Origin of the sequence: Brevundimonas sp., assembly GCF_031412435.1 — a bacterium.
Classification (GTDB): Bacteria; Pseudomonadota; Alphaproteobacteria; order Caulobacterales; family Caulobacteraceae; genus Brevundimonas.
This window is the reverse complement of record NZ_JANODA010000050.1, coordinates 1-50,022: the sequence shown is the minus strand read 5'-3', so window position 1 is coordinate 50,022 and position 50,022 is coordinate 1. Positions and strand designations below refer to the sequence as shown.

General features: G+C 68.1%; 49 protein-coding genes. 26 read left to right on the top strand and 23 right to left on the bottom strand.

All coding sequences use genetic code 11. The features are described from left to right. The 6 genes from addA to RMO01_RS10230 form a co-directional block, all read right to left on the bottom strand. Positions 1-2,634 (bottom strand): double-strand break repair helicase AddA (gene addA / locus RMO01_RS10255; RefSeq protein ID WP_309628954.1); only part of this gene is annotated, 2,634 nt, incomplete at its 3' end. After that, a complete protein-coding gene (gene addB / locus RMO01_RS10250; RefSeq protein WP_309628953.1) occupies positions 2,631-5,681 on the bottom strand; it encodes a double-strand break repair protein AddB in 3,051 nt (1,016 codons plus the stop codon). The genes addB and addA, both read right to left, overlap by 4 nt. After that, the gene (gene murU / locus RMO01_RS10245) at positions 5,678-6,397 is read right to left on the bottom strand and encodes an N-acetylmuramate alpha-1-phosphate uridylyltransferase MurU (RefSeq protein WP_309628952.1); all 720 of its coding nucleotides are present in this window, start codon (positions 6,395-6,397) and stop codon (positions 5,678-5,680) included. The genes addB and murU overlap by 4 nt, the downstream gene beginning before the upstream one ends. Next, positions 6,394-7,494, bottom strand: a complete 1,101-nt coding sequence (amgK, locus tag RMO01_RS10240; protein WP_309628951.1) for an N-acetylmuramate/N-acetylglucosamine kinase AmgK — start codon at positions 7,492-7,494, stop codon at positions 6,394-6,396. The genes murU and amgK overlap by 4 nt, the downstream gene beginning before the upstream one ends. Beyond that, a complete protein-coding gene (gene tsaE / locus RMO01_RS10235) occupies positions 7,487-7,972 on the bottom strand; it encodes a tRNA (adenosine(37)-N6)-threonylcarbamoyltransferase complex ATPase subunit type 1 TsaE (RefSeq protein WP_309628950.1) in 486 nt (161 codons plus the stop codon). The genes amgK and tsaE overlap by 8 nt, the downstream gene beginning before the upstream one ends. Next, the gene (locus tag RMO01_RS10230; RefSeq protein WP_309628949.1) at positions 7,972-8,853 is read right to left on the bottom strand and encodes a 1-acyl-sn-glycerol-3-phosphate acyltransferase; all 882 of its coding nucleotides are present in this window, start codon (positions 8,851-8,853) and stop codon (positions 7,972-7,974) included. The genes tsaE and RMO01_RS10230 overlap by 1 nt, the downstream gene beginning before the upstream one ends. 98 nt (positions 8,854-8,951) lie before the next feature. On the opposite strand from RMO01_RS10230, the gene RMO01_RS10225 reads away from it, so the two are divergent. The 10 genes from RMO01_RS10225 to RMO01_RS10180 all read left to right on the top strand — a co-directional run bounded on the left by RMO01_RS10225 (position 8,952) and on the right by RMO01_RS10180 (position 17,497). Further along, a complete protein-coding gene (locus RMO01_RS10225; protein WP_309628948.1) occupies positions 8,952-11,042 on the top strand; it encodes a S9 family peptidase in 2,091 nt (696 codons plus the stop codon). 70 nt (positions 11,043-11,112) lie between these two features. Next, positions 11,113-13,194, top strand: a complete 2,082-nt coding sequence (locus RMO01_RS10220; RefSeq protein WP_309628947.1) for a S9 family peptidase — start codon at positions 11,113-11,115, stop codon at positions 13,192-13,194. A 4-nt stretch (positions 13,195-13,198) separates the two neighbouring features. Continuing rightward, the gene (locus RMO01_RS10215) at positions 13,199-13,594 is read left to right on the top strand and encodes an acyl-CoA thioesterase (protein ID WP_309628946.1); all 396 of its coding nucleotides are present in this window, start codon (positions 13,199-13,201) and stop codon (positions 13,592-13,594) included. A 45-nt stretch (positions 13,595-13,639) separates the two neighbouring features. Further along, the gene (gene def / locus RMO01_RS10210) at positions 13,640-14,212 is read left to right on the top strand and encodes a peptide deformylase (RefSeq protein WP_309628945.1); all 573 of its coding nucleotides are present in this window, start codon (positions 13,640-13,642) and stop codon (positions 14,210-14,212) included. Next, positions 14,212-14,430: a hypothetical protein gene (locus RMO01_RS10205; RefSeq protein WP_309628944.1), complete on the top strand. Its 219-nt coding sequence runs from the start codon at positions 14,212-14,214 to the stop codon at positions 14,428-14,430. Before def ends, RMO01_RS10205 begins: the two co-directional genes overlap by 1 nt. A gap of 27 nt (positions 14,431-14,457) precedes the next feature. Continuing rightward, positions 14,458-15,402 (top strand): methionyl-tRNA formyltransferase, encoded by a 945-nt coding sequence (gene fmt / locus RMO01_RS10200; protein ID WP_309628943.1) that lies wholly within the window; start codon positions 14,458-14,460, stop codon positions 15,400-15,402. After that, positions 15,402-16,145: a tRNA pseudouridine(38-40) synthase TruA gene (truA, locus tag RMO01_RS10195; RefSeq protein ID WP_309628942.1), complete on the top strand. Its 744-nt coding sequence runs from the start codon at positions 15,402-15,404 to the stop codon at positions 16,143-16,145. Before fmt ends, truA begins: the two co-directional genes overlap by 1 nt. Positions 16,146-16,176: 31 nt before the next feature. Further along, complete coding sequence (locus tag RMO01_RS10190; RefSeq protein ID WP_309628941.1) at positions 16,177-16,437, top strand: type II toxin-antitoxin system ParD family antitoxin; 261 nt, start codon at positions 16,177-16,179, stop codon at positions 16,435-16,437. Positions 16,438-16,439: 2 nt separating this feature from the next. Next, on the top strand, positions 16,440-16,751 hold the full coding sequence (locus tag RMO01_RS10185) for a type II toxin-antitoxin system RelE/ParE family toxin (RefSeq protein WP_309628940.1): 312 nt from the start codon (positions 16,440-16,442) through the stop codon (positions 16,749-16,751). Then, a complete protein-coding gene (locus tag RMO01_RS10180; protein WP_309628939.1) occupies positions 16,748-17,497 on the top strand; it encodes a DUF72 domain-containing protein in 750 nt (249 codons plus the stop codon). The genes RMO01_RS10185 and RMO01_RS10180 overlap by 4 nt, the downstream gene beginning before the upstream one ends. 18 nt (positions 17,498-17,515) lie before the next feature. Here the strand turns inward: RMO01_RS10180 and RMO01_RS10175 are convergent, their stop codons facing one another. Beyond that, positions 17,516-17,836 carry an antibiotic biosynthesis monooxygenase gene (locus RMO01_RS10175; protein WP_309628938.1) on the bottom strand — a complete coding sequence of 107 codons (321 nt, stop codon included), beginning with the start codon at positions 17,834-17,836 and terminating at the stop codon, positions 17,516-17,518. Between the two features lie 325 nt (positions 17,837-18,161). Here RMO01_RS10175 and RMO01_RS10170 point away from each other — a divergent pair, with 325 nt between their 5' ends. The 3 genes from RMO01_RS10170 to RMO01_RS10160 all read left to right on the top strand — a co-directional run bounded on the left by RMO01_RS10170 (position 18,162) and on the right by RMO01_RS10160 (position 20,463). After that, the gene (locus RMO01_RS10170) at positions 18,162-18,776 is read left to right on the top strand and encodes a malonic semialdehyde reductase (RefSeq protein ID WP_309628937.1); all 615 of its coding nucleotides are present in this window, start codon (positions 18,162-18,164) and stop codon (positions 18,774-18,776) included. Positions 18,777-18,905: 129 nt separating this feature from the next. Continuing rightward, positions 18,906-19,631, top strand: a complete 726-nt coding sequence (gene phbB / locus RMO01_RS10165; protein ID WP_309628936.1) for an acetoacetyl-CoA reductase — start codon at positions 18,906-18,908, stop codon at positions 19,629-19,631. 100 nt (positions 19,632-19,731) lie between these two features. Next, entirely contained in the window at positions 19,732-20,463 is a 732-nt protein-coding gene (locus RMO01_RS10160) for a DUF4908 domain-containing protein (RefSeq protein ID WP_309628935.1), read from the top strand. A gap of 7 nt (positions 20,464-20,470) precedes the next feature. On the opposite strand, the gene gloB is transcribed toward RMO01_RS10160, so the two are convergent. After that, positions 20,471-21,199, bottom strand: a complete 729-nt coding sequence (gene gloB / locus RMO01_RS10155) for a hydroxyacylglutathione hydrolase (RefSeq protein WP_309628934.1) — start codon at positions 21,197-21,199, stop codon at positions 20,471-20,473. Positions 21,200-21,246: 47 nt separating this feature from the next. On the opposite strand from gloB, the gene RMO01_RS10150 reads away from it, so the two are divergent. The 5 genes from RMO01_RS10150 to RMO01_RS10130 all read left to right on the top strand — a co-directional run bounded on the left by RMO01_RS10150 (position 21,247) and on the right by RMO01_RS10130 (position 25,865). Then, positions 21,247-21,996: a methyltransferase domain-containing protein gene (locus RMO01_RS10150; RefSeq protein WP_309628933.1), complete on the top strand. Its 750-nt coding sequence runs from the start codon at positions 21,247-21,249 to the stop codon at positions 21,994-21,996. A 9-nt stretch (positions 21,997-22,005) separates the two neighbouring features. Next, a complete protein-coding gene (locus RMO01_RS10145) occupies positions 22,006-22,518 on the top strand; it encodes a histidine phosphatase family protein (RefSeq protein ID WP_309628932.1) in 513 nt (170 codons plus the stop codon). Then, positions 22,518-22,835, top strand: coding sequence for a DUF952 domain-containing protein (locus RMO01_RS10140; protein WP_309628931.1), 318 nt, complete (start codon positions 22,518-22,520; stop codon positions 22,833-22,835). The genes RMO01_RS10145 and RMO01_RS10140 overlap by 1 nt, the downstream gene beginning before the upstream one ends. Then, the gene (locus RMO01_RS10135; RefSeq protein WP_309628930.1) at positions 22,835-23,878 is read left to right on the top strand and encodes a quinone-dependent dihydroorotate dehydrogenase; all 1,044 of its coding nucleotides are present in this window, start codon (positions 22,835-22,837) and stop codon (positions 23,876-23,878) included. Before RMO01_RS10140 ends, RMO01_RS10135 begins: the two co-directional genes overlap by 1 nt. A 127-nt stretch (positions 23,879-24,005) precedes the next feature. Then, a complete protein-coding gene (locus tag RMO01_RS10130) occupies positions 24,006-25,865 on the top strand; it encodes an ATP-binding protein (RefSeq protein ID WP_309628929.1) in 1,860 nt (619 codons plus the stop codon). On the opposite strand, the gene RMO01_RS10125 is transcribed toward RMO01_RS10130, so the two are convergent. Further along, positions 25,808-26,272 (bottom strand): very short patch repair endonuclease, encoded by a 465-nt coding sequence (locus tag RMO01_RS10125; RefSeq protein ID WP_309628956.1) that lies wholly within the window; start codon positions 26,270-26,272, stop codon positions 25,808-25,810. The genes RMO01_RS10130 and RMO01_RS10125 overlap by 58 nt on opposite strands. A 101-nt stretch (positions 26,273-26,373) precedes the next feature. Then, the gene (locus RMO01_RS10120; protein ID WP_309628928.1) at positions 26,374-26,859 is read right to left on the bottom strand and encodes a peroxiredoxin; all 486 of its coding nucleotides are present in this window, start codon (positions 26,857-26,859) and stop codon (positions 26,374-26,376) included. A gap of 135 nt (positions 26,860-26,994) precedes the next feature. Between RMO01_RS10120 and RMO01_RS10115 the strand changes: the two genes are divergently transcribed. Next, complete coding sequence (locus RMO01_RS10115; RefSeq protein WP_309628927.1) at positions 26,995-27,564, top strand: YqgE/AlgH family protein; 570 nt, start codon at positions 26,995-26,997, stop codon at positions 27,562-27,564. Here the strand turns inward: RMO01_RS10115 and RMO01_RS10110 are convergent. The 11 genes from RMO01_RS10110 to coxB all read right to left on the bottom strand — a co-directional run bounded on the left by RMO01_RS10110 (position 27,561) and on the right by coxB (position 37,824). Then, the gene (locus tag RMO01_RS10110) at positions 27,561-29,207 is read right to left on the bottom strand and encodes a bifunctional diguanylate cyclase/phosphodiesterase (RefSeq protein ID WP_309628955.1); all 1,647 of its coding nucleotides are present in this window, start codon (positions 29,205-29,207) and stop codon (positions 27,561-27,563) included. The two genes, RMO01_RS10115 and RMO01_RS10110, sit on opposite strands and share 4 nt — an antisense overlap. A gap of 37 nt (positions 29,208-29,244) precedes the next feature. Then, the gene (locus RMO01_RS10105) at positions 29,245-29,832 is read right to left on the bottom strand and encodes a GNAT family protein (RefSeq protein WP_309628926.1); all 588 of its coding nucleotides are present in this window, start codon (positions 29,830-29,832) and stop codon (positions 29,245-29,247) included. Positions 29,833-30,001: 169 nt separating this feature from the next. Continuing rightward, a complete protein-coding gene (locus tag RMO01_RS10100) occupies positions 30,002-31,213 on the bottom strand; it encodes a pitrilysin family protein (RefSeq protein WP_309628925.1) in 1,212 nt (403 codons plus the stop codon). Positions 31,214-31,263: 50 nt separating this feature from the next. After that, positions 31,264-31,974 carry an SURF1 family protein gene (locus RMO01_RS10095; RefSeq protein WP_309628924.1) on the bottom strand — a complete coding sequence of 237 codons (711 nt, stop codon included), beginning with the start codon at positions 31,972-31,974 and terminating at the stop codon, positions 31,264-31,266. Further along, positions 31,967-32,329, bottom strand: coding sequence for a DUF983 domain-containing protein (locus RMO01_RS10090; protein ID WP_309628923.1), 363 nt, complete (start codon positions 32,327-32,329; stop codon positions 31,967-31,969). Before RMO01_RS10090 ends, RMO01_RS10095 begins: the two co-directional genes overlap by 8 nt. Positions 32,330-32,370: 41 nt before the next feature. Beyond that, complete coding sequence (locus RMO01_RS10085; RefSeq protein ID WP_309628922.1) at positions 32,371-33,243, bottom strand: cytochrome c oxidase subunit 3; 873 nt, start codon at positions 33,241-33,243, stop codon at positions 32,371-32,373. Positions 33,244-33,287: 44 nt separating this feature from the next. Then, a complete protein-coding gene (locus RMO01_RS10080) occupies positions 33,288-33,857 on the bottom strand; it encodes a cytochrome c oxidase assembly protein (RefSeq protein WP_309628921.1) in 570 nt (189 codons plus the stop codon). Then, on the bottom strand, positions 33,857-34,063 hold the full coding sequence (locus RMO01_RS10075) for a hypothetical protein (RefSeq protein WP_309628920.1): 207 nt from the start codon (positions 34,061-34,063) through the stop codon (positions 33,857-33,859). The genes RMO01_RS10080 and RMO01_RS10075 overlap by 1 nt, the downstream gene beginning before the upstream one ends. Before the next feature lie 2 nt (positions 34,064-34,065). Then, positions 34,066-35,028, bottom strand: coding sequence for a heme o synthase (gene cyoE, locus RMO01_RS10070; protein WP_309628919.1), 963 nt, complete (start codon positions 35,026-35,028; stop codon positions 34,066-34,068). A gap of 65 nt (positions 35,029-35,093) precedes the next feature. Then, positions 35,094-36,773, bottom strand: a complete 1,680-nt coding sequence (gene ctaD, locus RMO01_RS10065; protein WP_309628918.1) for a cytochrome c oxidase subunit I — start codon at positions 36,771-36,773, stop codon at positions 35,094-35,096. Positions 36,774-36,792: 19 nt separating this feature from the next. Then, complete coding sequence (gene coxB / locus RMO01_RS10060; protein WP_309628917.1) at positions 36,793-37,824, bottom strand: cytochrome c oxidase subunit II; 1,032 nt, start codon at positions 37,822-37,824, stop codon at positions 36,793-36,795. A 251-nt stretch (positions 37,825-38,075) separates the two neighbouring features. Between coxB and RMO01_RS10055 the strand changes: the two genes are divergently transcribed. The 4 genes from RMO01_RS10055 (at position 38,076) to tldD (ending at position 41,511) form a co-directional block, all read left to right on the top strand. Further along, the gene (locus tag RMO01_RS10055) at positions 38,076-38,450 is read left to right on the top strand and encodes a PadR family transcriptional regulator (RefSeq protein WP_298163549.1); all 375 of its coding nucleotides are present in this window, start codon (positions 38,076-38,078) and stop codon (positions 38,448-38,450) included. Further along, positions 38,447-39,037: an HAAS signaling domain-containing protein gene (locus tag RMO01_RS10050; protein WP_309628916.1), complete on the top strand. Its 591-nt coding sequence runs from the start codon at positions 38,447-38,449 to the stop codon at positions 39,035-39,037. The genes RMO01_RS10055 and RMO01_RS10050 overlap by 4 nt, the downstream gene beginning before the upstream one ends. Beyond that, entirely contained in the window at positions 39,034-39,903 is an 870-nt protein-coding gene (locus RMO01_RS10045; protein WP_309628915.1) for a GIN domain-containing protein, read from the top strand. The genes RMO01_RS10050 and RMO01_RS10045 overlap by 4 nt, the downstream gene beginning before the upstream one ends. 177 nt (positions 39,904-40,080) lie before the next feature. Further along, complete coding sequence (gene tldD, locus RMO01_RS10040; RefSeq protein WP_309628914.1) at positions 40,081-41,511, top strand: metalloprotease TldD; 1,431 nt, start codon at positions 40,081-40,083, stop codon at positions 41,509-41,511. Between the two features lie 184 nt (positions 41,512-41,695). Here tldD and RMO01_RS10035 read toward each other — a convergent pair whose 3' ends face one another. Beyond that, complete coding sequence (locus RMO01_RS10035) at positions 41,696-42,649, bottom strand: TraB/GumN family protein (RefSeq protein ID WP_309628913.1); 954 nt, start codon at positions 42,647-42,649, stop codon at positions 41,696-41,698. 132 nt (positions 42,650-42,781) lie between these two features. Here RMO01_RS10035 and RMO01_RS10030 point away from each other — a divergent pair, with 132 nt between their 5' ends. The 3 genes from RMO01_RS10030 (at position 42,782) to RMO01_RS10020 (ending at position 47,638) form a co-directional block, all read left to right on the top strand. After that, positions 42,782-43,321 carry a hypothetical protein gene (locus RMO01_RS10030; protein WP_309628912.1) on the top strand — a complete coding sequence of 180 codons (540 nt, stop codon included), beginning with the start codon at positions 42,782-42,784 and terminating at the stop codon, positions 43,319-43,321. A 121-nt stretch (positions 43,322-43,442) separates the two neighbouring features. Then, positions 43,443-45,494, top strand: coding sequence for a TonB-dependent receptor domain-containing protein (locus tag RMO01_RS10025; protein ID WP_309628911.1), 2,052 nt, complete (start codon positions 43,443-43,445; stop codon positions 45,492-45,494). A gap of 116 nt (positions 45,495-45,610) precedes the next feature. Beyond that, positions 45,611-47,638 carry a TonB-dependent receptor domain-containing protein gene (locus tag RMO01_RS10020; protein ID WP_309628910.1) on the top strand — a complete coding sequence of 676 codons (2,028 nt, stop codon included), beginning with the start codon at positions 45,611-45,613 and terminating at the stop codon, positions 47,636-47,638. A gap of 43 nt (positions 47,639-47,681) precedes the next feature. On the opposite strand, the gene RMO01_RS10015 is transcribed toward RMO01_RS10020, so the two are convergent. Beyond that, positions 47,682-49,502 carry an oligopeptide:H+ symporter gene (locus RMO01_RS10015; RefSeq protein ID WP_309628909.1) on the bottom strand — a complete coding sequence of 607 codons (1,821 nt, stop codon included), beginning with the start codon at positions 49,500-49,502 and terminating at the stop codon, positions 47,682-47,684. Positions 49,503-50,022 lie beyond the last annotated feature (520 nt).

Below are 50,022 nucleotides of genomic sequence, written 5' to 3'. Positions count from 1 at the left end.
CCGGGTCAGCGCCACATAGAGCAGGCGGTAGGCCTCGTCCTCCTCCCGGGCGGCGCGGCGTTCGCGGGCGGTGGCCGAGGCCTCGCAGTCGCCCTTGGCGCTGGCGCACCAGAGGAAGCCGCCGCTCTCGGTCTCCAGCAGGGGTGTGCCGCGCGCGCCGCGGGAGAGCGTGGTCTCGGGCAGGAAGACGATGGGCGCCTCCAGGCCCTTGGCGCCGTGGGCGGTCATCACCCGGACCTCGTCGCGGCCGGCCTCCAACTCGCGCTTGACCGTGATGTCCAGGCTGGCGAAGGCGGCGGTCAGGCTCTCCAGGTCCTCGATCCCCCGGCTCTCGGCGGCCAGGACCTGGGCCAGGAACTCGTCCAGGGCGTCTTCGGCCTCGCCCCCCAGCCGGCGCAGCAGGCGCTGGCGCATGGAGCGTCCCAACGCGTCGCGGGCGCCCAGCAGGCGGGAATAGAACTCGAAAGGCCGACGCTCGCGGGCCTCCTCCAGCAGGCGGGTCAGCTGGCCGTGGGCCTCGCGCCACTCGGGGCGCTCCTCGGCGCGGGCGGTGAGCGCCTGCCACAGGCTGACCTGCCGGCCCTTGGCGAGAGCGTAGAGGCTGTCGTCGGTGAGGTCGCAGAAGGGGCTGCGCAGCAGGGCCGCCAGGGTCAGGTCGTCGGCGGGGAAGAGGACGAAGCGAGCCGTCGCCACCAGATCGTCGAAGACGATGTGCTCGGACAGCGCCAGGCGGTCGGCGCCGGCGACGGGGATCTTGGCGTGCTTCAGGGCCCGCAGGATCTCCTCGAACAGGGCCTTGCGGCGGCGCACCAGGATCAGGACATCGCCGGGGCGGGCGGGGCGCCATTCGCCCCTCGCGCCCAGACCCTTGTCGAACACCCCGTCGCCGCGGGTCAGCAGCTCGCCGATCTCGCAGGCGATGCGGGCGGCCAGGCGCTTGTTGGCGCTGGCCTCGGTCTCCTGGTCGAGGGGGGCGTCCCAGGCCTCGCGGACGTCGCCCTTCTCCTCCCGCTCCAGGGGCCAGATGTCGACGCAGCCGGCGTGGTCGACCCGGCGCGCCTTGTGGGTGATGGGCTCGGCCAGGGCGCGCGGCAGGATGGCGGTGGCCAGTTCCGGCGAGGAGAAGGTCGCGTCGACAAAGGTGAGCACCTGGGGGGTCGAGCGCCAGGAATCCAGCAGGTCCACCTTCTCGAAGCGGAAGCCGGCCCCGGTGGCGCGGTCCCTGTGGAACTCGAACTGCTCCATCAGCAGCTCGGGCCGGGCGCCCTGGAAGGAGTAGATCGACTGCTTCTCGTCGCCCACCACGAACATGTTGCGCTCCAGGCGCGTGGCGGTGGGCACGCCGGCGCCGGAGAAGAATTCGCCGGCGAGCGAGCGGACGATGGCCCACTGGTCCGGGGCGGTGTCCTGGGCCTCGTCCACCAGGATGTGGTCGATGCCGCCGTCCAGCTTGTAGAGCACCCAGGCCGCCGCCGGGCTCTCGGCCACCAGATCCCGCGTCTTCTCGATGAGGTCGGAGAAGTCCAGCGCGCCGTAGGACGCCTTCTCCATGGCGTAGGCGGTGAGGTAGGCGTTGGCCAGGATGAGCGCGCCGTCGGTTTCCACCGCCACCTGGGCCGCTCGACGCCAGGCGCGGGCCTCCTCCAGGGCCTCCTGGTCGGCCAGCAGGCCCGCGCGCAGGGGTTCGTGGCTCTTGAGGCCGCTGGTCTTGGCCACCCATGTCGCCGGGGTCCCCTCGCCCTTGTCGGTGAACAGGCAGGCCAGGGCGCCGTGGAAACTGGGGTCGGTGGCGAGCACCAGCAGGGCCGCGCCATTCTTGGCGTCGGCCTTGCCGCCCTGGGCCAGGACCTCGGCGGCCTCGCGCCAGGTGCGCAGGTTCAGCGCGGCGACGGCGCGCAGTTCGACCGCCTCGGGATCTTCGGGCTCCGGGAAGCCGCAGACGTCCCAGACATCGGCCACCGCGCCCGGCAGGCCGCCGTGCTTTTCCAGATAGACGGCCAGCCGGCCCCGGGCGCTCTCGAAGGCGCCGAACATCGACTGGAAGCTCTGGAAATCCAGGGCCACCGAGAAGCGGGCATAGGCCTCCGCGACCAAGCCCTCGCCCTTGAGCGCCAGTCTGGCGACGGCCTTACGGGCGGCGTCGGCGATGGCGGCGCTGGCGGCGTCGTCCATGACCCGGAAGCCGGGGGAGACGCCGGCCTCCAGGGGGAAGCGGCGCAGCAGCTTCTCGCAGAAGGCGTGGATGGTCTGGATCTTCAGGCCGCCGGGGGTCTCCAGGGCGCGGGCGAAGAGGGCGCGGGCCTGGGAGAGGCGGAGGTGGTCGTAGTCGAGGATGGGCCGGCCCTCGAGGTCCGACAGGGCCGCGCTGAGGCTGGCGTCATCGCGCACCGACCAGTCGCCCAGCAGGCCGAACAGCCGGCGCTGCATCTCGGCGGCGGCGGCCTTGGTGTAGGTGACGCACAGGATCTCGCCGGGCTGGACCTCTTCCAGCAGCAGACGGGCCACGCGGTCGACGAGGGTCGAGGTCTTGCCCGAACCGGCGTTGGCGGTGACGAAGACCGACTGGCGCGGGTTCGCCGCCGCGATCTGGGCGGGGTCGGGCAGGATTCGGACAGACGTATCGACGACGCTCATTCGGCGTCTCCGTCGGCGCCGGCGACCGCCCATTCCCAGACCCGGGCGAGGTGGTCGTAGTTGCCGCCGAAATTGCCCATGAACTGCGGCGCGACCCAGCTGAGATAGGGGGTGGTCGGCTCGTCGAAGCGGGCGACGCGGGCCTTGAGGCCGGCCAGGGCCGCCATCGACAGGTCGGAGGCCTCGGCGCCGGAGGCGCGCACCGATTGCTCGCCGGGGACCTTGCGGCCGACGACGCGGACATAGGTCAGTTCCTCCGGCTCGACGGGGCCGGAGGTCTTGAGCCCCGCCTCCGCCAGGATGGCGCCGGTCAGGGTCAGCTGGGGGGCGAAACCGGACCTGACCTGTTTGGCCGAGGGGGCCGCGCCCGTCTTGAAGTCGAGGATGGCCGCGCCGGTTGAGGACAGCTCGATCCGGTCGGCCTTGGCCGTGAGGATGAAGGGGCCGGCGGGGGCGTCGAAGGTCATCTCAACTTCTTCTTCGACACGGATCTCGATGCCCAGAGCACGACGACGGATTTCGAAGCCGGTCAGCCAGCGGGCGCAGTTCCGCGCCAGCGGGGCCTCGCGCGCCATGGCGGCGTCCTCAAACCCGTGGTTGCGAAGCTCCTCGTGCAGCAAGGTCGCGATCTCGGCCTCGCAGTCGTCGGGCAGAACGTCGGGCCAGCTCAGGGCCAACCGTTCGACGGCCTTGTGGATCGCCTGACCGCGCAGCAGAGCCTCGGCGGACTGACCCGGCCGGTCGAGCTGACGCAGGTTCAGGACGTAGCGGGCATAGACCGCATAGGGGTCGCGCACCCAGCGCTCGACGCCGGTGACGGGGAGCTGGCGCGGACGGCGGTCGACGGGAGGCTTCGGGGCCGGGCGTTTCGCGAGCCCGCCCTGACCGGCGACCGGGGCGTCGAGGGCGCGGGCGGCGGCGAGGGCTTCGGCCGGGCGGTCGATCTCCACCCCGGCTCCCCGTGTCAGCATGTCCAGCCGCCACAGCCAGCGCGACCGCACGGCGGGCTGGCCGCCTCGTCGCTCGGAGTGAACGAGGACGGCCTCGGGCGCGCAGGCGGCCTGGACGAAGTCCTGGGCCGTCTGGCCGACGCGGCGCTCGGGAGGGGGCAGGCCGAGGGTCTTCCTCATCGGGCGCGACAGGAAGGGGTCGATCGGCGCGCCCTGGGGCCAGACGCCCTCCTCCAGCCCGGCCAGGATCATCCGGTCGGCCCGCGCCAGACGGGCCTCGATGGCGCCGAGGATGCGCAGGCTTGGGTGGGTCGCGCCGCCGGTGCGGACGGTCGTGTCATGGAGCAGGGCGGCGACGAGTTCGGCGAACTCGGCGGCTGTCACGTCGCCCAGGGACGCCCCGCCCTCGATCAGTTGCGACAGCAGCGACGCCGCCGCCTCCCCGTCCGGTCCGGCCCAGACATCGATCCCCGCGAGGGCCTCGACGAGGGTGGTCAGGCTTCGGGCGGCCCGGTCCAGCGGCGCGGCGCGGCCCAGGGCGGCGGTTTCGGCGAGGACCTGCAGGCGCCCGGCGAGCGCGCTCGCTTCGGCGAGGCGGCCGAGGGCCGCATCTGAGGGCGGGCGGCCGTCGCGGCGGGGTTCGACGGCCTGGCTCAGTCGCGTCCCGATCCTTGTCCAGTCGCGAGTGCGGGGGCCACGGAAAGCGACCTTCTCCAGCTCGGCGACGGCGTGGGGCGTGGCCTCGGGCAGGGTCGTCAATGCGTGTTTGATCAGGGCCAGAACGGTCTGGGGCTTCAGCGGATCGGCGATGAAGCGGGCGGCCAGGTCGACGAGGACACCGACGGGCATCTGGTCCAGGGTCGCGCCCGAGGAGCTGTCGGCGACGATGCCCCAGCGCTCCAGCCGCGCGGCGACCCGGCGACCGAGAGCGAGGTCCGGGGTGACCAGGGCACAGGTGCGACCGGGGGTCTCAAGCGTCTCGCGCATCATCAGGGCGATGGTCGCGGCGGCGTCCTCCTCGGTGCGGGTCGCGACGACCGACAGGCTTTCGAGGCCGAGGGCGATGGGGTCGGCGGCCTGGCCCGCATCAGCGGCGTCGGCGCGCAGCCGGGCGATCTCGGCGCGCCAGTCGGCGGTGGCCTCGGCGGGGCGCAGGGCCTCGTTGACCAGACGCTGGCGGGCCAGACCACGCGCCTCGACGGCGGGTTCGGCCGGGCGGCGGAACCAGGGACGGACGGCGGCGCGGTCGATGTCGGCGCGTTCGAGCAGCCGTTTCAGCGCGCTCTGCGGATGCTGTTCCTCGATGGCCTCCCAGGCCGGCTCGCCCAGGTCGAGGTCGAGGCCGGGGAGGACGACGCAGCCCTGGGGCGCTCGGGCCACAGCCTTGAGCACGTCGGCGGCGGCTTTGACCGTGCCGGTCGACCCGGCGGCGATCACCGGGCCCTGCGGCGGATGACTGTCCCAGCGCTCGGTCAGCAGGCGCAGCAGTTTCGTCCGTCTCCACGAGGCGTCGACGAGGCCGAGCTCGGCCAGCCGCACAGGCCATTTTTCGACGGCGAGGCCGAGGAACTTCGCGGACTTCCGCCAGTGCTCGGCGAAATCCTCCTCGACGAGGGTGGCGATCCGTTCGGGGGCCTCGACCTCCTCGATGTGGCAGGAATCGAGGAAGGCGCCGAGGCTGTCGGCCAGCTCCAGCGCGCGCATCGGCGACAGGCTGTCGTCGTGCTGCTCGACGACCAGCCGCGCCATCTCGAAACGGCGCGTCAGGGGGGCGATGGCGGGCGGCAGGTCGAGGCCCAGTTCGCCCGGCGTGAACGGCGGCTCGTCCTCCTCGAGATCGCCGAGCGGGCGCACCTGGGGCAGGAGTACGGGGTGGTCGCCGCTCAGCGCGGACAGGGCGGAAGTGAAGGCCCGCGCGGCGCGGCGGTTGGGCAGGAGGATGGTGGCGTCGGACAGAGTCTCCGGCGCCTGGTCGCCCAGCCAGTCGAGCACGCCTGCGGCGAGGTCCTCGAGGAACGGCCGGTGCGCAGGGATGGCGAACCAGCGCGGATCGTCCTTGCCGCCGGCTCCCGGGAAAGGATTGAACGCTGCGGTCACTCTGCCGCCAGTCTGGCCTCGGCTTCGTCGCGGGCCTGGGGATCGCCGACGTGCATCCAGTCGCCGTCGAGGACGCAGCCGTACAGCCGCCCGGCCGCCGCCGAGGCGCGCCACAGCGGGCTGAGCGAGAAGGGTCCGTCCGGCCCGCCGGCGGCGTAGTCGGGCCGTGTAATGTGCACGCCCATATAGGCGAATGGCGCCGACGGAGCTTCGCCCCGGAAGGTCAGGCGACCGTCTTCGGCGAGGAAGAAGTCGCCGTCGCCCTCGAATCCGATGGCGCCTTCGCGGGTGGCGAGGAGGAGGCAGGCGTCCATCTTCACCGGGTCCCACAGGCGGACCAGTGCGTCGGCCCAGGGGGCGTCGCTGCGATCGGTCCAGACGCTGTCGATATTGGCCACGAAGACCGGATCGTCGCCGAGCAGCGGGTGGGCGTTCTTGAGGCCGCCGCCGGTTTCCAGCAGTTCGGCGCGTTCGTCGGAGATGGCGATCTCGGGCCCGCGTCCGCGTGCGGCCAGATGGGCCTCCAGCCGGTCGGCGAACCAGTGGACATTGACCACCGCCTTCGTCACGCCCGCTTCCGCCAGCCGATCCAGCACGTGGTCGATCAGGGCCCGGCCGCCGACCTCGACGAGGGCCTTGGGCCGATCGTCGGTCAGGGGCCGCATCCGCGTGCCGAGACCGGCGGCGAGGACCATGGCGGTCTTGGGGGCGGTCATGCGCGCACCTCTTCCGGCACATACCGGTCGAACCAGCGCGCCACGCCCTCGAGGCCGGGCTGGGTCAGGTTGGCGTTCAGGTGGGCCCACATGCGCGGCATGAAGGCAGCGTAGCGCGGCTTGCCGTCGCGCACGATCAGGCGGGCGAAGATGCCGAGAATCCGGGCCTCGTTCAGGGTCGCGAGCCCGGCGTAGGCGCGCAGGAAGGCCGCACGGTCATCGACGCGGGCGACCTCGAAATAGCGGTCCAGCGCCTCGGCTTCGAGCGCGGGCGATACATCACGGCGGGCATCCTGAAGCAGGGAGTGGAGATCCCACGACGGGTGGGCGCGGACCGCGTCCTGGAAGTCGATCATGCCGACCCGGGCGGGGCCCTCGCGATCGGGCAGCCAGATCAGGTTCTCGGCGTGATAGTCGCGGTGGGCGACCACCGAGGCGCCGGCCTCGCCCTCGGCGACAATGGGCGCCCAGGCGGCATGCCAGTCCGCGATGGCGGCGTCGTCGAAACGCAGCTCGGGCTTGAGCTTCGGCATCCATTCGACGAACAGATCGGCCCCGCCCTGGAGTGCGGTTTCGTCATAGACCTGCAGAGGCCATGGGCCCGCCGCTCCCGTCAGCATCGGCGGCGTCGGCACCGCATGCAGTTCGGCCAGGGCGTCGACGGCGGCGAGGTAGAGGGGCGTCTCGTCCTGACCGGCCTCGATCACGCGGGCGAACAGGTCGTCGCCGAAATCCTCCAGCACAGCGAGGCCGGCCGGCGCGTCCAGCGCGACGATGGCGGGCGCCGACAGGCCCACGCTGCGCAGATGAGAGGCGACAGCGGCGAAGGCCTCGATCCGGCCGGCGGACAGGCGGGCGACAGCGTTCCAGCCCTCGGCCTTGCGACGCTCGGGCGACCAGGAGGGATCGGCCGGCGGGCTCTCAGCCGCCGCGACCTGGTCCATCAGCATCAGACCCGGACCGTTCGTCGGCGTCAGCCGTTCGTAGCGGCGCGTCGAGGCGTCGCCGGGCAGGGGCGCGCGGCGGGCGTCGGCGAGGCCCACCCCCGTCAGGAAGGCGACCCGCTGGGCCTCGCGATCGGTCAGGGCGTCAGACATTCAGGCTCTTCGGCAGGCTTTCGACGACATCGTTGATCTTCATTGCCCACGCCCCTGCGCCGGAAACGGTCGCATGCCGTCCCTCGCCGCGTTCTTCCAGGGTGATGGTCAGGCGGTCGGGCCCCAGGGCGCGGGCGGGATCGTCGCCCAGCCGCTCTGGCCATTCGATCAGGGCGGCGCCGACGTCGAGCGCTTCGTCCAGACCGATCTCGAACGCCTCCTCCGGCCGGGTCAGGCGATAGAGGTCGAAATGGGCGACGGGCGGGTCGGTCTCGTAGAACTGGACCAGGGTGAAGGTCGGCGAAGGCACGTCCTCGTCCTCGCCGGCGAGCGCCCGGATCAGACCCCGGGCCAGGGTCGACTTGCCCATGCCGAGCGGGCCGTAAAGCAGGACGGCCTCGCCGGGTTCGAGACGCGGCGCGACGGCGCGGCCGAGGGCCGTGGTCGCCTCCGCATCGGCCAGATCGATCCCGATCATCAGGCGAAGTCCGCGTCGGGCTGGCTGGGCAGGACCCGCTCGGTGAAGGCCTTGAGCGCATAGGTCGCGCGGGTGGCGTCGATGTCGAGGCGGGTCGGCGGGATCGGCTTGCCGACGCTGAGCCGGAATGGCTTTTTCCGCTTGTTCAGCAACTCGTGGAACAGGGTGATGTCCCGCAGCTCCGGCGACACCCGGTGGAACAGGTGGAAGAGGGTCGACCAGGGGCCGCTCACATGAATCGGAATGGTCGGTGCGTCGTATTTCCGCGCCAGCGACGTCGCAGTCGATGCCCACTCCGGGTCGGTCAGGGCGCCGTCCTTGCCCACCCGGGAGATCCGGCCCGCAGGGAACATGACCACGCAGCGTTCCGCGTCGAACGCGGCCTTCGCTGCATCCAGGGTGACGCGGGTCTTGGCGCGCGTGCGCTTGGCGACCACCCATTCGACCGGGATGATGACCTCGTCGAGCCGGGGTGCGACGCGGACGGCGTCGGCGTTGGCGAAATAGATGGCGTCGGCGCGGCGCTTCCTGATTGCGTCATAGACGGCGATCCCGTCGGCGATCCCGGTCGGATGGTTGCAGACGACCATGCAGCGGCCGGTCGCCGGCAGGCGGTCCAGATTCAGGCTGGACACCTTCAGATCCAGCAGGTTCGACACATGGTCCAGCGCCGCCTGTCCCCGCAGGGGACCGATGGCGTCGGCCAGTTCCCGCGCCTGCCTGTAGCCCAGGATCGAATGAAACGCCGGACGAACCAGCGGCCAGACGACCGAGCCGGTCAGACGCGGGGCCCGCTCGGCGATCAGGACATCGACGACGTGGTCCGGCCGCCGCGCGGGGGCGTCGTCAGGCTCGGTCGTGGCAGGCGGCGAAGCAGTCATCCGCACCCCTTGTCGCCTCTGGCGGGAATGCAGGCAAGCGCGCGGCTTGGCTCGGGGCGGTCGCGTGATAAGTCTTTTGCGAACAGGGGAAGACCACCATGCGCTGGATGATCACGACGGCGGCCGCAGCACTGATGCTGGCGGCCGCCCCGATGACGGCCTCGGCCCAGCTGGCCTCTCCTTCCGGCGCCGATGTGGCCGCCCTGCCCGGCGGACTTTCCATGCGGGCGCTGGCGATGATGGACCGGGTATCCGATCCGCGCCTGTCTCCGGACGGACGACGCGTGCTCTATTCCGTCCGCTCGACCGACTGGGACGGCAATCGTGGGGTCAGCGCCCTGTGGGTCGCGGACGTCAGCGGCGGGGAGCCGCGCAAGCTCGCTGTCTCGACCGGCGGCGCCTCGACCGGGCGTTGGGCCGTCGATGGGCAGGCGATCTATTTCCTGTCGGCGCGCGGGGGGTCGAACCAAGTGTGGCGCGCGGATGCGCAGGGCAATGCGGCGGTGCAGGTCACGACCTATCCGGTCGACGTCGTCGCCTTCAAGGTCTCACCAGATGGGCGCAACCTGATCCTCAGCCTGCCGATCTTCATCGATTGCGACACGCTTCAGTGCACGAAGGACCGGATCGACGCGGACAACCGCTCGCCCTCGACGGTCACCGGCCATGACCGGATGCCGCTGCGCCAGTTCGACCACTGGAATGACGGGCGGCGCCAGCATCTGTTCGTGCAGGCATTGAATGGATCGGGCCTCGCGGACGGTTCGCCTCGCGACCTGATGGCCGGGATCGACGCCGACACGCCGTCCCAACCTCAGGGGACCGAGGACGAGTTCGCCATCTCCCCCGACGGGCGGACGATCGTCTATTCGACCCAGACCCAGGGCTCCGACGAGGCCTTCACCAACAATTCGGACCTGTATCGTGTGTCGCTCGACGGAGGCGCTGCAACCAATCTGACCTCGGACAACCCGGGACCGGACGGATCGCCCGTCTTCTCCCTGGACGGCCGCCGCCTCGCCTGGCTCGCGTCCGGGCGTGAGAACGTCGGCGGCGACCAGGCCATGCTGGTCCTCGCGGACGCTGACGGCGACAACGGGAGGGTCGTGACGGAGGACCTGGATCGCGGGTTCGGCTCGCTGACCTGGTCTTCGGACGGCCGCCGTCTCTATGCCACCGGTTCTGACGACGGCCAGAACAGGCTGTTCGAGGTCGACGCCCGCACCGGCGCCGTGGCTCGCCTCAGCGGACGGGGCGCCATCTCCGGCGTGGAAAGCCGGGCCGGCGTCCTCGTCTATGCCCGCGACGGCTTCGAAGCCCCGGCCCAGATCATGATCGCGACAGGCGACGGCGCCCGCGCCCTGACCAGCCATAACGCCGACGCCATGGCGGCGCTCGACCTGCCCGAGGCCGAGGCCTTCACCTTCGCGGGCTGGAACGGCGGGGACGTGCGCGGCTGGGTATTCAAGCCCGTCGGCTATGTCGAAGGCCAGACCTATCCGGCCGTCTATCTGATCCACGGCGGACCCAAGTCGCCCTGGACGGAGAGCTGGTCCTATCGCTGGAACCCGCAGATCTACACCTCGGCCGGATACGCCGTCGTCATGATCAACTTCCACGGCTCGCCCGGGTACGGCCAGGCCTTCACCGACGCCATCAACGACCACTGGGGCGACCGGCCGCTGGAAGATCTGCAGAAGGGCTGGGCCGCGGCGCTGGCGTCCAACAGCTTCATCGACGGGGATCGCGCCTGCGCGCTCGGCGCCTCCTACGGCGGATACATGGTCAATCTGATCGCCGGCAAGTGGAACGGGCCGTGGGCCTGTCTGGTCAACCACGCCGGCGTCTTCGATGTGCCCCAGCTGATGAACGCCATGGATATCGGCAACTTCATCTGGGAGTTCGGCGGGCCGTCGTGGGAACGGATGGACCTTTATCGCGCGTTTTCGCCCGGCGACTTCGCCGGGGATTGGGAGAAGCCCATGCTGGTCCTGCACGGATCGCGAGATTTCCGGGTGCCCATCGATCAAGGCCTGGCCACCTTCTCCGCCCTGCAACGTCAGGGCATCCCGAGCCGCTTCGTCCATGTGCCGGACGAGAACCACTGGGTTCTGAAGCCGCGCAACTGGGTCGACTGGCAGAGGGAAATTCTCGACTGGACCGCGCGGTGGACGGCGCCGACGCCGTGATCTGACGACTGCTTCCTGTGGACTTCGCCCGGTGCTACGCCAGCGCCAACGAAGTCCCAGGAGCCGTCCGATGCGTCACCGTTCCCTGCTGCCCGCCTGCGCCGCCCTCGCTGTGTTGACGGCCTTTCCCGTTCTGGCCGAAGCGCCTGCCGCGCCCACTCAGGCTGCCGAACGCGCCTTCACATACACTGACATGCTGAACGCCAACCGGCTGTCGGACCCGCGCGTGTCGCCGGACGGACGACACGTCGTCTACAATGTGCGCGCCACGGACATGGAGGCCAACCGCGGCGTCTCCAGCCTGATGATCCAGGACCTCAACGGCGAGGGCGAGGCCCGTCGCCTGGCCATCTCCGACGGCGGCGCCAACACCGCCCGCTGGGGTTCGGACGGCGCCCTGTATTTCCTCTCGGGCCGGTCGGGCACGAGCCAGGTCTGGAAGACCGACAGCACAGGCGCCACGGCGACCCAGGTCACCGACCTGCCGCTGGACGTGAACGCCTATCGCCTGAGCTCCGACGCCACGAAGGTCGTCGTGTCGCTGGCCGTCTATCCGAGCTGCGATGACCTGGACTGCTCCGTTGCGCGCGGGACCGAGGCCGGCGAGCGCAAGTCGACCGGCATGGTCTTCGACCGCATGTTCGTGCGTCACTGGGACACCTGGAACGACGGCACCCAGAACCACCTGTTCGTGGTCAATGCCGACGGTTCGGGCGATCCGGTCTGGGTCACCCACGGCTTCGACGGCGACACCCCGTCCAAGCCTTTCGGCGACGAGAGCGAGTTCACCTTCACGCCCCGGGGCGACGCCATCGTCTTCTCGGCGCGCCTGGCCGGCCAGACCGAACCGTGGAGCACCAATTTCGACCTTTACCGGACCAACGGCCTGACCGGGGAAGGCTTCACCAACCTGACCGACGCCAACGACGCCTGGGACACCGGCCCGGTCTTCTCGCCCGACGGCAAGACGATGGCCTATCGGGCCATGGCCCGCCCGGGCTTCGAGGCCGACCGCTGGCAGATCGTGCTGATGGATGTGGCCACCGGCGCCAAACGTGAAGTCGCCGCCAACTGGGACCGCTCCGCCGACACCCTGCAATGGTCCGCCGACGGCCGCAGCCTGTACGTCATCGCCGGCGACACGGGTCAGACCGTTCTGTCGGCGATCGACATCGAGAGCGACACCGTCGTGCCGATCACGGGCGACGGTCATGTCTCCGCCTTCGACCAGACGCCGTCAGGCTTCGTCTTTGCCCAGGACAGCCTGACTTCGCCGTCGGAACTCTACGTCAAGACGTTCCGAGGTCGCGAGATGCCGCGCCAGATCACCGATGTGAACCCCGAACTCGACAGCCGCCTGTTCGGCGATGCCGAGCAGTTCACCTTCGCCGGCTGGAACAATGAGACCGTCCACGGCTACGTCATCAAGCCGGCCGGTTACGTCGAGGGCCGCAAATACCCGGTCGCCTTCCTGATCCACGGCGGGCCGCAGGGGTCGTTCGGCAACAGCTGGTCCTATCGCTGGAATCCCGAAACCTATGCCGGCGCGGGCTATGCGGTGGTGATGATCGATTTCCACGGCTCCACCGGCTACGGCCAGGCCTTTACCGATGCGATCTCGCAGCACTGGGGCGACCGCCCGCTGGAAGACCTTCAAAAGGGCTGGGCGGCGGCACAGGAACGCTACAGCTTCCTGGACGGCGACAACGCCTGCGCGCTCGGCGCCTCCTATGGCGGATACATGATCAACTGGATCGCCGGTCGTTGGTCGGACGCGTTCAAATGCCTGGTCAACCACGACGGGGTCTTCGACGTGCGCGGCATGGGCTACGGCACCGAGGAACTGTGGTTCACCGAGTGGGAATACGGCGGCACCCACTACGACAACCCGGAGGGCTATGAGCGCTTCAACCCGGTGCACCACGTGTCCGAGTGGAAGACGCCGATGCTGGTGATCCAGGGCGACCTCGACTACCGCATCCCGACCTCGCAGGGCCTGTCGACCTTCACCGCCCTGCAGCGTCGCGGGATCGAGAGCCGGCTGATCGTCTTCCCGGACGAGAACCACTGGGTGCTGAAGCCCCAGAACAGCCTGCAGTGGCACAACGAGGTGTTCCACTGGCTGGACGATCACCTGAAGCCGCAGGACTGACCGCATGACCGTTCCCTCCCCGGAAACGCCCGACGGTCAACTCGTCGGGCGGGTCATTGCCATGCCGGCCGACACCAACCCCGAAGGTGACATCTTCGGCGGCTGGTTGCTGGCCCAGATGGACCTGGCCGGATCGACGCCCGCATTCGACCTGGCCCAAGGCCGCTGCGCCACCATCGCGGTCGACGCCATGGTGTTTCACCAGCCGGTCTCGGTCGGCGACGAGGTGTCGCTGTACGCCACAGTCATCAAGTCCGGCCGTACCTCGATCCGCGTCCGGGTCGAGGCGTGGAAGCGGCCGCGCTCGATGCAGGTTGTGTCGCGCGTGACCGAGGGCGTCTTCACCTATGTCGCCATCGATCAGGACCGGAAGCCGAGGCCCCTGCCAGGTCAGGTCTGATCCGCCAAACTTGACCCCTTCGGCCCTCGCGCCTACCTGACGGCCATGGCTATCCGACGCATCCTGACCATCGACAACGCCGCCGACCTGGCGATCCTCAAGCAGGTGTCAAAGCCCGTGTCGGTCGTCGATGACGCCATGCGCACCCTGATGGATGACATGCTGGAGACCATGTACGACGCACCGGGCATCGGTCTGGCCGCCGTGCAGATCGGGGAACTGCACCGCGTCGTAGTCATGGACCTGGGCGACGGCCCCCTTCCGGAAGGCGCCGAGCCCCTCGCTGAGGGCGAGGAGACCCGCGTCCCCAACCCGCGCTTCTTCGTCAATCCGGAAGTCCTGTGGGCTTCTGACGACACCTATTGCTACGAAGAGGGCTGCCTTTCGATTCCGGAGTATTTCGACGAGGTCGAGCGCCCGGCGCGTGTCCGCGTAAGCCATCTGGATCGCGACGGAAACCGCATCGAGGAAGAAATCGAGGGTCTCTACGCCGTCTGCTACCAGCACGAACTCGACCATTTGAACGGCGTGCTGTTCATCGACCACCTGTCGCGCCTGCGTCGGGACCGTGCCATGTCCAAGGTCAAGAAGACCATGCGCCTGAGAGAGGACGCCTGATGTCCCGTTTCCGCGACCGCATCGTCGACCGCTCCGGCCGTCGCCGCCTGACCCGTTCGGAAAAGATCGGCATCGGCTCGGTCGCGACTCTGGTCGGCGTGGCCGCGCTCGGCATCATCGCCGGCGTGCTGCTGGACCGTCTGCTGGTGTTCGACGACGCGCTCGATGCCGGCGGCGAATGGGATGAGGGCGGCGGCGTCTCCACCCGCTGGCAGTAACCGTCCCCAGCGTCTAAAGGCGGCCCCATGCGCCTCGCCTTCATGGGTACCCCCCAATTCGCCGTGCCGTCCCTGGCCGAGCTCATCGCCTCGGGCCACGAGATCGTGGCCGTCTATTCCCAGCCGCCCCGACCCAAAGGACGCGGCCAGAAGCTGACGCCGTCGCCGGTGCACGCCTTCGCCGAGGCCATGGGTCTGCCGGTCTTCACGCCGGAGTCGATGAAGGCCCAGGACGCTATCGACACCTTCGCCAGCCTCGATCTCGATGCGGCCTGCGTCGTCGCCTACGGCCAGATCCTGAAGCCCGCCGTGCTGGAGGCGCCGCGTCTCGGCTGTTTCAACCTGCATGGTTCGCTGCTGCCTCGCTGGCGCGGCGCCGCCCCGATCCAGCGCGCCATCATGGCCGGCGACAAGGAGACCGGCGTCCAGATCATGCGCATGTCCGAGGGCCTGGACGAGGGCGCGATCCTGCTCAGCGAGATCCTGCCGATCCAGCGTGACGACACGGCCGCCAGCCTGTCGGAGCGGATGTCGACGGTCGGCGCCACCTTGTGGACCCGGGCCCTGGCGGCCATTGAGCGGGGCGGCGTCACCGAGACCCCGCAGGTCGGCGAACCGACCTATGCGAAGAAGATCACGCCGGCAGAGGCCCGCATCGACTGGACCCGCCCTGCGGCAGAGATCGACGCCCACATCCGCGGCCTGTCCCCCTTCCCCGGCGCCTGGTTCGAGGCCCCCGGCCCCGACGGTCCGGTGCGGGTGAAGGCCCTGCTGTCCTGCCTGTCCAGCGAGGGCGCCGGTGCGCCTGGAGAACTGCTCGAGGGCGGGCTGCTGATCGCCTGCGGCCCGGACTCTGAAGGACGAAGGGGAGCCGTCCGCTTGCTTCGGGTCCAGCGCGAGGGCAAGGCGCAGCAGTCGCCGGCCGACTTCCTCAACGGCTTCGCCCTGCCGGTCGGGACGATCCTGGGCTGATGCCCCGGTATCGGCTGGACATCGAATACGACGGCGGCCCCTACAACGGCTTCCAGGCCCAGGACGGCCAGCCGACGGTCCAGGGCGCGATCGAGACGGCCATCCACGCCTTCTGCGGCCAGACCGTGCGGATCGCCGCCGCGGGACGGACAGACTCCGGCGTCCACGCCACCGGCCAGGTCGCCCATGTCGATCTGGACAGGGACTGGCCCGCCGTCACAGTGATGAACGCCCTCAACGCCCACCTGATCCGGGAGGGTGTCGCCGTCCTTGATTGCCGGGCCGTGGCCGACGACTGGCATGCCCGCTTCTCGGCCACGGGCCGCAAATACCTCTACCGTATCCTCAACCGCCCCGGCCGCCCGGCGCTGGACCGCGGCAAGGTCTGGCACGTCCGCAAGGCCCTGGACGCCGACGCGATGCAGGCCGGGGCGAACCACCTGATCGGCCACCACGACTTCACCACCTTCCGTGACCTGGCCTGCCAGTCGAAATCGCCGGAGAAGACCCTCGATGTCGCCCGCGTCACCCGTGTCGGCGAGGAGGTGCATCTGGTGTTCGAGGCCCGCTCCTTCCTGCACCGCCAGGTCCGATCCATGGCCGGGACCCTGGTCGAGGCGGGGCTGGGACGCTGGACGCCCGACGATGTGAAGGCCGCGCTTGAGGCTAAGGATCGCACCGCCTGCGGTCCGGTCGCGCCTTCGGACGGTCTGTACCTGACCGGCGTCGACTACGGTTCTTGACAAGGTTTGCCATTGGGGAGATCGTCAAGGTATGGCGACAATGAACATCTCCCTCCCTGATCCCATGAAAGCCTGGGTCGAAGATCAGACCCGTGACGGCCGTTATTCGAACTCCAGCGACTACGTCCGCGATCTGATCCGACGGGATCAGGTCAAGGCCGAGAAGATCGCCAACATGCAGCGACTGGTCGATGAGGCGTACGCTTCGGGCATGAGCGATCGCAGCTTCGACGAGATCATCGCCACGGCTCGGGCCGAGGCGGAAGCACGATCCGGCTCTCAGGCTGCCTGACCTTGAATGTCCGCTATACGGCGGCAGCCGACGCCGATCTGAGGTCGATCTACCTCGTCGGCTCGGAATCATTCGGAACGCGCAGGGCTGAAGCCTATGTCGCCGGTCTGCGCGGCGCCGTTCAGATGATCGCAGATTTTCCTCTGGCTTGCCGGCTGAGAGAGACGATCGAGCCGCCGGTCCGCGCCCGCCCTTTTCAATCGCATGTGATCATCTACACCGTGGATGAGGCTGGCGTTCTGATCCTGCGGTTCCGTCACGGACTTGAAGACTGGCACGACGACGTCTTCGACGACGGCAAGGACACCCCATGACCCACCCCATCCATATCGGCATCGGCGGCTGGACCTTCGAACCCTGGCGCGGCGTCTTCTATCCGTCGGACCTGACGCAGAAGCGTGAGCTGGAGTTTGCCTCGCGCGCCCTGACCTCGATCGAGATCAACGGCACCTATTATTCGACGTTCAAGCCCGACAGCTGGATGAAATGGCGCGACGAGACGCCGGAGGGCTTCGTCTTCTCGGTCAAGGCCAGCCGCTACTGCACCAACCGGAAGGTGCTGTCCGAAGGCGGCGAGAGTTTCGCGCGGTTCCTCGACCAGGGCCTGACCCTGCTGGGCGACAGGCTGGGGCCCATAAACTGGCAGTTCATGGGGACCAAGAAGTTCGATCCCGAGGACTTCGAGGGCTTCCTGAAGCTGTTGCCGAAGGAGAAGGACGGCGTCCGTCTGAGACACGCGCTGGAGGTCCGCAACCCGACCTTCGCGACACAGCAGTTCTACGATCTGGCCGCAAGATACGGCGCCGCCATCGTCTATGCCGTCGACGACGAGGAGCCGACCTGGCCCCGGATCGACGAGCCGACCGCCGACTTTACCTATGCCCGCCTGATGTCCAGCCGCGAGGACGAACTGACGGGCATGAATGCTACGGAGTTGAACGCTATCGCCAAACAGACCAAGGCCTGGGCGGAGCGGGGCGACGTCTTCGCCTATTTCATCTCCGGCGCAAAGGTGCGGAACCCGGCGGCGGCGCAGGCTCTCATCGAGAAGGTCAAATAGCCGGACGCCGCCGACCCGTCAGCGTTCCAAGGTTCGCATGACCCGATAGAGACCGGGGTGGGCTACGCCGAAGGCCCGGTTCCGCTCGAGCCAGCCACCGTCATTCAGATGGGCGAAGACGGCCTTCATCGCCGCCTTGTCCTCGGCCTGGGCATAGTTCACCAGACGCGCTCCATCCAGACTGAGGTGCAGGCTGGCGGAGACCCATCCGGGGACTGCGTCGCGGCAGGATTCGGCCGCCTCGGTGAGCAGGATCAGCAGATCGGCCTGCTTTCCCGGAACGATGTCGAAGACATTGATCTGGGTGATCAGGCCGTCACGGGTGGTGATGGTCGGCATTGAAGACTCTCCTCGATAGGGCTCGGCGGGAGAGGTCGTCGCGACTTCCCGACAAGCCGGACGACGCACATGCGTCAGGCTTGCCGAGGGTCGCTGCGCAGGGCGGCGACGGAGCCTTCCGGAGAAGGGCGCGGGGCTTACCAACTGCCCGCACAGGTCCTTTTCGACGTCCCAGCCTAGCTGATCACACCGTCGGGGAGCAATCCCGAGGAGAGCCCGGCGAATTAGCAACGGTTTGTGATGCGAATCGTCTTGAACTCGCTTCAGGCTCGCCCCTTATATGCAACCGCTGCTGATGCAGTTGTAGATCTCAGGGGTTTCCCAAATGGCTTTCGACTCTCTTACCGCCCGCGACACGCCGCTGAGCGATGCCGCTCTCGCCCAGGTCTTCACCGAGGCCCGCACGCGCAACGGCTGGACCGACCGGCCCGTGCCGACCGAGCTGCTGCACCGCCTGTATGACCTGACCAAATTCGGTCCGACAGCGGTCAACAACACCCCGGCCCGCTTTGTTTTCGTAACCTCGCCGGAGGCCAGGGCGCGCCTCGTCCCGCTGATGTCCGAGGGCAACCAGGCCAAGACGGCCCAGGCGCCGGTCACGGTCATCATCGGCTACGACATGAATTTCCACGACCACCTGCCGCACCTGTTCCCGCACGCCCCGGGCGCCCGCGACTGGTTCGGCGACGAGACGGGCCGCCGTGAGTCCGCCTTCCGCAACTCGTCGCTGCAGGGCGGCTATTTCCTGCTGGCCGCCCGCGCCCTGGGTCTCGACGTCGGCCCCATGTCCGGCTTCGATCCGGCGGGCGTGAAGGCCGAGTTCTTCCCGGAAGGCGACATGGAGCCGAACTTCATCGTCAACCTGGGCTACGGCAACGATGACAACCTGTTCCCGCGCAGCCCGCGGCTGACGTTCGACGAGGCGGCCCGCATCGTCTGATCCCTCGACCGGCGGCCGGAGCCCCCGCGCCGCCGGTCTCGAGCCCTTCCCGCGCAACTCCCCACCGGCTACACCGGTTAATGAACAGGCCGCGCATCAGACACGGCCGTCAGGGAAACAGGAACGCACATGGCTCGAGTGGCTCTCGTCACGGGTGGAACCCGCGGTATCGGCAAGGCGATCGTTCAGCGCCTGAAGGAAGACGGCATGTCCGTCGCGGCCGGCTATTCCGGGAATGCCGAGGCCGCCGAGGCCACGGCACGCGAGCTGGGCGTCATGGTCGTGAAGGGCAATGTCGGCTCCTACGACGACTGCGCCCGCGCCGTCGCCGACGTCGAGGCCGAGCTGGGCCCGATCGACGTCCTGATCAACAACGCAGGCATCACCCGCGACGGCTTCTTCCACAAGATGTCCTCGGACCAATGGGGCGACGTCATCCGGGTCAACATGGACAGCGTCTTCAACATGACGCGCCAGGTGATCAACGGCATGCGCGACCGGGGCTTCGGCCGGATCGTCAACATCTCCTCGATCAACGGCCAGAAGGGTCAGATCGGCCAGACCAACTATTCCGCCGCCAAGGCCGGCATGATCGGCTTCACCAAGGCCCTGGCGCTCGAGAACGCGCGCAAGGGCGTGACCGTCAACTGTATCGCGCCTGGCTACATCGATACCGAGATGGTCGGCGCCATGGACGAAAAGGTGCTGGCCGGCATCATCGCCCAGATCCCCGTGGGCCGTCTCGGCAAGGGCGAGGAGATCGCCGACATGGTGTCCTGGCTGTCGGGAGAGCGTGCCGGATATGTCACAGGCTGCACACTGTCGCTGAACGGCGGTCAATACCTGGTCGGCTGACAAGGAGCCGCCCAAAATCCGCCGCGGCTCCCGCGCAACGCTTTCCGTCATGAGTTCAAGGGTCAGGCACGAGACGGCGCCATCGCCGGTCCCGGCGACGATGGCGTTTGCCGGCGTCGTTCTGGCGATCACGCTCGCTTCGGCCGCCCAGGCCCAGGTGCGGAGCAACGCGCAGGCGGAGCAGAACCAGACCTTCCAGAACGATAGCCAGCGCGGCCTGCCGGCCAACGGCCTCTATGCCTCCGATGTGGGCGAGCGGTTCATCTTTGACGGCCGGGGCACGCGTCCCCTGTTCCGGTTCGAGCGCCGGGAAGAGACCTGGGTGCTGCGTTCGACGCCCGCGCCGCGCGGCGACGTCATCTATCGCAACGATGCGGGCGCACAGATCCTGCGCGTCACGCCCGACGGCGGACTGACCCTGTATACGACCCGGACGCCGAACGGCTCTCCGGCCTCGCGCATCGGCGCGGCCCCGGCGCTGGAGCTGCCGACGCTCGGCCCGATCCGTCTGTTCACCCTGATGAACCAGCGCGGCAGCCTGGTCAGCCAGGCTCTGGGCCGGTTGATCGTGATCAACCTGACGGGCGAACAGTCCGAAGCCCTGATGGTCGACGCCCTGATCGTGACCACCGAGGCGGTCATCCGCATGGCCCGCACCCCGACGTTCCGCGACCGGGTCAACGGGCTTCGCAGCATCACCCTGGTCGAGGGCCCGCGCAGTTCGGTGACCTTCGCGCGCGGCGACCTGCGGGTTGTGGTCGATCCTCGCCAAGGCCAGGCCGGACGGCCGTCGTCCTCCAGCATCATCCGGGCCGTCGCGCCCCGGGAGTAACCGGGGATCAGCCGGCGAAGCTGTCCTTGGCCGCCCGCCGCAGGGCGAACGCCTCGGCATTTCCGGCGGTCAGGAACGGGTTGAAGGCCCGCTCGATCTTCATCGTCGTCGGCACCGTCGGTTCGCCCCGTTCGCGCGCGGCGAAGATGGCCTGCGCATGCGCCATGGTTTCGGGCCGGTCGTCGACGCTCACCGTGAAGCGGGCGTTGGCCGCCGTATACTCATGCGCCCCGTACAGCACCGTTTCGTCGGGCCAGGTCAGCAGCCGGCTGAGGCTGTCCCACATCTGCCCGGGCGTGCCTTCGAACAGCCGACCGCAGCCCAGCGGGAACAGGGTGTCGCCGGTGAAGGCGATCGCGTCCGCCGCTGAGCGGAACACGACATGGCCCAGGGTATGGCCCGGCGTCGCGGTCACATGCAGGGGCGTCTTGCCGATCATGACCAGATCGCCCTCCTCCACCACCCGGTCCAGGGGCGCGACATTGCGCACTTCCTCCGGGCCCCAGATGTCGCACCCCGTCTCGGCCTGAAGCCGCGCGTTCCCCTCGGTGTGGTCGGGGTGCCAGTGGGTGTTGATGATCCGGTCGAGCCTGCCCCAGCCGAGGCTCGCGATGCCGTCGAGGATCACCTGCGCATCCGGCGTGTCGATGGCCGCGACCGTCCCCGTCGCCTCGTCCCGCGCCAGAAAGGCGTAGTTGTCGGTCCGCGCCGGGAACAGATGAACGGTCAGGGGCATGGGGTCGTCCTTGGTTCGGTAAGGCTCCTCGCCATATAAGTCGCATCATGCGTCGCGCCATCGAAGACCTGCGATCCTTCTACGGCGAGCCGACCGGGGCGCTCGTGCGCCGTCTGCTGGCCAAACGGCTGGAGGACGCCTGGGGCGAGGCGCCCGGCTGCGACGTGCTCGGCATCGGCTACGCCACCCCGTGGCTCGACGCCTTCGTCGGCGCCCGTCGCGTCATCGCCGCCATGCCCTCCGGACAGGGAGTCGAGGCCTGGCCCGCCATCGGGCGCAACCGCACCCTTCTGGTCGACGACAAACGCCTGCCCTTCCCCGCCGGATCGTTCGACCGCGTCCTTCTGGTCCATGCGCTGGAGGAAGCGGACGATCCCACCCAGCTGCTGACCGAGGCTGTGCGCGCCCTCGCCCCCGCCGGACGCATCATCCTGGCCGCCGCCGCGCGGGGCGGCATGTGGGCCCGTGCGGAGAGCACCCCTTTCGGCCATGGCCGTCCCTTCACCCGGGGCCAGCTGGAAAGGCTTGTCCGCGCCGCCGGGCTGGAGCCCACAGCCTGGTCACAGACCCTCTACGTCCCGCCGTGGACGCCTCTGCTGGGCATGGCCGACGGATTCGAACAGATCGGTCGCCGCATCGCGCCGGGCGCCGCCGGCGTCATCCTGTTGGAAGCCACGCGCCAGGCCTATGCCCGCCTCCGCCCGAGCGGTTCGGCCCAACGAGTCCGCGCCGAGGCGCCCGGCCTACAGCCGCAGCCGGCCACGCGTGGGCTGGATAGAGACGCCGAACCCGGCTAAGCGCGGGCCATGCACCGCCTGATCCTGATGCGCCACGCCAAGACCGAGCGGGCGGCCGCCACCGGCCTTGATCGCGACCGCGCCCTGACGCCCCGCGGCCTCGACGACGCCGCCCTGATGGGCCGTATCCTGGCCGACAAGGGACTTCGTCCCGACCTTGCCCTGGTCTCCTCAGCGACCCGCACGCGCCAGACCTGGGAGGCGATGCACGACGCCTTTGGCGATGTCGAGGTTCGCATTGAGCCCCGCCTTTACGACGCTTCGACCGACACCATCCGCCGGCTGGTCGAGAGCCTGGAGGACTCGACCGGCTGCTTGCTGATCATGGCCCACAATCCGGGCGTCCAGCTTCTGGGTATGGAGTATCTGACCGAGAGCGCTGCCTCCCCGTCGGTGCTCGACCGGATGGCGGGCGGCTTTCCGACCGGGGCGGCGGCGATCTTTGAGGTCGATGTCGCGGGCCGCTGCGCCTACGACGGCTTCCTGACGCCCAAGGCCTTCGGCGGCGGGGCCGAAGATTGATGACCGATACCCTGGCCTACAAGATCATCGACGCGGCCGAATGGCGCGAGGCCGTGGCCGAAGGCGCCTACGCCGGATCCGCCGTCGATCTGGCCGACGGCTACATCCACCTGTCGAGCGCCGCCCAGCTCGATGAGACCGCGCGCAGACACTACGCCGGGCGTGATCACCTGATGTTGCTGACCGTCGATCTGACGGCGCTCGACGACACGGTCGTCTGGGAGCCCTCGCGCGGGGGCGCCCTGTTCCCGCACATCTATGGGTCGCTGCCCGTCAAGGCGGTAACCGAGGCCGCGCCCTTCACGGTCCCCGCCTGATGCCCGTCCCCGATTTCGGCGCCGCCATCCTGCGTCGGCTCGATCCGGAGACGGCGCACGGACTGGCCATCACCGCTCTCAAGTCTGTTCCCCTTCCCCCACCCCGCGTCGATGATCCGATTCTGGCGACCCGGATCGCAGGGCTGAGCCTGTCCAATCCGATCGGTCTCGCCGCCGGTCTCGACAAGAACGGAGAGGCCCTGCACGGCCTTTCCCGCCTTGGCTTCGGCTTCGTCGAATGCGGTTCGGTCACCCCCCTGCCCCAGGCCGGCAACCCGAAGCCCCGCCTGTTCCGCCTGTCGCAGGATCGCGCCATCATCAACCGGATGGGTTTCAACAACGCGGGGCTGGAGGCCTTCGCCGACAACCTGTCACGTCGTCCGAACGCCGTCGTCGGCGCCAATCTGGGGGCCAACAAGGACACGGAGGACCGCGCCGCCGACTACGTCACCGGCCTCAAACGGCTCGCCGGGCTCAGCGACTATTTCACGATCAACATCTCCTCGCCCAACACGCCGGGCCTGCGCGCGCTACAGGGGCGCGAGGCGCTGGACGACCTGCTGGGCCGGATCGCCGAAGCGCGGACCACGCCAGCTCCGGTCTTCCTCAAGATTGCGCCGGACCTGGCCTCGACCGAGATCACCATGATCGTCGAGGCGGCGCTGGCCCACCGGATCGATGCCCTGATCGTCTCCAACACGACGCTGGATCGCCCGGACAGCCTGACATCGCCCCATCGCGCCGAGGCGGGCGGCCTCAGCGGCGCGCCCCTTCGCGGCAAGGCCCTGGCCGCCCTGCGTGACGCCGCCGAGGCGGCTCAGGGCCGTCTGCCCTTGGTCGGCGTCGGCGGCATCGCCTCGGGCCAAGACGCCTGGGAGCGGCTCCGCGCCGGCGCCTCCGCCATCCAGATCTACACCGCCCTGATCTACGACGGCCCCGGTCTGGTCGGCCGGATCAAGCGCGACCTGGCCGCACGGCTGCGGGCCGAGGGCTTCGCATCTATCGCCGAAGCAGTTTCGGCCGGCCCGTTGACGGAGCGTTAGGGGCAAGGTCGGCATAATCTTCCGATGCGTGGCGACGACCGCGCGTTTTATCGGGGGCGCAATGTCGGAGGCTGATACGAACACGGCGCCGACGTGGGCGACAGCGATACGCCGCCGGCGCAAAGCCTTGCTGCAGCGCCTCGCCATGGGCGTAGCCACCGCCATGGTCTTCAGCCCCTTGTTCGGCTGGACCTTCTCGAGCCTGTGGGTCAGCGTCTATTTCGCTGTCCAGTTGCTGGACCTGATCGTCTTCGGCCCCATCAACAGCGGCAAGGTCGAGCGGATGGGCCCGGTCCGGTCCGCTGCCGGCGTGGTCATGCTCTTCCTCAACGCCGCCGCCTTCGGCAGTCTGTCCATCCCGCTGTGGCTGACCGGCGGTCCCATGGGCGGGGTCTGCGCCGCCGTCCTGGCCGCCTCAGGCGCCATCTATGGCGTGATCAACTCACCCCGTTCGAAGCAGGTGTTGGCGATCACCGTCACGCCGCACTTCCTCTACATGCTGGCCACGCCGTTCTGGATGGCCTGGTACGGCGCCACGACCCATTTCGTGACCGCCGCCACGATCGCCTTCCTGGTGTTCGGCGTCTACTGCCTGTCGACCTGGGAGCGAATGAACAAGGCTGCCGAAGCCGAAACCGCCGCCCGCCTGGACGCAGACCATCGTCGCGCCGAGGCCGAACGCATCATGGCCGGCCGATCCGTCTTCCTGGCCACCGTGGGCCACGATCTGCGCACCCCGATCAGCGCGATCCTGACCGGCGCAGCCGAGCTGGAACGCGGCGCGACCGACGGCGCCGCTCGCGCCCAGGCCGCCCTCATCACCGACGCCGGCATCATGATGAAGGCCCTGCTCGACGATCTTCTGGATCATGCCAAGCTCGATGCCGGGCGGATGACGGTCGAGACCGTCGACTTCAACCTGCGCGGAATTCTCGCCCAGACCCTGATGTTCTGGCAGGGTGAGGCCCGCGCCAAGGGCCTGACCTTGCGGGTCGAAGGTTCCGCCAGCATGCCGCACTCGGTCAAGGGCGACCCCATGCGCCTGCGTCAGGTGCTGAACAACCTGATCTCCAACGCCATGAAGTTCACGACCGAGGGCTCGGTCACCCTGCGCCTGTCGGCCTGGTTCGAGGAGCCGTCGCACTACGCCATCCTGATCGAGGTGGCCGACACCGGTCCCGGCATGACGAACCAACAGCTGACCCGTCTGTTCACCCCGTTCGACCAGACCGCCGAAGGCGTCAGCGCCCGCCACGGCGGCACAGGTCTGGGCCTGAGCATCAGCCGCGACCTCGCCGAACTGATGGGAGGTCGTCTGACCGCCCGTAGCCGTCCGGGCGAGGGCGCCGCCTTCACCCTGTCGCTCCTGCTGCCGCGCGCCGATGACGTCGTTGTCGCCCCCAAGGGTTTCAATGAGGAGAGCCGGGGCGACATCGTTCGCAGCCTGGCGCCTCGCGCTCCGCGACCGGCGATGCCTGCGCCCTCACCGGTCGTGGGAGCTCCTCCACCGGTCGTCGAGCCCGGGATCGAGGTCACAGCCATCGAAAGCAGCAACGATTTTGACGAGGACGCCGACCGTCCCCTGCGCGTCCTCGTCGTCGACGACCACGACATCAACCGCCGCGCGGTGGAGCTGATCCTGGCCCCGCTGGGCTGCGATATCGCGACGGCCGCCGACGGCCTTCTGGCCCTGGCCCTGTGCGAGGCCTCGGCTTTCGACGTCATCTTCATGGACGTGCGGATGCCCGAGCTGGACGGTCGCGAAACCACCCGCAGGCTCCGCGCCGGCGAAGGACCGAACGCGATGATCCCCGTGATCGCCGTCACCGCCGACACCTCGCCCGACGATATCGCCGCCTGCATGGCCGCCGGCATGACCTATTTCGTTTCCAAGCCCCTGACTCCGGCTGCCCTGCTCGGCGCCCTCAGTCACGTCCTGGCCGGCGAGGCCTCCGACGCCGAAGAGGCCGAGACCGCCGCCGCCTGACCGGTCACCTGGGCAACCAGTTTCGCCCCGGCGTCCGCTGCCTTCAGATCGCACTCCCACACCGTGACCACGCGCCAGCCGGCGTGGGTCAATCTGGCGATGACCTCGCGATCCCTGGCGACATTTCTCGCCAGTTTGGCGGACCAGTAGTCGGCATTGGCCTTGGGTTTTCGCGACCCCCGCGCGCAGTCGTGACCGTGCCAGAAACAGCCGTGCACGAAGACGACGGTCCGCCTCCCCTGCATCACGATATCCGGCCTGCCGGGCAGGCCTCGCCCGCCCAGCCGATAGCCGATCCCCGCCGCGCGCAGCATCCGCCGCACCGCGATCTCGGGCGAGGTGTCGCGCCCCTTCACCCGACGCATGACGGCGCTGCGCTTCTCGGGTGAATAGACGTCGGTGGTCATCGACACCTCGCGCTCAAGCAGTGAGCCGCCGCGCGGCGAGCGATAGCGCTCTTGAGGCCGCGCTCAAGCAGCGAGCGACTGCGTCGCGGACGGTGGCGCCCCTAGAGCTGCGCGAGCAGATGCTCGGCTGAGGACACCTTGAATTCGCCGCCCTGTTCGATGTTCAACTGGGTGACGACGCCGTCCTTGACCAGCATCGAATAGCGCTGCGAGCGTTCGCCCAGGCCAAAACCCTTGCCGTCCAGGACGAGGCCGACGGTGCGGGTGAAGTCGCCGTTCCCGTCGGCCAGCATGACCACGTCGTCGGGCGTCAGGCTCTGGCTCTCGGCCCAGGCGTTCATGACGAAGGCGTCGTTGACCGACAGACAGGCGATCACATCCACGCCCTTGGCGGCCAGCTCAGCCTTGTTGTCGACATAGCCGGGCAGGTGGCGCGCCGAGCAGGTCGGGGTGAAGGCGCCGGGCACGGCGAACAGGGCGACGGTCTTGCCTGCGAAGAACGCGTCTGTCTGGACAGGTTTCGGGCCTTCCGGCGTGCCCTGCGACAGGGTGGCCGAGGGAATGCGGTCGCCGATCTGGATCGTCATGGAAGGCTCCGGGAGGTCTTTGAATAAGGCGCGTGCGCCGACTTCGGTCAGATAGGCGCACCGCCGGCCCTCGCCAAGCGCGAACGTGATCCGCCCCGCCTTGCGGAACGGCGCGGTCGCACCGATCATTCAGTCATGGACGAATTCCAATCCCTCGCCGGCCGGCTTCTGGTGGCCATGCCCGGCATCGGCGATCCGCGCTTCGAACATGCCGTCATTCTGGTCTGCGCCCACGGTCCGGACCATGCGATGGGCGTGCGCGTCGACCGCCCGGCCCCAGGGATCGACCTGAAGGCCGTACTGACCAGGCTGTCGGTCAAGGCCCCCGACGCCTCCAAAGGTCGCCCCGTCATGGTCGGCGGCCCGGTGGAGAAGGAGCGCGGTTTCGTCCTTCACACCGACGACTGGATGATCGACGACACCTCCACGCCTTTCGGTCAGGGTCTGGCCCTGACCGGCACGCGCGAGGCCCTGGCGGCCATGACCGACCCCCTCACCGGCCCGCGCCGCTCGACCTTACTGCTGGGCTATGCCGGCTGGGGCGACGGCCAACTGGAAGAGGAGCTGGGCGAGAACGTCTGGCTGACAGCCGACGCGGATCTGGAGCTGCTGTTCGACACCGACTTCGACACCAAATGGGCCCGCGCCTTGGCAGGACTCGGGGTCGATGCCGCCATGTTGTCGGGGCAGTCGGGAAGGGCCTAGCCCGAACGCGCCTTCAACGGCGCGACGCCGTCGGACAGGCTTTCATTGAGGTAGACTTCAGCCTCCTGCGCCGGCAAGGCGGGCGCATAGCCGAAGCCCTGACCATAGTGGCAACTGGCGTCGAGCAGCAGGGCCGCCAGCCCGGCGTTCTCCACTCCTTCGGCCACGACCTCGAGGTTCAGGTCGCGACCCAGGTTGACGACCGACTTGACGATCTTCGCCGAGCCCTCGTCCTTGTCCATCGTCAACACGAAATAGCGGTCAATCTTGAGCGTATCGAACGGCAACCGCGCCAGATAGCTCAGCGACGAGAAGCCCGTCCCGAAGTCGTCCAGCGCCAGCGAAGCCCCGACGTCCTTCAGCTTCTGCAGGATCACGGCGGCGGACGCCGTGTCGCGCATGATGTCGCCCTCGGTGACCTCCAGCTTCAGCGCGCCCCTGGGCAGGCCCGTCTCCTGGATCACCCGCGCCACGTCCTCGATCAGGTTCGGCCGTTCGATCTCGCCGACCGACAGGTTGACGCTGCAGAACAGCTTGCCGGCCGAGGGGTGGCGCTTGAGCCACTCCGCCAGCTGGCGCGCCGACTGGGTCATCATCATCAGGCCCAGATCGTTCATCAGGCCCATCTCGTCGGTCAGCCCCAGGAACTCGTCCGGCGGCACCAGTCCGCGCTTGGGGTGGCGCCAGCGGGCCAGGGCCTCGAACCCGGCCACGGCGCCGGTGTTCAGGTTCACGATCGGCTGGAAGAAGGGTTCGATCTCGCCGCGCACGAAGGCGTTGCGCAGATCAGCCTCGAGCGCGAGACGGCTGAGCGAGTCGCTCTCCATCGCCCGGCCATAGGCGGCGCAGCCGCCGCGCCCGGCCTTCTTGGCGGCGCCGACGGCCAGCTCTACCCGGCGCAGAAGCTCGGCCGCGTCCGGCGCGTCCGGTCCGCCCTCGAAGGTCACCGAGCCGATCGAGACGGTCGGATAGATGTCGAAGCCCGCGACCCGGAGCGGCTGTTCCAGCGCGTCCCTGAGGCGATCGGCGGCGTTGCCGACGCCGCGCGGCACCAGCACGGCGAACTCGTCCTCGCCGATGCGTGCGGGGTTGGCGTCGAACGAGAAGGCGGCGGCCATGCGCGATCCCAGTGCCGAGATCACCATATCGGTGCGCTCGTGGCCCAGGGCCTCGTTGAGGCGGCGGAGGCGGTCGATGTCGGCGACGACCATGTCGTATTCGCCCGGCGCGGTCAGGGCCTCAGCGGCCCGCCCGAGGAAGCTCTTGCGGTCCAGAAGGCCCGTCAGCATGTCCTTGTCGGATCCCGCAATCTTGGTCTCCAGCGCCACCATCCCGGCAGCGCGCAGCCCGTCCTCCAGCCAGACGCCGCGCCACAGGCAGGTCTCGGACCCACGCATGCGCAGGCGCACGGCGACCTCGGTCCCCTCGGCGGCGGGTTTCAGGATGCGTTCGGCCAGTGACCGGTCCTGCGGCAGGGCCAGGGCGATGAAGGCTGCGCCCGAACATTCCGGAGCCAGAGGGCCGAGGCCCAGCGAACGGGTCGCCCCTGTGAAGCGGATTGAATCCTCGCCTGGCGTCCAGATCCACAGGGCGGAATCTGCGGCGGCCAGCGCCTCGATGGCCGTGGTCGCGTCCCAGGTCATGGTGCGGGGTCGCGGGGTCACGGGTGCAGGCGTTCCTTCAGGACACGGCGACGTCGTCCGCCACGAGGCCGAACAGAACATGATCTGCCCATGCGCCGTTAATTTTAAGATAAGCTCGCGCCTCGCCCTCCTTCACGAAGCCGGCTTTTTCCAGCACTCGCCGTGATCCGAGGTTGGTCGGCAGGCACGACGCCTCCAGCCTGTGCAGGCGCGCCGAGCGGAAGGCGAACCCCGTCATGGCCTTTACGGCGGCGGTCGCGACGCCACGCCCCGCGAACGGCTGTCCGACCCAGTAGCCCAGGGTTCCGGTCTCCGCGACGCCGCGCCGCACGTTCGACAGGGTGATGGCGCCCATCAGGGACCGCCCCTGCGCATCGAAGATAAAGAACGGCCAGGCGTGGCCCAGCTCCATCTCGCGCGCATAGACCCCCAGTCTGCGCCGATAGGCCGCCCGGGTCAGGTCGTCGTCGGGCCAGGACGGCTCCCACGGCTGCAGATAGTCCCGCGAATGCTCACGAAGATCGGACCAGGCCGAATAGTCGCCCGTGCGCGGCGGCCGCAGCAGGACGCCTGCCCCCTCGACCACGGGACCGGTCGCATCCGTCATCCAGTCCAGCAGGGCCATGGAGAGAGAGATAGCGCGAGCAGACGCTCGAAGGCGAGATCAAATCCTCCCCCGTCGGGGGAGGGGGACCGCGAAGCGGTGGAGGGGGCCTGCGTCACATGCCGGAATCCGGAGCTGCGCCCTCCGCCCCTGCGCTGCGCTCCGTGCCACCTCCCCCAACGGGGGAGGACTACTGAGCGACTCTTTCAGCGAACGCCCGTCCTGCCGGCGCCGCCGCCTTTGGCCCCAGCACCGCCGTCGCCGCCTTGCCGGACGACAGGATTCGCTCGCCGACCTCCTTCAGGTCCGCAGCCGTCGCCGCCTCCATGCGCGCCGCCGTATCGTCTGAGGGCACGGGCGCGCCGAACATCAATGTCTGGGCGGCGCTGCGTCCCGCGCGGCTGGCCGGGCTCTCGTCCGACATCCACAACCCGCCCTTGAGCACCGCCTTTGCGCGCGACAGCTCGGCGTCGGTCGGTCCCTTCAGCGTCAGGTCCCGCATCTCATCGGCGCAGACCTGGGCCAGTTCGACTGCCCGGTCCGCCGTTGCCCCGGCGTAGATGCCCAGCACCCCGCCGTCGTCATAGGGCTCCTGATAGGCGTCGATCGCATAGGCCAGGCCGCGCTCCTCGCGCGCGCTCTGGAACAGGCGCGACGCCATGCCCCCGCCGAGGATTTCCGTGAACAGCCGCAGCGCCGGGATCGCCGGATCGCCCGCCGCCAGCGACGGCAGCTGGAACACCAGATTGGCCTGTTCGATCTTGCGCGTCAGGGCAGCCGTGCCGCCGACGAACGATGCCGCTTCCGGCGCATCGGCGGGCTGGGCCACCGCGTCACCGAACCAGCGCTCGGCAAGGGCCAGCAGCTCGGTCTCGTCGACCGCACCCGACACCGCGACCACCATCCGGTCGGGCGAGTAAAGTCGCGCGCGCCAGTCGCCAATGGTCGTGCGATCGACGGGTTTCAGGCTCGCGATAGACCCCAGGATCGGTCGCCCCAGCGGCTGGCCCGAGAAGGCCATGGTCTGGGCCATCTCGAAGACGTGGTCGTCGGGGGTGTCGAAGGCCTCGGCGATCTCCTGGGCCACGACGTCCTTCTCCCGCTCGATCTCGGCGGAATCGAGCGTGGGGCGGAAGACCAGATCCGATACGACCTGCATGGCCAGACCCAGCGACCCGTGCAGGGCCCGGATCTCGAAACTGGTCCGCTCGTATCCCGTCGCGGCGTTGATCGACCCGCCCTCGGCCTCGATCCGTTCGACGATGTCGCGCGCGCCCATGTCGCCGGCGCCCTTGAAGACCAGATGTTCGAGAAGATGGGACCAGCCCGAACGCGCTTCGGTTTCCCATCTCGCCCCGCCCTTGACCGCCACGGTCAGGGCCAGGGTCCGCAGGCCGGGCATGGGATCGCAGACGACGCGGACGCCGTTGGAAAGCGTGTGAAGGGTCGCAGTCAGGGGATGGGCCTTCTGTATCGGCGAACGAGCACGGCCACATAGAAACCCGCAAGGGCCAGCGCCAGTCCGTACCAGGTCAGGGCGTAGCCGAGGTGGCTGTTGGAGAAGGCGGCCGGCGGGGCCGAGGCGACCAGCGCATCGATCTCCGGATTGGGTGACGTCAGGGCGAACAGGGTGAACTCCGACGGCGCACCGGCCCCCAGTTGCATTGCGATGGCGGCGTTGTCCCGGCCGTAGAAACGGCCGTTCTCCGGCGCCGGGGTCATGCCGCCGGGTGCGGGCGATCGCCGCAGTTCAACCGCCATGGCCAGCGGCAGGGTTGAGTCCAGCACCCGGGGTCGCGCCGAAATGCTGTCGGCGAGGAACCCGCGATCGACGAGGAAGGTCTGGCTCATCCCCTCGGGCACGCAGGCCGAGAGCAACCGGCTGCCCGGCTGGCCGTCGTGGATCGTTTGGAGTTCGACGAACGGGGCCGTCGGCAGGCCGCGACACACCACCAGCGCCTTCCTGAACTCAGGATCGGCGGAGGTCAGCACCTCGGTCAGGAGTGCGGGCGGCAGCTGGGCGGCCGCTTCGGCCTGGGCGATCAGGCCTTCCTTCCAGGCCATCCGTTGCACCTGCCATGTGCCGAGCCCGCACAGGACCAGCACGCAGGCGGCGATGAACAGGGTCAGAAGAATCGGGAAGCGCTTCCTGGCTTCAGTCATCAGTGCGCGCCTGTCCGGCCCGATTGCGCATCTGCAGGGCGATCATCACCCCCTTGCCCGGCCGCATCAGCCCCAGCGACAGACCGACGACCAGCGGCAGGGCGACGATCAGCATGGCCCAGATAGGCGGATTGTAGGCGACCTGGACGAACAGCGCCCCGGACACCACCAGTCCCCCGGCGATCTGCATGATGAAGATCGCGGCCCCGTCGCCGGTGTTCAGCCGGGTGAAGTCGAAGCCGCAGACGGCGCAGCGCTCGACGACCTTGAGGAAGCCAGAGAACAGCGGGCCCTTGCCGCAGTTCGGGCAGCGACAAAGCAAACCGGCGCGGATCGGGTCGATCCGCGCCGGCATTGGGGTGTCAGGTTGGGGCGGACCGCTGTCCAACGCCGTCCCTAGCCGAACGTCACATAGACGAAGGCGAACAGGAACAGCCAGACAACGTCCACGAAATGCCAGTACCAAGCGGCGGCCTCGAAGCCGAAATGCTTCTGCGGCGTCATCTGGCCGGCCAGGAGGCGCAGCAGGCAGACGGCCAGGAAGATGGTGCCCAGCAGGACGTGGAAACCGTGGAAGCCCGTCGCCATGAAGAAGATCGAACCGTACAGGCCCGAGTTGGCGGCTTCCTCGTTGAAGAACAGGTTCTCATGCAGGATGTGCTGATACTCGTAGACCTGAACGGCGGTGAACAGAACGCCCAGGACCACGGTGATGATCAGGCCCATCTTTGCGCCGTTGCGATCACCGACCTGCAGGGCGTGGTGCGCCCAGGTCACCGTCGTGCCGCTGAGCAGCAGGATGACGGTGTTCAAGAGCGGCAGCTGCCACGGATCCAGAACCTCGATGCCCTTCGGCGGCCAGGTCGACCAGGCGGCGGCGGTGTCGGCCCAGTTGGAGACTTCCGGAATGTGGGCGCGGGCCTCGTTGAAGACCGCCATCTCGAAGAACATCCAGAAGAAGGCGGCGAAGAACATCACTTCCGAGGCGATGAACAGCACCATGCCGTAGCGCAGACCGATCGAAACCACGGGGGTGTGATCGCCGTTGCGGCTTTCCTTGATGACATCCGCCCACCAGCCGAAGGCCGAATAGAGCACGCCCGCCAGACCGGCGAAGAACAGCCACGACGTGCCTTCTTCAAGGCCGAAGACGCCCTTCATCCACGCCACGGCGCCGACCATCATCACCGTCACGGCGATGGAGGCGACCAGCGGATAAGGGCTGGGATCGACCAGGTGATAGTCGTGATGCGGAGCGGCGTGGGCCATGCGTCGGATCTCTGAATCGGCGAGAGAAGAAGGGTTTGAACGGGCTATAGCGTCGCCGCTTGGCCCGCGCCAGTGCTGGAAGCTTGATCGTCCGTCACCGGGTAGAATGTGTAGCTGAGTGTAATCTCGTTGACGCCCTCGACCTCGCGGTCATCGACCATCTCGGGCGCGATGAAATACTGCATCGGGAACTGGCGGGTCTCGCCCGCCGCGATCGTCTGATCGTCGAAGCAGAAGCACTCCAGCTTCTGGAAATAGGCGCCTGTCTGTTCCGGCACGACGTTATAGCTGGCGCGCGCCAGGATCGGCTTGTCCGAGGTGTTGGTGACGTCGAAATAGGCGATGCCGGTCTCGCCGATCTTGACCCGCTGGGTGACCTGCTCTGCCTTGAACACCATGGGCAGGCCGCGGACATTGGTATCGAAGCGGATGACCACCTCCCGTTCCAGGGTCTCTGTCGGCGCCTTGTCGGCTCTCATCGTCGTGCCGTTGAAGCCGGTGACCTGGCAGAACATTCGATACAGCGGCACCGCCGCGAAGGCAGCGCCGGTCATGGTGACGACGACGCCCGCGCACAGCAGGGCGATGAACTTCGCGGACCGGGGCGCCGCCATCAGTTGGACGCTTCCGACATAGAGGCCGGCTGAGCCGGCGCCGTCGCCATGGCGCGGTCCTGGGCCGTGCGGGCCGTCAGGTTCGCCTGCATGCGCAGGAAGGTCGTGGTGAAGATCAGAACGATGAAGCCCACCAGCCCCAGGGCGATCCACAGGCTGCGCTTGTTGCGGGCGGCGAGTTGTTCGGGAGTCAGATAGACGGGCATGGTCAGGTTCCGGAAACGACGAAGCTTTCGACCAGAAGGGCCGCGAACAGCGCCATCAGATACAGGATCGAGAAGGCGAACAGGTTCCGCGCTGGTTTGGCCTCGGCGCGGACGTCATACAATGCGGCCTCGCGTCCCACCGCCTCGGCCTTGTCGGGCTCATCCCCCGCCCGCGAACGCCACAGACGCGCGGCGAGGGCGAGGAAGCCCAGCCCCCCGAAGATCGAGACGACCTTGTAGATCATGCCGCCCATGCCGACGAAGCCAGGCGCGACCGCGACCGGCACGAAGATCAGGCTGTAGATCAGGATCTGCAGCCGGGTCGATTTCGCGCCCCTGGCCACGGGCATCATCGGGATGCCCGCCTTGGCGTAGTCGCCGGCCGAATACAGCGCCAGCGCCCAGCTGTGCGGCGGGGTCCAGAGGAAGATGATGGCGAACAACAGCCACGCCTGCCACGGCGCCGAGCCGGTCGCCGCGGCCCAGCCGATCACGGGCGGGAAGGCCCCGGCGGCTCCGCCGATCACGATGTTCTGGGGCGTCCGGCGCTTCAGCATCATCGTGTAGAAGACGGCGTAGTAGACGATGGTCATGGCCAGCAGACCGGCCGCGAACCAGTTCGTGTTCATGCCCAGCAGCATGACCGAAAAGACCGACAGGACGATGCCGAACGTAATGGCGTCGTTGCGCTTCAGGCGCCCCGCCGCGACGGGGCGTCCGCGCGTGCGACGCATCAGGGCGTCGGTCTCGCCCTCGATGGCCATGTTCAGCGCCCCTGCCGCGCCGGCGCCCACGGCGATGCACAGGATGGCGATGGCGGCGACCACTGGATTGATCGCGCCCGGCGCGACGACCAGTCCGGTCGCGGCGGTGAACACAACCAGCGACATGACGCGCGGCTTCAGCAGCTGGAAGAAGTCTTCCGGCTGGGTGGTCGACGGGGCGTTGAGTTCGGCTTGGGTCATCAAATGAGAGGGGCCGCCTCCCGGGATCGGAAGGCGGCCCTCATCCTAACACGGACAGGAAAGGCCTAGTGGCTGTCGTCCTTGACCACCGGCAGTTCGTTGAACTGGTGGTGGGGCGGGGGCGACGACAGGGTCCACTCCAGGGTGGTGGCGCCTTCACCCCAGGGGTTGGCGACGCCCGGACGACGACGCACGGCTGCCTCGACCAACATGACCAGGAAGACCACCACGCCGGCGACCGTGATCAGATAGCCGAACGAGGAGACCTGGTTCCACAGGGTATAGGCTTCCGGATAGTCGATGTAGCGGCGCGGCATGCCCTGCAGACCCAGGAAGTGCTGCGGGAAGAACACGATGTTCACGCCCACGAACATGATCCAGAAATGGGTCGCGCCCAGGAACTCGTTGTACTTCACGCCGAACATCTTCTCGAACCAGTAGTAGAAGCCGGCGAAGATCGCGAATACGGCGCCCAGCGACAGCACGTAGTGGAAGTGGGCCACGACGTAATAGGTGTCGTGCAGGCTGTAATCGATGCCGGCGTTCGACAGGACCACGCCGGTCACGCCGCCGACGGTGAACAGGAAGATGAAGCCGATGGCCCACAGCATGGGGGTCTTGAAGCTGATCGAGCCGCCCCACATCGTGGCGATCCACGAGAAAATCTTCACGCCTGTCGGCACCGCGATGATCATGGTCGCGGCGATGAAATAGGCGCGCAGGTTCACGCTCATGCCGACCGTGTACATGTGGTGCGCCCACACGATGAAGCCGACGAAGCCGATGGCGACCATGGCGTAGGCCATGGCGAGGTAGCCGAAGACGGGCTTCTTCGAGAAGGTCGAGACGATGTGCGAGATGATGCCGAAGCCTGGCAGGATCAGGATGTACACCTCGGGGTGACCGAAGAACCAGAACAGGTGCTGGAACATCACCGGGTCGCCGCCGCCGGCGGGATCGAAGAACGAGGTGCCGAAGTTGCGGTCGGTCAGCAGCATGGTGATGGCGCCGGCCAGGACGGGCAGCGACAGCAGCAGCAGGAACGCGGTGATCAGCACCGACCAGGCGAACAGCGGCATGCGGTGCAGGGTCATGCCCGGCGCGCGCATGTTGAAGATGGTGGTGATGAAGTTGATCGCGCCCAGGATCGACGAGGCGCCCGCGACGTGCAGCGAGAAGATCGCAAGGTCCATGGCCGGGCCGGTGTGCCCCATGGTCGACAGGGGCGGATAGATTGTCCAGCCGCCGCCGAAGCCCTTGCCTGGGCCGCCGTCGACGAACATCGACAGGCACAGCAGCACCCAGGCCGAGACCAGTAGCCAGAACGAGATATTGTTCATGCGCGGGAAGGCCATGTCCGGCGCGCCGATCATGATCGGAACGAACCAGTTGCCGAAGCCGCCGATCATGGCGGGCATGACCATGAAGAAGATCATGATCAGGGCGTGGGCCGTGACGGTGACGTTGTAACCGTGCTTCGAGGCTTCAACGATGCCCAGCTGCTGGATGATGCCGCCTTCGACGAAATACTGGATCCCCGGCTCGGCCAGTTCCAGACGAATCAGCCCGGACAGGAAGCCGCCCACGATGCCCGCCATGATGGCGAACAGCAGGTACAGGGTGCCGATGTCCTTGTGGTTCGTGGACAGGAACCAGCGGGTGAAGAAGCCCGGCTTGTGGTCGTGCTCCGCGTGGGCGTCGTGGCCCGGCGTTGCGTGAGTGTCGGCGGTGATGTCGGTGGCCATGTCGGTCTCTGGCTCGCGGTTACTGGGCGGCCGGGGCGGCGGCGGCGGGAGCCGTCGCAGCGGGAGCGGTTCCGGCGGCGGGAGCCGTCGGCGTGGTTGCAGTCTGGGCGGTCGGGATCGCGGCCGGAGCCGCGGCGTCGGTCGCCGTGGTCGCGCCGGTCGTGCCGGCCGCGACCTGGGCGGCGGTGCCGCCCGGAGCCTCGGCGGCCGTGGCCGGAGTCATCGAGCCGCCCTTGGAGGCGACCCAAGCCGCGAACTCGGCCTCGGTCACGACATTGATCTGGATCGGCATGAAGGCGTGATCGACGCCGCACAGCTCGGAGCACTGGCCGTAGAAGACGCCGGTGCGCTCGGCGCGGAACCAGGTCTCGTTGACCCGACCCGGGACGGCGTCGGTCTTCAGACCGAAGGCCGGCAGGGCGAAGGCGTGGATCACGTCGGCGGCGGTCACAAGCACGCGGACGGTCTTGCCGACCGGCACCACGATCGGCTCATCGGCGGCCAGGCGATAGGGGACGTTCTGCGCCCGGGCCTCGTCTTCCGGCAGCATGGCCGAGATGTATTCGGCGATGCCCTGGTCAGGGTACTCATAGGCCCAGTTCCACTGGTTGCCGGTGGCCTTCACCGTCAGGTCCGGGGTCGGCATGTCGTGATAGGCGAACAGCAGGCGGAACGAGAACAGCGAAATCCCGACCAGGATCATGACGGGCAGGACCGTCCAGATGATCTCGATCAGGGTGTTGTGGCTCCACTTCGCCGGCACCGGATTGGACTTGGCGTTGTAGCGGATCACGATCCAGATGATCAGGCCCAGCACCAGCACGCAGATCGCAGTGATGATCGGCATCAGGATCGCATCGTGGAAGATGTGCGCCTCATGCTTCAGCGGCGAGGCGGCCGGCTGGAGGCCGATCCCGCCCGGCGTCGGCTGGCCCATCAGATCCTGCGCCCACGTCGGTGTGGCGAAGAAGACGGCGAGCGATGCGGAGGCCAGAACGCCACCGGCCTTGCTCAGGGCTCGATTGCCCAGTCCCATGCGAGAAATCCTCATCAAAGTCATCTGCATCAAGTATTTGCGATCCACTCGCATATACCTGGCCGGGCTCTCGGGAGACGCGGCGTTTCAGGGCCGGTCCATATCGCCCCGGTTCGCGGTTGCCAAGCGATTGGGCGTCGCATGCGCGATTTCGTAGCGCCGCAGCGACGGCGCGGGATTCTTAAATCGCTGTCATGTTTGAACAGCTACCTTGCAACGACAGATACCTTGCGATAGCCTATGAAAATCAAAGGAGGTGTTCGGACATGCCGGAAACCATAGAGATTCAGTTGAAGAAGGGGGTGTTGGGACTGTGTGTCCTGGCGCTCCTGGCCCGCGCCGACAGCTATGCCTACGAGATCGCCAGCCGCCTGTCGGATGCGATCGACATGGGCGAAGGCACAATCTACCCGCTCATGCGCCGCATGCAGACCGACGGGTTGGTGGAGACCTATCTGGTCGAATCATCGTCAGGGCCGTCGCGCAAATACTATCGGCTCAGCCCGGCCGGCCGCGATGCGCTGGCCGCCCAGTCCGCCGAATGGACCCATTTCACCCGCGCCGTGGACGCCATCGTTGCGAACGATGCGCCCGTTGCCGCTGCCCCCCCCGTCGTCGCTGAGCCTGGAGAGCCCGCATGACCCGTACAGAATTCCTCAGTCGACTGAGACAGGGCCTTGTCGGCCTGCCGATGTCCGTGGCCGCCGATATTGTCGCCGACTACGAGACTCACTTCGCCGACGGCGCCGCCGCCGGTCGTTCCGAGGCTGAAGTGGCGACCGCGCTCGGTGATCCCGCCCGGCTCGCCCGCGAACTCCGCGCCGAAGCCGGCGCGCAGCGCTGGCATCAGGAGAAGAACCCCTCCGCCGCCGCCGCCGCCGTGTTCGCGGTGCTGGGCCTGGGCGCTATCGACATCCTGATCCTCCTGCCCATCCTGATGGGTGTGGTCGGAGCCCTGTTCGGCGTCGGCATCGCGGTCATCGCCGTCTTTGTGACCGGCGGCGGCATCATGGTCGGCGGTCCCTTCATGGACATCCCGGGCGGCGCCGGCGCCGCGATCCTGGCGGGCCTCGGCCTGATGGCCGGAGCCACCTCCGCAGGTGCGCTCCTGGCCGTGGTCACAATCGGCCTGGTCAACGCCCTGGTCTGGTTCGCCCGCCTCCACTACCGCCTGCTCAAGCCCGCGCTCGAGCCCCAATCCAACACCGTCACGGGAGATCCCGCATGATCCGGACCCTTCTCATCATCGCCGCCGCCGCTCTGGTTCTGGCCACGGCTTCTCTCGGCGGCGCCTTCGCCCTCGGCGGTCGCGACATGGCCCGCCACGGCTGGGAGTGGACCTTCCGCGACCGGGACGGCGACACTGTCTCGTTCGAGCGGGACGACGGCACACGCGGTCCCGATACAACCCGGACCCTGGAGTGGACCGGCGGCCAGACCCTGACTGTCGATCTGTCGGCCGACGTCGAGTACGTCCAGGGCGATACGCCGGGCGTCACCGTCACCGGTCCGGCGCAACTGGTCGAGAGGGTGCGACTGGTCGACGGCCGACTGACCTGGGCGGAAACAGACGGGACCAACCACGAGACGGTCGTCTTCGGCCGCAACGAGCACGGTCGGGGCATCTGGGTTCATTCCGAAGAGGTGAAGATCGTCGTCACCGCTCCGAACATCAACACCTTCAACGTCGAGGGCTCGGCCAGCGTCCTGCTGCGCGACTATGATCAGGACACTCTGTCGGTCGACATCTCGGGCTCAGGCGAGGTCTCGGCGACGGGCCGAACCCGAGCTCTGGAAGTCGATATCTCCGGTTCCGGCGACGCCGATCTGGGCTCGCTCGCAGCCACCGACGCCAACGTTGCTATCGCCGGTTCGGGAGACGCCGTCGTCGCCCCGACCGGCCGGGCCGACATCACCATCGCCGGTTCGGGCGACGTGGTGCTGAATACGCGGCCCGCGACGGTCAATCAGCAGGTCTCGGGTTCGGGCGAGGTGGACTTCGCCAGCATTTCCACCACCATCACGACCAGTCGGGAGGTTGCCTTGGCGCCAGGCGTCTCGGTCAGCACGAGCAACACCGAGCCCGGGCGCTGAGCGCGACCAAAATCCTCCCCTTTAGGGGGAGGTGGCGCGGCGCTTCTTCAGCGTCGTGACGGAGGGGGCCAACTCAGACCTTGCGTCTGCGGCTGGCCCCCTACACCAATCCGTGGTCGATGGCTCCCCATCGGGGGAGGATTGGCGCGAACCCGCGCAGCGCCTACTTGTACCTCCATGACTCTCCACATCCCCCCGCCGCCCCTGCTCGAAACCTCGGGGGTCGATCCCGTCGAGGCCCTCTCCATCCTCCGGGGCGCGCTGCAGGGCGCCGATGACGGCGAACTGTTCCTCGAACGCTCCGAGTCCGAATCGCTGCAGTTCGACGACGGGCGGCTGAAGTCGGCCGCCTATGACGCCACCGAGGGGTTTGGCCTGCGGGTCGTGGCGGGCGAGACCGCCGGCTATGCCCATGCCAATGAGATCTCGACCTCCGCCCTGCGCCGCGCGGCAGACTCGGCGGCCCTGGCCAAGTCAGGCCATGCGGGCGTCGCCGCGGAAGGGCCCCGGGCCACCAATCAGAAGCTTTACGACGCGGTCGACCCCCTCGCCTCGCCCGCCTTTTCCGACAAGATCGCCCTGCTCCAGGAGATCGACGCCTGGGCCCGGGCGCGTGATCCGCGGGTGGTGCAGGTCTCGGCCTCGATCGTCGGCGAGCGCCGGGCGATCGAGATCCTGCGGGCCGATGGCCTGACGGTGCGCGACGTGCGGCCGCTGGTGCGGCTGAATGTGTCGGTCACGGTCGAGCGCGACGGCCGTCGCGAGACCATGTCCTCGGGCGCCGGTGGCCGCGCCGGTTTCGAAAGCTGGATCGCCCCGGAGCGCTGGCAGGCCCAGGTGGATGAGGCATTGCGCGGCGCCCTGGTCAATCTGGAGGCCGTCGACTGCCCGGCCGGCGAGATGGATGTGGTCCTCGCCGCCGGCTGGCCCGGTGTCCTGCTGCACGAGGCCATCGGCCACGGCTTCGAAGGCGACTTCCACCGCAAGGGCTCGTCGGTCTTTTCCGGCATGATGGGCAAGCGGGTCGCCGCGCCGGGCGTGACCATCGTCGATGACGGCTCCATCGCCGGACGTCGCGGGTCCCTGTCGGTCGACGACGAAGGCACCCCGACCTCGCGCACCGTCCTGATCGAGGACGGCATCATGGTCGGGCTGATGAATGACCGGCTGTCGGCGCGTCAGCTGGGCCAGCGCGCCACCGGCAACGGCCGGCGCCAGTCCTTCGCCCACCAGCCCATGCCGCGCATGACCAACACCTTCATGGAGGGCGGCTCGGCCAAACAGGCCGACATGATCGCCTCGACGAAGCGCGGTCTCTACGCGGCCAACTTCGGCGGGGGCCAGGTCGACATCACCAACGGCAAGTTCGTCTTCCAGTGCACCGAGGCCTATCTGATCGAGGACGGCAGGATCACCGCTCCTGTGCGCGGCGCGACACTGATCGGCGACGGGGCCACGGCCCTGACCAATGTCTCGATGATCGGCGACGACTTCGCCTTCGACCCCGGCGTCGGTGTCTGCGGCAAGGCGGGCCAGGGCGTGCCCGTGGGCATCGGCCAGCCTTCGCTCAAGATCGGCGGCCTGACGGTGGGCGGCACGGCCGTCTGACGCCCATACCCATCATCAGACGCGCCGATTCCCTCGATCGAATCAAGGCGCGGCTCTACTGAAGCGCCTTTTATCCATCGCTGTCTGAATCGGCTTTACACTTCTCCCCGTGCGTCCCGGGAACTGAGGAGATCGTGAGTTGGCCGGACGCTTCGGACGCTTCGGACGGTGTTTTGGAGTCCGGTCAGGGCTCGACCTTCCAGTCCGGGCCCCGAACGTCCAGCCCTTCGGCCTCCAGCTGGTCCAGCACGCCTCCCGATTCGGCGAGCAACCGCAAAGGCGCCACGGCGAGGGTCACGCCAGGCGCATCCAGCGCCTTCGACAGGGCCGTGAGCCACTGCCCCCTCAGTTGCGGCCCGATCGCCGGGTCGCCCCAGGGCCAGCACTGGCCCAGTGCGACATCCAGCGGATTGCCGATCACCTCGGCCACGCGCAGACCGCGCCAGTCATCCGCCCGTTCGGCGAAAAGACCATCGCCCTGCTCCGCCGCGCCGATGCTGGCCGCCATACAGGGTTCGTAGGCCGAAGGGGGTTGGGTGATCAGATTGTCGATGATCTCGTCCCCCCGCACGAAGCCCACGGCCTCGCCCTCCACATCGGCCCGCCGCGCCGCGCCACGGACGACATCGTCCGCGTCCCGTCCCCCCCGCACCAGGCCGGCCTTCTTCAGCAGGTCGTCGCTGGTGATGAGGAAACTCCGGCGGGGCCAGTCCTCGTTGCGTTCCCCGGCCATCACCGCCTCCAGGCGCGCTTGCAGAGCGGCCGGCAGATGGTCCGCCGAAGTGGTCTCGTCGGGCAGCCTCGTAATCGTGCGACTGCGCCAGATCAGACGCATGAAGTCGCTGGCCGAGACACGGGCGTAGGGAGGATACAGGATCCGGTCGGCCCGTCCGGTCGCCTCCTCCAGCGCTTCGGGCCGCCACTGGAAATCACGCGGCAGGCCACGGATCGATCCGACCAGAATGACCGTCGAGCCGCCCCGCTCCACCGTCCACATCGGCGCTCCGGCCCGGCGCGCGGTGACCACGATGTCGTCGACCCGGTCTTCCTCCTGGGCCGCGACTGCGTCCTGGGCAAGGGAGGGCGTTGCCCCTGCCAGGGTCGCGATCAGCACCAGTCCGGTCAGCCATTGTCTCATGTTCGAATTCCCTGCCCGATGTCGAACTGGACCATCCGCAGCGGTTGTGGCTCAAGCGTGGCGGTGGCGACGGAACCGTACCGCCAACGTCGAGTTTCGCTCTCGCCTTTCCTTGTCCAGGTCCCGCCCGTCATGGCCCACCCCCTGTCCCGCACAGATGTCCGCCTTGGCCTCGCAGCCCTGGCGCTGGCTGGACTCATCGGCGCCGGGGCCTTCATCCTGGGCGGATCGGAGACCGGCCGGTCGTTCGGACGCGGCCTCGCCATCGCCGTCATCCCTGCGGTCGAGCCCGAGGTCCTGCCCGGCGAGACGATGGAGGTCGGGGCCTTGAGCGACGGCTTCGACCGGGCGGCTCTCGAACGGGTCGCAGAACTCCCACTGGACGACACCCTGCCTTCGCCCGCCTGGGTCGGCGACGAATCACTGGGGGACCCAACGCCCCGAATGCCCATGCCGACGCCCGTCAGCCCGAGTCGGGTCGTCGAAGTCGCTGGACCATCGACCGATCCCCTGGCCGACGGGTCGCGCGCCTTCGGCTTCGACCAGCCCCGCCCGGACTATGCCGCCGAACGCGCCCTGCGCTGGGGTCGGATGGAACCGGCGGAACGGCAAAGTGCAACCGCCGAAACCGGGAATGAAGGCGGTGATGCGCCACAGTATTCGCCGCAATAAGCCATGAAGATTGCAACGCTGTAATGCTGTCGAAGATGTAATCCACCTGTCCCGCTTGTAACTGGAGATGAATGCGGCCGGTCGTCACACCTTCCCCCAGCAACGAGGGGAACCCCAGGCGATGACCAAGACCATTCTTCTGGCCACGACGGCCATACTGTTCACAAGCGGCAGCGCCCTCGCGCAGACCACGCCCGCGCCGTCGGAGGCGGCCAATCCGCCCCAGGCCGCCGCCGGCCAGCAGGGCGTCCTGGTCTTCACCCCCGACTTCTTCGCCGACCAGCGCCCGAACACGGCGCTCGACATGGTCAACCGCATTCCCGGCTTCTCGGTCCAGGACGGCGACGGTTCGCGCGGCTTCGAAGGCGCGGTTGGCAACATCCTGATCAACGGCGCCCGCCCGGCCTCCAAGAACGACGCCGGCTCCTCGGTGCTGGGCCGTACCCTGGTCGCCCAGGTCGAGCGCATCGAACTGGTCCGCGGCGGCGCCCCCGGCATCGACATGCAGGGCTATTCCGTCGTCGTGAACGTCATCACCAAGACCCAGTCCAGCCGTGAGCACATCCTTACCGGCACGGCCTTCCTGTTCGAGGGCGGCCAGGACGCCGCCAACGGCAGCTATCAGTTCACGGCCCGCGACGGCGACCGGGTCATGGGCTTCACCCTGTCGGACGGCGTCAGCGTCAGCGATTCCAACGGTGTCGGCCGGGTGACCCGCACCCGCCCCGACGGTACGGTCCTGCGTGACGAAGGCTATTTCAACGACCAGCAGGGCGGCGGCCAGAGCATCCGGGGCAACTACGCCAACGCCTTCCTGGGCGGCAAGATCGACCTGACAGCCCGCCTCGGCCAGTTTGACTACAGCCAGTGGAGCCGCCAGGACGCCCCGAACGTCCTGCGCGAGAACGGATACGACGAGGACGAGACCAACGGCGAGGTCGGCGTGGTCTTCACCCATCCCCTGCGCACCGGACTGGTTTCCGAGACCCGCTTCATCCGCGAGTGGAATGAGTTCGACAGCGCCTCGGTGTCCTCCACCCGCCTGGGTGCTGTCACCAGCCCGGAACAGCGTTTCGAGTCTACCGGAAACGCGTCCGAGACCATCCTGCGATCCCTGCTGCGCTGGGAACGGTCGTCCTCAATGACTGTCGAGGCCGGCGGCGAGGTCGCTTACAACATGCTGGAGGTCGAACAGGCCTTCAGCGTCGGCGGCGTCGGCGTGCCTCTTCCGTCGGCCTCCGTGAAGGTCGAAGAGACGCGCGGCGAGGCTTTCGGCAAGGCGACCTGGCGCGTGCGTCCAAACCTGACCGTCGAGGGCGGCCTGCGCCTGGAAGGCTCGACCATCACGCAATCGGGCGACGCCAATCAGGAGAAGAGCTTCTTCTTCGCCAAGCCGCGCGTTCAGATCACCTGGACCCCGCGTCCGCAGAACCAGGTCCGCTTCCGCTTCGAGCGCGAGCTGGGCCAGCTCGACTTCGGCGACTTCGCCGCCTCTTCAGAGCTGGAAGACGAGAACGTCTTCGGCGGCAACGTCGACCTGGAGCCGGAACAGCGCTGGATCTCTGAGATCACCTACGAGCGCCGCTTCCTCGGCGACGGCATCGTCTCGATCGGCTACCGGCACGACGAGATCATCGACGTCATCGACCGCCTGCCCCTGCCCGGCAACCTGTCGGCGACCGGCAACATCGGCGACGGCACCCTGGACCAGCTGGCCGTCAACGTCGTGGTTCCGCTGGACTGGACAGGCTTCTCCGGCGGCCAGTTCCAGTTCCGCAACACCTGGAACAAGACCGAAGTCACCGATCCAACCACGGGCCTGACGCGCCCCATCTCCCAGGTCCGTCCGTCCCAGCCGGGTTTCACCATCTCCCAGGACATCACGAGCTGGAAGCTGAACTGGTCGGTCACCTATCTCGATAGCCTGCAGCAGATTTCCTACGACCCGGACCAGACCTCCGGCTTCCGGGGCCACGATTATCTGGAGGCTTTCGCCGAGTACAAGCCGACCCCGACCCTCTCGATCCGGGCCCAGGTCAACGTCTGGAACGACTTCGTCGTCGAGCGGACGGTCTTCGCGAACCGGACCGCCGCGCGCCCGATCGACTATGTCGAACTGCGCCCCGTCGATCCGCGCACCTTCTGGCAGATCCGCGTCCGCAAGACTTTCTGAGGGACCCAGCCACATCATCGCCGCGAATATTTCAGCGATGTAATCCACCTGTCCCGCTTGTAACTGGCGGTGAACGAAGCCGGCCGTATGGGTCCTCTCAGGGAGAGGAAACCCATATGACCAAGGCGCTCTTGCTGGCGACGACGATCCTCGTCGCGGCTCCGTTCACCGCCGCTGCCCAGGCGCCCGCCGTCGATGCGGCGCAACAGGGCGTCCTCGTGTTCGAACCCGCCTTCTTCGCCGACAGCAGTCCGAATACGGCGCTGGACATGATCGCCCGCCTGCCGGGCTTCGGCCTGGACACGGGCGACACTGACACCCGGGGTTTCGCCGGGGCGGCCGGTAACGTCCTGATCGACGGAAACCGCCCCTCGTCCAAGTCCGACAGTCTGGATGGAATCCTGCGTCGCATCTCGGCCGCCAGCGTGGAGCGGATCGAGCTGATCCGGGGCGGGGCTCCGGGCATCGACATGCAGGGACGTTCGGTCATCGCCAATGTGGTGCTGAAGCGCACGGTCCAGATCCAGACCGTTCTGGAAGCCAAGACCTACGTCTATCCTGACGGCTATCTGGGGCCGGTGCTGCAGGCGTCCTGGTCGCGGCGTGAGGGCGAGAACCAGCTGGAGGCCTCGCTCAGCGCCACCACCGACCGGACCGACGACACCGGCGACGGCTATCGGCGGCGCTATGACGCGGCGGGTGTCGCGATCCAGACCGCCGAGCTCGACCGCTGGGACCGGTTCCGCAACGTGCGGGGCACGGCCGCCTGGCAGGGACTGGCCGGTGGCGGCCGCTTCAGGGTCAACGGCGTGCTGGGCTGGAACCAGGCCGAAAACTCGATCGATACCTTGATCCGCACCGGAGCCGGCCGGGACGAAAGGGTCGAGAACGAAGGCGACGAGGTGGAGGCGGAACTGGGCCTGAACTGGGCCCGTGCATTGGGGGAGCGGACGGAAATCGAACTGACCGGCCTCCAGCGCTACGAGGTCGACACCGACGAATCCCGCTCCGTCTCCGGCCTGAACCGCGTCGCCTTCGGCGGCGAGGGAACCGCCGGCGAAACCATCGGCCGAATCGTTCTGCGGTTGCGTCAGTCGGATCGCTGGGCCTTCGAAGGCGGCGGCGAGGCGGCGTACAACTTCCTCGACAGCGCCACGACCTATGCCGAAAACGGCGTGCCCGTCCCCCTGCCGTCGGCCTCTGTGAAGGTCGAGGAGCTGCGCGGCGAGGTCTTCGGCCAGACGACCTGGCGGCCCGGCCCGCAACTGACGGTCGAGGCTGCTCTTCGCGTCGAGGTGTCGGAGATCAGCCAGTCGGGCGACTCAGACCTGAGCGAGACCTTCGTCTATCCCAAGCCGCGCCTTCAAGTGACGTGGAATCCGATCGCCGATCACCAGTTCCGCTTCCGCGTCGAACGCGAGGTGGGCCAGCTCGACTTCGGCGACTTCGTCGCTTCGGCCGACGTTGATCTGAACCAGGTCGAGGGCGGCAATCCGGAGCTGGAGCCGGGTAAGGTCTGGACCTATGAGGCGGTCTACGAACGCCGCTTCTGGGGCGAGGGAGCCCTCACCGTCACCTTGCGTCGCCACCAGCTGGAAGACATTATCGACGTCATCCCCCTGATCGGCGGGTTCGAGGCGGTCGGCAACATCGGCGACGGCTGGTCGAACCAGCAGCAGGTCGTCCTGACCCTGCCCATGGATCGTCTGGGCCTGTCCAACGCCCGGCTGTCGGGACGCGTCAGCTTCGACCAGTCCCGCGTGACCGATCCCCTGACCGGCGAGGAGCGCCGTATCGGCGGACGGCTTCCGTTCGGATGCGGTGTCGAGTTCAACCAGGACCTTCGCGGCGGGCGCTGGTCCTGGGGCTTCGAACACGGCTGCAATGTCGACGACCCGATCCAGTATCGGGTCCGTGAGGTGCGCTATTTCGAGGACGAGCCATTCGTGACCGTCTACGGCCAGTGGAAGCCCCGTCCCGATCTGACCGTCCGTCTCGACGTCGGCAACGCCACGGACCGTGAGCAACGCCGCGAACGCTTCGTCTATTCCGGCCCCCGCAACAGCGCCCCCCTGTCGTTCCGCGAGGAGCGGGGCACGACGATGAGCCCGTGGCTGTTCATCCAGATCCGCAAGACGCTCTGAGATCGTTGGGGCGGTATCCAGAAGGACGCCGCCCCGATCTTTCTCACTTCACGCCGCGCATCATCCACTTGATACCGGGCGACAGGACCAGCAGCAGGCCGCCGATCGCGACGCCCCAGATGCCGATGGTCTGGAACACGCCGGAATAGGTAGACAGCGCCAGTTCCGGATTGGTCACGACCCCGCCGACAGTCTCGGTCGCCGTCGACTTGGCTACGATCCCGGCGATGATGTGCGCCAGGGCCGAAGCCATGAACCAGGCCCCCATCATCATGCCGACCATCTTGGGCACCGACAGTTTGGTGATCATCGACAGGCCGACCGGCGACACCATCAGCTCGCCGATCGAGTGCAGGAAATAGGCCAGGAACAGCCAGATCAGCGGCACCTTGTAGAGGTCGTTGGCTTGGGTGTTGGCGGCCCAGACCAGCAACAGGAAGCCCGCGCCGACCGAGACCAGGCCCAGGCCGAACTTGACCGGGACGTTGGGCTCCAAACCCTTCTTGCCGAGCCACAGCCACAGAGCGGCCAGGATCGGACCGAAGACGATGATCGTGCCCGGGTTGAAGGTCTGGGTCATGGCGGCATTGAAGCCGTTCGGCATCGAGGTCGACTGGTCGGCGAACAGGGTCAGGCTGGAACCCGCCTGTTCGAACAGAGTCCAGAATAGCACCGAGAACATCGTCAGGATGATCGCCGCCAGCATGCGCCAGCGACCGTCGCCCTTGATGAAGACGATTGAGTACAGCAGCAGGCCGGCGAAGATGGTCGGCACGAGATACAGCAGCGAGGCCTCGACGGCGTCGTGCTGCTGGACGATCAGCCACATCGGGATTACGGCCAGGATGCCCAGAATGTAGATCCAGGCCTCGCGCGGGATGCCCAGCGTCGTCTTGCCCAGCTGCGCGGTCGCGGGCGGATCGGCACGGTTGCCGAGCCAGGACTGACCGACCCAGAAGGTGATCAGGCCCGCCAGCATGCCGATGCCGGCGAGGCCAAAGCCGTATTTCCAGCCGTATTTGATCCCCAACCAGGCGCAGACCGCCGAGGCCAGGAACGAGCCCAGGTTGATGCCGACGTAGAAGATGGTGAAGCCGGAGTCCCGGCGCGGATCGCCCTGTTCGTAGAGTGAGCCAACGACGGTGGAGATGTTGGGTTTCAGGAAGCCGACCCCGACCACGATCAGGGCCAGGGCGAAGAACAGCACCGACTGACCTGCCAGATCGACCGTCTTCTCGATCTCATAGGCGCCTGGCGCGATCAGGGCCGGCAGGCCTGCGCGAGCGCCGTCGCCGGTGAAGGCGCCGTCAACCACGGTCCCGGTGGCCGGGTCGGTCGCTGGCGAGGTGGCGGCGGCGACGGAGGCGTCGCTTTCGACTGTCGTTGGCAAGTTGGATACGCGGATGCCTTCGGGCGTCACCTGGATCGGGACGCGCTGATCACCCACCAGGGCGAACAACTGTCGATCGGTGTCGCGGCCCTGGACTTGAATCTCGTAGGACTGACCCTGGTACTGGATGGTCTCGCGGCCACCGGAACCCTCGAAAGCCATCATGCCGTGGCCCGCGACCAGGAGCAGCGCCCCCAGGGTCACCGCCTTACGCGAGCCCAGGAACCGGTCGGCGATGGCGCCCCCCAGCACCGGCATCAGGTAAACAAGCGCGGCGTAGGCGGCATAGATGCCCTGCGCCTCGGCCGAGCCGAACAGGAAATGCTGCGTCAGATACAGGACCAGCAGGGCCCGCATGCCGTAGAAGGAGAACCGTTCCCACATCTCTGTGAAGAACAGGATCACCAGCCCTCGCGGGTGACCCAGGAACTGCTTCTGGGGCGCCGCGGCGCCTCCCCCATCCGTCGCGCTCAAAATCTCACTCCCTAACGCCGCGCCGAACGGGCGCGCTCAAGCCGGCATAAGCAGCACGCCGGGCAAGACCGGACAAGCCTTATGGATAACCGAACCGTCACAAGACGGCGATGAACCGCAGGTGAACCGGGGTTGTCCCACCCCCGCACCGGGATGCAGGCGTGATTGATCACTCCCTGCCCGTCGGGCGGAAGTTGCGGGGAAGCGGACGGAGCCTGGGCGGTCGCCCGGAACCGATGTGGCCCCCTGCTTTCGCGTTACGGGGACCGATTGAGAATTTTCGGCTCGCGCCGGGGCTCCGTCGCGACCGGTTCACGCGAGCGGCCGGTGACGGGCTTCGTGCAGCCTGTGGGGTTTTCGTCGTTTTCGACCCCCACGCTTTGCGCCGCTTAAACCCAGTCCGACCTCGGCCCGCGACGGGCGGAGGGTTTCAGGCCCCTCCGGGCTCCACGGTTTGTCACCCCATGGACAGTCCTGCATCCGCGCCGGTTCGTGCCTCCACAGATCCAGGTCCTCGCCG

Bases quoted from the DNA above. Each gene is read 5' to 3' on its own strand.
- RMO01_RS10225 (WP_309628948.1), top strand. From the start codon at position 8,952: ATGCGCTGGATGATCACGACGGCGGCCGCAGCACTGATGCTGGCGGCC.
- RMO01_RS10050 (WP_309628916.1), top strand. From the start codon at position 38,447: ATGACCCGTACAGAATTCCTCAGTCGACTGAGACAGGGCCTTGTCGGC.
- RMO01_RS10080 (WP_309628921.1), bottom strand. From the start codon at position 33,857: ATGGCGGCGCCCCGGTCCGCGAAGTTCATCGCCCTGCTGTGCGCGGGC.
- RMO01_RS10150 (WP_309628933.1), top strand. From the start codon at position 21,247: ATGCGTCGCGCCATCGAAGACCTGCGATCCTTCTACGGCGAGCCGACC.
- RMO01_RS10120 (WP_309628928.1), bottom strand. From the start codon at position 26,859: ATGACGATCCAGATCGGCGACCGCATTCCCTCGGCCACCCTGTCGCAG.
- RMO01_RS10055 (WP_298163549.1), top strand. From the start codon at position 38,076: ATGCCGGAAACCATAGAGATTCAGTTGAAGAAGGGGGTGTTGGGACTG.
- cyoE (WP_309628919.1), bottom strand. From the start codon at position 35,028: ATGACCCAAGCCGAACTCAACGCCCCGTCGACCACCCAGCCGGAAGAC.
- RMO01_RS10220 (WP_309628947.1), top strand. From the start codon at position 11,113: ATGCGTCACCGTTCCCTGCTGCCCGCCTGCGCCGCCCTCGCTGTGTTG.
- RMO01_RS10115 (WP_309628927.1), top strand. From the start codon at position 26,995: ATGGACGAATTCCAATCCCTCGCCGGCCGGCTTCTGGTGGCCATGCCC.
- RMO01_RS10090 (WP_309628923.1), bottom strand. From the start codon at position 32,329: ATGCCGGCGCGGATCGACCCGATCCGCGCCGGTTTGCTTTGTCGCTGC.
- amgK (WP_309628951.1), bottom strand. From the start codon at position 7,494: ATGTCTGACGCCCTGACCGATCGCGAGGCCCAGCGGGTCGCCTTCCTG.
- RMO01_RS10110 (WP_309628955.1), bottom strand. From the start codon at position 29,207: ATGACCTGGGACGCGACCACGGCCATCGAGGCGCTGGCCGCCGCAGAT.
- RMO01_RS10030 (WP_309628912.1), top strand. From the start codon at position 42,782: ATGGCCCACCCCCTGTCCCGCACAGATGTCCGCCTTGGCCTCGCAGCC.
- RMO01_RS10075 (WP_309628920.1), bottom strand. From the start codon at position 34,063: ATGCCCGTCTATCTGACTCCCGAACAACTCGCCGCCCGCAACAAGCGC.
- RMO01_RS10180 (WP_309628939.1), top strand. From the start codon at position 16,748: ATGACCCACCCCATCCATATCGGCATCGGCGGCTGGACCTTCGAACCC.
- RMO01_RS10140 (WP_309628931.1), top strand. From the start codon at position 22,518: ATGACCGATACCCTGGCCTACAAGATCATCGACGCGGCCGAATGGCGC.
- gloB (WP_309628934.1), bottom strand. From the start codon at position 21,199: ATGCCCCTGACCGTTCATCTGTTCCCGGCGCGGACCGACAACTACGCC.
- RMO01_RS10135 (WP_309628930.1), top strand. From the start codon at position 22,835: ATGCCCGTCCCCGATTTCGGCGCCGCCATCCTGCGTCGGCTCGATCCG.
- RMO01_RS10190 (WP_309628941.1), top strand. From the start codon at position 16,177: ATGGCGACAATGAACATCTCCCTCCCTGATCCCATGAAAGCCTGGGTC.
- RMO01_RS10035 (WP_309628913.1), bottom strand. From the start codon at position 42,649: ATGAGACAATGGCTGACCGGACTGGTGCTGATCGCGACCCTGGCAGGG.
- RMO01_RS10205 (WP_309628944.1), top strand. From the start codon at position 14,212: ATGTCCCGTTTCCGCGACCGCATCGTCGACCGCTCCGGCCGTCGCCGC.
- RMO01_RS10230 (WP_309628949.1), bottom strand. From the start codon at position 8,853: ATGACTGCTTCGCCGCCTGCCACGACCGAGCCTGACGACGCCCCCGCG.
- RMO01_RS10160 (WP_309628935.1), top strand. From the start codon at position 19,732: ATGGCGTTTGCCGGCGTCGTTCTGGCGATCACGCTCGCTTCGGCCGCC.
- tsaE (WP_309628950.1), bottom strand. From the start codon at position 7,972: ATGATCGGGATCGATCTGGCCGATGCGGAGGCGACCACGGCCCTCGGC.
- RMO01_RS10085 (WP_309628922.1), bottom strand. From the start codon at position 33,243: ATGGCCCACGCCGCTCCGCATCACGACTATCACCTGGTCGATCCCAGC.
- murU (WP_309628952.1), bottom strand. From the start codon at position 6,397: ATGACCGCCCCCAAGACCGCCATGGTCCTCGCCGCCGGTCTCGGCACG.
- RMO01_RS10145 (WP_309628932.1), top strand. From the start codon at position 22,006: ATGCACCGCCTGATCCTGATGCGCCACGCCAAGACCGAGCGGGCGGCC.
- RMO01_RS10175 (WP_309628938.1), bottom strand. From the start codon at position 17,836: ATGCCGACCATCACCACCCGTGACGGCCTGATCACCCAGATCAATGTC.
- tldD (WP_309628914.1), top strand. From the start codon at position 40,081: ATGACTCTCCACATCCCCCCGCCGCCCCTGCTCGAAACCTCGGGGGTC.
- fmt (WP_309628943.1), top strand. From the start codon at position 14,458: ATGCGCCTCGCCTTCATGGGTACCCCCCAATTCGCCGTGCCGTCCCTG.
- RMO01_RS10095 (WP_309628924.1), bottom strand. From the start codon at position 31,974: ATGACTGAAGCCAGGAAGCGCTTCCCGATTCTTCTGACCCTGTTCATC.
- RMO01_RS10025 (WP_309628911.1), top strand. From the start codon at position 43,443: ATGACCAAGACCATTCTTCTGGCCACGACGGCCATACTGTTCACAAGC.
- RMO01_RS10125 (WP_309628956.1), bottom strand. From the start codon at position 26,272: ATGACCACCGACGTCTATTCACCCGAGAAGCGCAGCGCCGTCATGCGT.
- RMO01_RS10100 (WP_309628925.1), bottom strand. From the start codon at position 31,213: ATGCCCGGCCTGCGGACCCTGGCCCTGACCGTGGCGGTCAAGGGCGGG.
- RMO01_RS10105 (WP_309628926.1), bottom strand. From the start codon at position 29,832: ATGGCCCTGCTGGACTGGATGACGGATGCGACCGGTCCCGTGGTCGAG.
- RMO01_RS10045 (WP_309628915.1), top strand. From the start codon at position 39,034: ATGATCCGGACCCTTCTCATCATCGCCGCCGCCGCTCTGGTTCTGGCC.
- RMO01_RS10215 (WP_309628946.1), top strand. From the start codon at position 13,199: ATGACCGTTCCCTCCCCGGAAACGCCCGACGGTCAACTCGTCGGGCGG.
- truA (WP_309628942.1), top strand. From the start codon at position 15,402: ATGCCCCGGTATCGGCTGGACATCGAATACGACGGCGGCCCCTACAAC.
- RMO01_RS10170 (WP_309628937.1), top strand. From the start codon at position 18,162: ATGGCTTTCGACTCTCTTACCGCCCGCGACACGCCGCTGAGCGATGCC.
- phbB (WP_309628936.1), top strand. From the start codon at position 18,906: ATGGCTCGAGTGGCTCTCGTCACGGGTGGAACCCGCGGTATCGGCAAG.
- coxB (WP_309628917.1), bottom strand. From the start codon at position 37,824: ATGAGGATTTCTCGCATGGGACTGGGCAATCGAGCCCTGAGCAAGGCC.
- ctaD (WP_309628918.1), bottom strand. From the start codon at position 36,773: ATGGCCACCGACATCACCGCCGACACTCACGCAACGCCGGGCCACGAC.
- RMO01_RS10020 (WP_309628910.1), top strand. From the start codon at position 45,611: ATGACCAAGGCGCTCTTGCTGGCGACGACGATCCTCGTCGCGGCTCCG.
- def (WP_309628945.1), top strand. From the start codon at position 13,640: ATGGCTATCCGACGCATCCTGACCATCGACAACGCCGCCGACCTGGCG.